The 57464-nt window shown below is 70.0% G+C and carries 49 protein-coding genes (1 of these 49 running past the window's edge); 26 read left to right on the top strand and 23 right to left on the bottom strand.

The features are described from left to right. The 4 genes from ENSA5_RS11160 to ENSA5_RS11145 form a co-directional block, all read right to left on the bottom strand. Positions 1-137, bottom strand: the 5' portion of a protein-coding gene (locus tag ENSA5_RS11160; protein WP_219906766.1) for a molybdopterin-dependent oxidoreductase. 2776 nt of this gene lie to the left of the window's left edge; the window shows 137 of its 2913 coding nt (coding positions 1-137); it begins with the start codon at positions 135-137; the stop codon falls past the left edge of the window. Beyond that, on the bottom strand, positions 134-1795 hold the full coding sequence (locus ENSA5_RS11155; RefSeq protein ID WP_181197636.1) for a 4Fe-4S dicluster domain-containing protein: 1662 nt from the start codon (positions 1793-1795) through the stop codon (positions 134-136). Before ENSA5_RS11155 ends, ENSA5_RS11160 begins: the two co-directional genes overlap by 4 nt. 205 nt (positions 1796-2000) lie before the next feature. Continuing rightward, a complete protein-coding gene (locus ENSA5_RS11150) occupies positions 2001-4286 on the bottom strand; it encodes a glycosyltransferase family protein (protein WP_146155570.1) in 2286 nt (761 codons plus the stop codon). A gap of 236 nt (positions 4287-4522) precedes the next feature. Then, entirely contained in the window at positions 4523-5314 is a 792-nt protein-coding gene (locus tag ENSA5_RS11145; protein WP_146155569.1) for a hypothetical protein, read from the bottom strand. A 520-nt stretch (positions 5315-5834) separates the two neighbouring features. Here ENSA5_RS11145 and ENSA5_RS11140 point away from each other — a divergent pair. Next, the gene (locus ENSA5_RS11140; RefSeq protein ID WP_106391620.1) at positions 5835-6398 is read left to right on the top strand and encodes a hypothetical protein; all 564 of its coding nucleotides are present in this window, start codon (positions 5835-5837) and stop codon (positions 6396-6398) included. 377 nt (positions 6399-6775) lie between these two features. On the opposite strand, the gene ENSA5_RS11135 is transcribed toward ENSA5_RS11140, so the two are convergent. Then, entirely contained in the window at positions 6776-9313 is a 2538-nt protein-coding gene (locus tag ENSA5_RS11135; protein WP_106391619.1) for a serine/threonine-protein kinase, read from the bottom strand. A gap of 101 nt (positions 9314-9414) precedes the next feature. Here ENSA5_RS11135 and ENSA5_RS11130 point away from each other — a divergent pair, with 101 nt between their 5' ends. After that, on the top strand, positions 9415-11337 hold the full coding sequence (locus ENSA5_RS11130; protein ID WP_106391618.1) for a M61 family metallopeptidase: 1923 nt from the start codon (positions 9415-9417) through the stop codon (positions 11335-11337). Between the two features lie 56 nt (positions 11338-11393). After that, positions 11394-12611 (top strand): cytochrome-c peroxidase, encoded by a 1218-nt coding sequence (locus ENSA5_RS11125; RefSeq protein ID WP_106391617.1) that lies wholly within the window; start codon positions 11394-11396, stop codon positions 12609-12611. A 54-nt stretch (positions 12612-12665) separates the two neighbouring features. Here the strand turns inward: ENSA5_RS11125 and rpsI are convergent, their stop codons facing one another. Both rpsI and rplM read right to left on the bottom strand, forming a co-directional pair. Beyond that, entirely contained in the window at positions 12666-13049 is a 384-nt protein-coding gene (gene rpsI, locus ENSA5_RS11120) for a 30S ribosomal protein S9 (protein WP_106391616.1), read from the bottom strand. A gap of 5 nt (positions 13050-13054) precedes the next feature. Further along, entirely contained in the window at positions 13055-13483 is a 429-nt protein-coding gene (gene rplM, locus ENSA5_RS11115; RefSeq protein WP_106391615.1) for a 50S ribosomal protein L13, read from the bottom strand. A gap of 191 nt (positions 13484-13674) precedes the next feature. Between rplM and ENSA5_RS11110 the strand changes: the two genes are divergently transcribed. Beyond that, positions 13675-14700, top strand: a complete 1026-nt coding sequence (locus ENSA5_RS11110; protein ID WP_106391614.1) for a GGDEF domain-containing response regulator — start codon at positions 13675-13677, stop codon at positions 14698-14700. 72 nt (positions 14701-14772) lie between these two features. Continuing rightward, positions 14773-15684 carry an NAD(+)/NADH kinase gene (locus tag ENSA5_RS11105; RefSeq protein WP_106391613.1) on the top strand — a complete coding sequence of 304 codons (912 nt, stop codon included), beginning with the start codon at positions 14773-14775 and terminating at the stop codon, positions 15682-15684. A gap of 20 nt (positions 15685-15704) precedes the next feature. Here the strand turns inward: ENSA5_RS11105 and ENSA5_RS11100 are convergent, their stop codons facing one another. Both ENSA5_RS11100 and ENSA5_RS11095 read right to left on the bottom strand, forming a co-directional pair. Further along, positions 15705-17420: a protein kinase domain-containing protein gene (locus tag ENSA5_RS11100; protein WP_106391612.1), complete on the bottom strand. Its 1716-nt coding sequence runs from the start codon at positions 17418-17420 to the stop codon at positions 15705-15707. 30 nt (positions 17421-17450) lie between these two features. Beyond that, positions 17451-18191 (bottom strand): hypothetical protein, encoded by a 741-nt coding sequence (locus tag ENSA5_RS11095; RefSeq protein ID WP_106391611.1) that lies wholly within the window; start codon positions 18189-18191, stop codon positions 17451-17453. 310 nt (positions 18192-18501) lie between these two features. Between ENSA5_RS11095 and recN the strand changes: the two genes are divergently transcribed. From recN to ENSA5_RS11070, 5 genes are all read left to right on the top strand, one after another. Then, positions 18502-20364 carry a DNA repair protein RecN gene (recN, locus tag ENSA5_RS11090; protein WP_106391610.1) on the top strand — a complete coding sequence of 621 codons (1863 nt, stop codon included), beginning with the start codon at positions 18502-18504 and terminating at the stop codon, positions 20362-20364. 176 nt (positions 20365-20540) lie between these two features. After that, on the top strand, positions 20541-21023 hold the full coding sequence (greA, locus tag ENSA5_RS11085) for a transcription elongation factor GreA (protein WP_258182819.1): 483 nt from the start codon (positions 20541-20543) through the stop codon (positions 21021-21023). 5 nt (positions 21024-21028) lie between these two features. Further along, positions 21029-21619, top strand: coding sequence for a hypothetical protein (locus tag ENSA5_RS37465; protein WP_181197635.1), 591 nt, complete (start codon positions 21029-21031; stop codon positions 21617-21619). Between the two features lie 9 nt (positions 21620-21628). Next, positions 21629-22084 (top strand): hypothetical protein, encoded by a 456-nt coding sequence (locus ENSA5_RS11075; RefSeq protein ID WP_106391609.1) that lies wholly within the window; start codon positions 21629-21631, stop codon positions 22082-22084. A gap of 132 nt (positions 22085-22216) precedes the next feature. Then, positions 22217-23041: a hypothetical protein gene (locus ENSA5_RS11070; protein ID WP_106391608.1), complete on the top strand. Its 825-nt coding sequence runs from the start codon at positions 22217-22219 to the stop codon at positions 23039-23041. A 373-nt stretch (positions 23042-23414) separates the two neighbouring features. On the opposite strand, the gene ENSA5_RS11065 is transcribed toward ENSA5_RS11070, so the two are convergent. Further along, positions 23415-24572 carry a beta propeller repeat protein gene (locus ENSA5_RS11065; protein ID WP_146155568.1) on the bottom strand — a complete coding sequence of 386 codons (1158 nt, stop codon included), beginning with the start codon at positions 24570-24572 and terminating at the stop codon, positions 23415-23417. A gap of 101 nt (positions 24573-24673) precedes the next feature. Between ENSA5_RS11065 and ENSA5_RS11060 the strand changes: the two genes are divergently transcribed. From ENSA5_RS11060 to ENSA5_RS37460, 4 genes are all read left to right on the top strand, one after another. Next, complete coding sequence (locus ENSA5_RS11060; RefSeq protein ID WP_106391606.1) at positions 24674-26389, top strand: CotH kinase family protein; 1716 nt, start codon at positions 24674-24676, stop codon at positions 26387-26389. Positions 26390-26770: 381 nt separating this feature from the next. Continuing rightward, positions 26771-27772 carry a Yae1 family protein gene (locus tag ENSA5_RS11055; RefSeq protein WP_106391605.1) on the top strand — a complete coding sequence of 334 codons (1002 nt, stop codon included), beginning with the start codon at positions 26771-26773 and terminating at the stop codon, positions 27770-27772. A gap of 183 nt (positions 27773-27955) precedes the next feature. Further along, positions 27956-28573, top strand: coding sequence for a class I SAM-dependent methyltransferase (locus tag ENSA5_RS11050; protein ID WP_106391604.1), 618 nt, complete (start codon positions 27956-27958; stop codon positions 28571-28573). Between the two features lie 88 nt (positions 28574-28661). Then, positions 28662-30014: a hypothetical protein gene (locus ENSA5_RS37460; protein WP_181197634.1), complete on the top strand. Its 1353-nt coding sequence runs from the start codon at positions 28662-28664 to the stop codon at positions 30012-30014. Here ENSA5_RS37460 and ENSA5_RS11040 read toward each other — a convergent pair. The 6 genes from ENSA5_RS11040 to ENSA5_RS11015 all read right to left on the bottom strand — a co-directional run bounded on the left by ENSA5_RS11040 (position 29992) and on the right by ENSA5_RS11015 (position 37226). Continuing rightward, complete coding sequence (locus ENSA5_RS11040) at positions 29992-30633, bottom strand: RNA polymerase sigma factor (RefSeq protein WP_106391603.1); 642 nt, start codon at positions 30631-30633, stop codon at positions 29992-29994. The two genes, ENSA5_RS37460 and ENSA5_RS11040, sit on opposite strands and share 23 nt — an antisense overlap. Positions 30634-30959: 326 nt before the next feature. Next, positions 30960-32591: an alpha/beta hydrolase family protein gene (locus tag ENSA5_RS11035; protein ID WP_181197633.1), complete on the bottom strand. Its 1632-nt coding sequence runs from the start codon at positions 32589-32591 to the stop codon at positions 30960-30962. Beyond that, positions 32563-33150: a 2OG-Fe(II) oxygenase gene (locus ENSA5_RS11030; protein WP_106391601.1), complete on the bottom strand. Its 588-nt coding sequence runs from the start codon at positions 33148-33150 to the stop codon at positions 32563-32565. Before ENSA5_RS11030 ends, ENSA5_RS11035 begins: the two co-directional genes overlap by 29 nt. Next, positions 33137-34105 (bottom strand): efflux RND transporter periplasmic adaptor subunit, encoded by a 969-nt coding sequence (locus tag ENSA5_RS35830; protein WP_146155566.1) that lies wholly within the window; start codon positions 34103-34105, stop codon positions 33137-33139. Before ENSA5_RS35830 ends, ENSA5_RS11030 begins: the two co-directional genes overlap by 14 nt. Further along, on the bottom strand, positions 34102-36321 hold the full coding sequence (locus tag ENSA5_RS11020; RefSeq protein ID WP_106391600.1) for a peptidase domain-containing ABC transporter: 2220 nt from the start codon (positions 36319-36321) through the stop codon (positions 34102-34104). Before ENSA5_RS11020 ends, ENSA5_RS35830 begins: the two co-directional genes overlap by 4 nt. Then, positions 36318-37226 carry an efflux RND transporter periplasmic adaptor subunit gene (locus tag ENSA5_RS11015; protein WP_106391599.1) on the bottom strand — a complete coding sequence of 303 codons (909 nt, stop codon included), beginning with the start codon at positions 37224-37226 and terminating at the stop codon, positions 36318-36320. Before ENSA5_RS11015 ends, ENSA5_RS11020 begins: the two co-directional genes overlap by 4 nt. Before the next feature lie 133 nt (positions 37227-37359). Here ENSA5_RS11015 and ENSA5_RS37455 point away from each other — a divergent pair, with 133 nt between their 5' ends. The 4 genes from ENSA5_RS37455 to ENSA5_RS37445 all read left to right on the top strand — a co-directional run bounded on the left by ENSA5_RS37455 (position 37360) and on the right by ENSA5_RS37445 (position 41066). Beyond that, positions 37360-37527 (top strand): hypothetical protein, encoded by a 168-nt coding sequence (locus tag ENSA5_RS37455; protein WP_181197632.1) that lies wholly within the window; start codon positions 37360-37362, stop codon positions 37525-37527. Positions 37528-37622: 95 nt separating this feature from the next. Then, positions 37623-38819 (top strand): hypothetical protein, encoded by a 1197-nt coding sequence (locus ENSA5_RS11010; protein ID WP_146155564.1) that lies wholly within the window; start codon positions 37623-37625, stop codon positions 38817-38819. Positions 38820-38826: 7 nt separating this feature from the next. After that, complete coding sequence (locus ENSA5_RS37450; protein WP_106391597.1) at positions 38827-40287, top strand: hypothetical protein; 1461 nt, start codon at positions 38827-38829, stop codon at positions 40285-40287. After that, the gene (locus ENSA5_RS37445) at positions 40284-41066 is read left to right on the top strand and encodes a GNAT family N-acetyltransferase (RefSeq protein ID WP_181197631.1); all 783 of its coding nucleotides are present in this window, start codon (positions 40284-40286) and stop codon (positions 41064-41066) included. Before ENSA5_RS37450 ends, ENSA5_RS37445 begins: the two co-directional genes overlap by 4 nt. Before the next feature lie 241 nt (positions 41067-41307). Here ENSA5_RS37445 and ENSA5_RS10995 read toward each other — a convergent pair whose 3' ends face one another. Next, entirely contained in the window at positions 41308-42063 is a 756-nt protein-coding gene (locus ENSA5_RS10995) for a glycoside hydrolase family 25 protein (protein ID WP_181197630.1), read from the bottom strand. A 282-nt stretch (positions 42064-42345) separates the two neighbouring features. Further along, positions 42346-43542, bottom strand: a complete 1197-nt coding sequence (locus ENSA5_RS10990; RefSeq protein WP_106391594.1) for a hypothetical protein — start codon at positions 43540-43542, stop codon at positions 42346-42348. A gap of 637 nt (positions 43543-44179) precedes the next feature. Between ENSA5_RS10990 and ENSA5_RS10985 the strand changes: the two genes are divergently transcribed. After that, entirely contained in the window at positions 44180-44935 is a 756-nt protein-coding gene (locus ENSA5_RS10985) for a hypothetical protein (protein WP_146155562.1), read from the top strand. A 3-nt stretch (positions 44936-44938) separates the two neighbouring features. On the opposite strand, the gene ENSA5_RS10980 is transcribed toward ENSA5_RS10985, so the two are convergent. The 5 genes from ENSA5_RS10980 to ENSA5_RS37440 all read right to left on the bottom strand — a co-directional run bounded on the left by ENSA5_RS10980 (position 44939) and on the right by ENSA5_RS37440 (position 49343). Continuing rightward, positions 44939-45421 (bottom strand): CBS domain-containing protein, encoded by a 483-nt coding sequence (locus tag ENSA5_RS10980; protein ID WP_106391592.1) that lies wholly within the window; start codon positions 45419-45421, stop codon positions 44939-44941. Between the two features lie 92 nt (positions 45422-45513). Continuing rightward, positions 45514-47274 (bottom strand): molybdopterin-guanine dinucleotide biosynthesis protein B, encoded by a 1761-nt coding sequence (gene mobB / locus ENSA5_RS10975; RefSeq protein ID WP_146155561.1) that lies wholly within the window; start codon positions 47272-47274, stop codon positions 45514-45516. 133 nt (positions 47275-47407) lie between these two features. Beyond that, positions 47408-47779, bottom strand: a complete 372-nt coding sequence (locus ENSA5_RS10970) for a c-type cytochrome (RefSeq protein ID WP_106391590.1) — start codon at positions 47777-47779, stop codon at positions 47408-47410. Positions 47780-47908: 129 nt separating this feature from the next. Beyond that, a complete protein-coding gene (locus ENSA5_RS10965; RefSeq protein ID WP_106391589.1) occupies positions 47909-48679 on the bottom strand; it encodes a hypothetical protein in 771 nt (256 codons plus the stop codon). 34 nt (positions 48680-48713) lie between these two features. Then, positions 48714-49343 carry a hypothetical protein gene (locus tag ENSA5_RS37440; protein ID WP_181197629.1) on the bottom strand — a complete coding sequence of 210 codons (630 nt, stop codon included), beginning with the start codon at positions 49341-49343 and terminating at the stop codon, positions 48714-48716. A gap of 360 nt (positions 49344-49703) precedes the next feature. Between ENSA5_RS37440 and ENSA5_RS37435 the strand changes: the two genes are divergently transcribed. From ENSA5_RS37435 to ENSA5_RS10930, 7 genes are all read left to right on the top strand, one after another. Next, on the top strand, positions 49704-51572 hold the full coding sequence (locus tag ENSA5_RS37435; RefSeq protein ID WP_181197628.1) for a prenyltransferase/squalene oxidase repeat-containing protein: 1869 nt from the start codon (positions 49704-49706) through the stop codon (positions 51570-51572). Continuing rightward, positions 51569-53044, top strand: a complete 1476-nt coding sequence (locus ENSA5_RS10955; RefSeq protein WP_106391587.1) for an FAD-dependent monooxygenase — start codon at positions 51569-51571, stop codon at positions 53042-53044. The genes ENSA5_RS37435 and ENSA5_RS10955 overlap by 4 nt, the downstream gene beginning before the upstream one ends. A gap of 132 nt (positions 53045-53176) precedes the next feature. Further along, a complete protein-coding gene (locus tag ENSA5_RS10950) occupies positions 53177-54526 on the top strand; it encodes a response regulator (RefSeq protein WP_106391586.1) in 1350 nt (449 codons plus the stop codon). 33 nt (positions 54527-54559) lie between these two features. Next, positions 54560-55165 (top strand): hypothetical protein, encoded by a 606-nt coding sequence (locus tag ENSA5_RS10945; protein ID WP_106391585.1) that lies wholly within the window; start codon positions 54560-54562, stop codon positions 55163-55165. Positions 55166-55331: 166 nt separating this feature from the next. Then, complete coding sequence (locus ENSA5_RS10940) at positions 55332-55817, top strand: NUDIX hydrolase (RefSeq protein ID WP_106391584.1); 486 nt, start codon at positions 55332-55334, stop codon at positions 55815-55817. A 46-nt stretch (positions 55818-55863) separates the two neighbouring features. After that, a complete protein-coding gene (locus tag ENSA5_RS10935) occupies positions 55864-56490 on the top strand; it encodes a hypothetical protein (protein WP_106391583.1) in 627 nt (208 codons plus the stop codon). Positions 56491-56562: 72 nt separating this feature from the next. Beyond that, the gene (locus ENSA5_RS10930; protein ID WP_106391582.1) at positions 56563-57342 is read left to right on the top strand and encodes a DUF2914 domain-containing protein; all 780 of its coding nucleotides are present in this window, start codon (positions 56563-56565) and stop codon (positions 57340-57342) included. Positions 57343-57464: the final 122 nt, after the last annotated feature.

Raw genomic sequence — 57464 nt, 5'->3', positions numbered from 1 at the left:
TAGCTCGGCAGCGCCTCGCCAGCGGCGTTGGTCTGCTCGCTCGCGATCACGGGCTCGTCGCCGCCGAAGCCGGGACGCAGGACCTTGGTCAGCAGCCGCCCGACCTTGTCGGCGAGGGTCTCGGGACCTCCGCTCATGAGTTGGGCAGCTCCTGCGGGGCCATGACGAAGGCGTACTCGTAGATGTAGAGGCCGACGGTCGCGCACGCGGCCGCGAGCGCGCCGAGCCATCCGCCCCCCGCGACCGGCGCTGGCCCCCACGCGGGCGCGAGCAGCAGGGCGAGCGGGACGAGGTGCCCGAGCACGATCGCGCCCCACCAAAACCCGGCCGCGTAGCGACCGCGGTGGATCTCGTGGGCCGCCCGGGCGGCGAGCTCGGTCGCGTGGGGGATCCCGAGCTCGCCGACCAAGATCGCAAACAGGTCGACGGCCAGGCTCACGCCCAGGGTCACGCGCGCGGCCGCGACCAGCCCCGGGTCGAGCTCGACGAACGCGGCCACGCACAGCAGCGCCCCGGTGCCCATCATCGTCGCCTGGATCAGCAGGTGGATCGGCAGCAGCGGGCTCTGCCACAGATCCCGGCCCTCGGCCTGGGCGAACAAGAACGCGGTGTAGACCGCCGCGCCGATCGCCAGCGGCGCCGTCGCCCAGCCCAGCGCCGCGCGGGCGAGCGCCGAGACCTCGAACGCGCCGGTCCACGCGGCTGCGGCCTCGACCGCCCACCACGCGCCCGAGACCCCGGCGAAGCCGACCAGCAAAAAAGCCCCGCGCGTCAGCCAGCTGCGCCACTGCGGACGCAAGAGGATCGACAAGAAGCGCTCGGGTCGCTCGAGGTCGGCGACCAGCAGCCCGGTCGTGGCCAAGGTTGCGAGCACGGCCAGCAAGCCGGCCCAGATCATCGCGCCCAGGTCGAACGCGAACAGGCCGAGGTTCCAGCCGATCGCGAGGAACGCGAAGATGCCGGCCGCGATGCCCTTGGTCACCAGGTAGGCCGGGACCTGCCAGTGCCACGGGATCTCGTGCTGGGCGTTGTAGCCGAGCTGGACCATCTGCTCGGCCATCCGCCCGCCCGAGCGAATCGTCGTGCTCGGCAAGCCCTGAGCCTGCGGCGCCCGCAGCCGCGCGCCCGAGGCCGCGGTCTTGGCTGGCGACTTCGGGGCCGCGGGCGCGGGCGTGCTGCCTTGCCTGGTCACGACCTGGGTGAACGCGAGCTGCCTGGGCCGCTCGGCCAGGACCGTCGGGTGGAGCGCGAGGGCGTCGCCCTCGATGTAGAGCACCTTGGGCGAGGTCCCCTGCTCGGGCTTGCGCACGCTCGTGCGGCTGCGCCCGACGAGCTTGGCGATCTTGCTCATCGGATCGTCGAGGTCACCCGCGACGATCGCCTCGGTTGGACACACGACCGCGCAAGCTGGCTCGAGCCCAAGGTCAACGCGGTGCGCACAATAATGGCACTTGGCCGCGGTGTGGGTGTTGGGGTCAATGTGAATCGCGTCGTAGGGGCACGCCTGCATGCACGCTTTGCAGCCAATGCACACGTCCTTGTCGAATTCGACGATGCCGTCGTCGCGCTGGTACATGGCCGTGACCGGGCAAATACGCACACACGGTGGATTCTCGCAGTGGTTGCAGCGCGTGACCTGGAAGCTCCGCGTGACGTCTGGAAAGGCGCCGTGCTCGACGTATTTGACCCACGTCCGGTTGACCCCGAGCGGGACCTCGTTCTCGCTCTTGCACGCCGTGCTGCACGCGTGGCAGCCGATGCAGCGGCTGTTGTCGATGACGAAGCCGTAGTTCACGGGGATTGCCCGGACCTTGATCCGAGCAATCCCCATGCCAGAGGGAGGGGTCGATGATCAGTGTTCAGAGGAGCGTTCGCCTGGGTCCGTGAGACCCCACGCAGGTTTGGTTTCGTTGTGTTTCAATTTTACTGAAACATTGAAACACCGAACATCGATCGTCGCGGGATTCGGGCGGCTCGGACCGCGCCGAAATTGTAGCCATCTACCAAGCCAGCTCGACGGCGCCGATCGTCGCAAACTCGTGCTTCTTGCCCCGGATCGTGACCCCAAACTCCCCGGTCTTGTCCTCGGGCGTGGAGATCTTCAGGTTGGACTTCTCCGAGCGCCGCATGCCGACGATCAGCTCATGCTCCCCGGGCAGGACCTCCAGCCACGGAACCTCGAACTCGAAGCGGTGATGAATGTAGTCCCCGGCGCGCCAGTAGTTCGGCGGGAACACGCCGCCGGTCAGCTCGTGGGGCGCGGCGGCGACCCGGCTGACCTTGCCCTTTTGCAGCCGCGCGTACATTTTGGTCCCGGCCGGCATCGGCCGCTTGACGCGAAACACCATGTGCAGCGTCGCCGAGCTGCCCCGGTGGAGCTCGCCGTCGATCTCCCACGCGATCAGCTCGACGTAGGGGTCCCAGCCAACGAGGGTCTCGTTGGCCAGGGTCACGGGCTCGTCGAAGGCGATCCCATGCAGGGGGTTGTGATCCTCGTAGCCCTCGGGCAGGAAGTTGGCGACGAGCAGATACTCGTGGTGGAGGTTGTCGAGCACGTAGAGCGGCCGCCCGCCGGTCCGCGCCGAGCTGAACGCGGGCGGCAGATCGGCGCGACGGATCAGCGCGGTCCTCGGGCTGTCGACGCCCAGCCACCGGTCGAGGTCGCCGCGGTTGGTCAAGAACACCTCGTGCTCGGTGCCCGGACCGTAGTACTCGAGCCCGGGGTCGCGGATCCGGTGCAGGCCCAGCTGCGGCTCGGGCAGCTCGCCGCGCTCGACCGCCGCGGCGAAGCGCTGCAGCGGCCCGGCGATCGACAGCTGCTCGTTGACCTGCGTGAGCGTGGTCCGACCGTAGGTCCAGATCTGCTGGGTCAAGACCACGAACAAGAGCGCGAGCGGGGCCAGCTCGCGGGCCCGCGCGAGGCCCGAGTCGCGCTCGTGGCCGCGGGTCACGAGGCGGTCGAACACGGTCGTCAGCCGCGAGAAACGGCGCAGCCACCACAGCTGGGCGTGGCGCTTGCGCCAACGCAGCTGATCGACGCTCGGCGCGGCCAGGACGTGGGCCAGGATCAGCAAGGCGGCGAAGCGCTTGGCCATGCGCGGCAGCGACTCCGCCGGATCGAAGCCCGGGACCAGGCCCGCGGCTGGGAACTCGAGATCGCTGAGCTCGAGCAGCGGCGACGCGATGTGCTGGGGCAGGCGGCCCGCGTCCTTGCCGAGCACGAGCGCGCCGAGCACGGCACAAAAGAGCAGCAGGCGCCGGGCGGCGATCGGCTCGTGGCTGTCGAACATGCGCTTGCACATGGCGGTCGCGAGCAGCGCGGCAGGGATCGTGACGGGGATCGGGGTCGGGCCGTAGGTCAGCGACCACACGCTGGTCGCGACGAGCGCGACCCCGAGCCACAGCGCGGGCCAGCGCGCGCGACCGGGGCCGAGCAGGCCGAGCACGACGAGGCCCGTGAACGGGAACACCTGGTAGCCGAACGACTCGAGCGTGTCCGTGAACCCGCGGCGCGTCGGCTCCTCGAGCAGCTCGAGATCCTTGGCCGCGCCGAGCAGCGGGATGTAGCCCTCGCCCTGGTTCCAGGCCAGCCACAGGCCGACGAAGCCCGCCGCTGCGCTTGTTGTCCACGCGCCGATGACCGCCCAGCGCGGCAGCCGAAGGCCGCCGTGCTCGGGCTCGCGGGCGACGTCGGCGAGAGCCACGAGCCCCAGGGGCAAGCACCCCCCGAGCACGATCCCGAGCGAGGCCACGGCCGCGGCCAGGCCGGCGACCCCGACCACGCCGAGGACCCCCCGCGTGATCCGCTCGCGCTCGCGCCCGCGATCGCAGGCCGCGAGCAGGGCCAAGGTTGCGACGCACAGCCACAGCTCGCCCGTCGGGTTGCCGAGCGCCGTCCGGCTCGACGCCAGCAGCAGCGGCATCGCAAGGGTGAAGCAACCCGCGAGCGCGACCCAGGCCGGCGACCAGCCCAGCCGCCGGGCGGTCGCCAGCGCCAGCGCGACCAGGCCGACGCCCGCGAGCGCGCCGGGCAGGCGCAGGCCCCAGTCGCTGCGCCCGGCGGCGGCGTAGGCCCAGGTCCGGAGCTGATCGGGCAACCACGGGCTGCGGACCAGGTTCGAGCGCGGCTCACCGAAGGCGGCGAGCGTACGATCGAGGATCGGCAGCTCACCTTGGGTCCACAAGCCCGTGGCCCCGAGCCCCGGGAGCAAGACGACCACGGCCCCGAGCAGGACCGCGATCGGCACCAAGAGATCGAGCCATCGACCCTCCCGGGCGCGGGCCAACGCCCCGACATGTTCGCTGCGCTCGTGCTCGGCCAGAACTCGCGGATCCTAGCAGGCTGCTGAACAACCCACCACGACCCAGAGCACGCCCCTGACCTCCGATCCCTTTGTCGCCAAAAGCTCGCAGTATGCCCGATACAGCGTCGTTTTGGCTTCGCGGCCTCGTACGCCAGTGACGCACTCTGGGCCGCGCTGGGTTGTTCAGCAGCCTGCGAGCAGGCTGCTCGGCCTTGCTGCTACCCCCCCGCGTTGCGAGCCCACTGGCTGGCGAGATACGGCGCCGGACGCAGGAACTGCGTGAAGCCCTCGGGGCGGATCCCGAGCCCGGTCCGGAACGGCCAGAACATCGTCACGCGATCGTCGATCGTCAACTCGCTCACGAGCCGGATCTGGACGAGCGGATACCAGCGCGAGGGCTCGAGCCTGGACGCGGCCTCGAGCGTGAAGACCACATCACCGTCGGCGACGTCGGTCCGGATCTTGTCATAGCGATCGCGGCTCGAATTGCTCGATTGGATCATCGACCTGAGGCGTAAATACATGTTCGGCTTGCCCACCAATGAGTATTTACCCATGCCGTGATAGTCGTTGGCCAGGAAGTCCCGTGAGTTGGTCAAGAGCGCAGCGATCGGCAGCGTGAGCAGGAACTTCGAGGTCACCATGAGGAGATCTTGCGATCCATCCTGGGCGACGTAGCCGGCGTCTGCGGCGGCATTGAAGCGGACCGAGACCCCGAGGATGTCCGGCAACATCAGCCGGCCCATACTCCAGAAGCCGGTCGACAGACGGACCATCGTGTCGCCCTTGGTCAGCCCGTCTGCGAGGGCCTCAAACTGCGGATCGATCTCGTCGGCGACATCGACCTCGGCCTTGAAGTAGACCCCCCGCGGATGGAAGATCCTCGCCTGGCGCACCAGGCTGCCGAGGGCGTAGGATGGCGCCATCAGGCCACCCGCCCACAAGCCCAGCAATTCACCGAGGCTATTCGGTCGATGTAAGGTAACCACGTTTTCTTTGGATGAGATCATGTTTGCTCCGCTGAAATGTTGTATTGCGGCCGCAACGCCGAGGCTGATACGGCGAATCCTTGGTCACTCGATCATGCGCGATGGCGACCGCGCGGCAACCCGGCAATTTCGTCGCCCGGGCGCGCGCGGCGAGGCCTGATCGAGCGACTCATTCGAACTATCGTGATACTGGAGATCGCGGCTATACCCGACTCGCTCGGCGGCCCGGGCCGACGCTGGATCCACGCGCCGACGCGCACGTGCAGCGAGCCCGGCGAAGGACGGTGATGCTCGACGACCGGGACCAGGCGATCAGCCCGGGCCCAACCCCGCCGAGCTCGCCGCGCAGCGCTCGGTCGCGGGCGAGATCGCCGAGCAACTACGACAGGGCCGCTTGACGCTCGGTCGCAGCTCGAGCGGGTCGGTGCCGGCCTCGGGCCGTGCCCGGGTCGGCCGCGTGGCCGACTGCTGCGAACACATCTCCGTTCGCCGGCGCGCGACGGACATGCGGGCAGGCGACCTTGGGTGTTAGACTCGCGCCATGACCACTCACCGCTTCTCGCTGTTGGTGCTGATGATCGTCGGCGGATGCACGATGGACAACCCCGCGTTCGACGAGACCCGGCAGACAGTGGCCGATGAGAGCGGCAGCGACGATGGACACGCTGAGCTCGAGGCCGGCGAAGGCGACGGCGACGCGGACTCGGGGTCCGGCGACGGCGGCTCGGGCACGAGCACAGGCGACGGCGACTCGGGCGACGGCGACTCGAGCACCGACACGAGCAACGGCGAGACCGAGACCGGCAACGACATGCCCTGCGAGGGCCTCGGCCCGATCGACTGCGACCAGAAGGACGACTGCGTGGCAGTGCACTACAACCCGGTCGAGCAGCTACCCGAGGGGTTCTGCATCGCGCCACCAAATTACGACGGCTGCCTGTCCATGACCGAGTGCGACCTGCCCACGAGCCTCTATTGGTGCAACGACGACCAGACGGTCTACATCAAGGTCGAGCTCGACGGCTGCCTCCCGAGCGTCGTCGCCGCCAAGTCCCTCGACACCTGCATGCTCCCCGACGACAGCCCGTCCGAGTGCGCCCCCTAGCAGCCCGGGGTGCAATGCCTCGCGCCACCTCGCTTGGCCTTTTCGCCGAGGGCTTTGTCGCCAAAACTTGCAGTACGCCCGGTACAGCGGCGTTTTGGCTTCGCGCCCTCGGCAAAAATTCCGGCGCGAGGCGACACGATGCATTGCTTGGCCTTTTCGCCGAGGGCTTTGTCGCCGCCAAAACTTGCAGTACGCCCGGTACAGCGGCGTTTTGGCTTCGCGCCCCCGGCGAAAATTCCGGCGCGAGGCGACACGATGCATTGCACCACGGGCTATTAGGAAGCGAGCTTTGACCCCCGCGGCCGTCAGCAACTTTGCCACGCACGCCGCTCGCGGCCATGCGTGGCAAAGTGCAGGACGGCCGCGGGGGTCTAAAACTACCCCGCGGCCCAGATCTGTTCGCAGCGGGCTCGGACCTTGGCCCGCAGCGTGACAAAGCGCGGGTCGTGGCGGAGGTCGTCGAACAGCGGGCAGTTGTCGAGCCAGTCGAGGTCGACGAGGACCAGCTGCCCGGCCTCGTGGAGGTGGGCGACCGCCCGCTCGCGGTCGCCGTGGAAGGCGGCCTGCTCCGCGAACAGCTGGTGCATGAAGGTGCGCAGCCGACCGTTCTTGACGACCGAGAGCATCATCGCGTGCTCCTGCTCGAGCGCCTCGGGGTCGTAGGGCCCGAGCAGCGGCGGGCCGTACTGCCGGATCGTCCGGGCGCCCTCGTCACTCGAGTCGGGGTCGAGCTGCGCGAGGGCCTCGCGAACCCTGGCGGCGTCGCGCCGCCACGCACCAACACGCATCTGCATGAGCTGGGCCGTGGCGTGGTGGCGCTCGGTCTGGGTGAGCAGCTGATCCATGAGCTCGGTGTAGCCGTCGTAGTCGCCGCGCAGCGCCTTGTAACGGGCGAGGTCGGCCAGACACCAGTGGAGGCCGGGGTCGAGGGACAGCGCGAGCTCGAGGTGCGAGATGCCGAGCTCGGGGTGCGCGGCCTCGGTCTGGAGCCGACCGAGGTACTCGTGGGCCAGCGCGGAGGTCGGGGCGATCCGCAGGGCCTCGCGCAGGTGGGCCGCGGCCTCGCGGTAGAACCCGCCCTGAACCGCCCACGAGGCCGCGGCGATCTGGGTCTCGGCGAAGTTCGGGGCCTCGGCCATCGCGTGCTCGACCGCGGCCTTGGCCACCCCCGCCCAGTCGATGTCCGCGTCGCGCTCGTCTTCGGGCATGAACCACGCGCGCATGCACGCGAGCGCCAGCCCGGCCATGGCCGGCTTGAACCCGGGCGCGCGCTCGAGCACCGCGCGATAGTGGGTGACCGCGCCATCGGGCCCGCGCAGCCGCCACTTGATCTTGGCCTGGCGCGCGCGCAGGTAGCTCTCGATCGCCTCGACGTCGGCGAGCTCGCGGTGCTCGAAGATCTCGAGCTCGACGCGCAGGGCCTCGGCGATGCGCTTGCCCATCTTGTCTTGGAGCTCGAACACGTCCTCGAGCTGGCCGTCGAAGCGCTCGTTCCACAGCTGAAACCCGCTGTCGACGTCGAGCATGCGGGCCGCGATCCGGAGGCGCTCGCCGGCCAGCTGGATGGTCCCGTCGACGACGAGCTCGACGCCGAGCTCGGTCCCGAGCGAGCGCGGGTCGCGATCCCCCGCGCTCGTGAGCCGCGCCGTGGCCCCGCTGCTCGTGACCTTGAGCCCGCGCGTCATCGAGAGCACGTCGGTCAGCTCGTCGAGCAGCGCGTCGGCGATGAAGTCGGAGTCGGCGGGACCCCGATAGCGAAAGGGCAAGACAGCCAGGGCCCGCGCGCCAGTCCGGGGGCCCGCGCTCGTCGTCGGCATCGGCAGGCGCAGGCCCGTCCGTTCGGAGGTCGCGGTCAGCTGGGTCGCGCTCGAGCTGCGCAGCGGCGAATCCTCGGCGATGCTGTGCTGCGTCGGGGCCTCGGCCGCGTCGCCCCCCCCGAGCTCGCCGACGCCGCTCTCGGCCAACGACGCGAGGGTCTCGGCCGGGTCAGAGGCCGGGGCCCAGTCATCCGCGTCTTGCCAGCCGCCGAGCTCGGCGCCGGCTAGGGTCTGGTCCCCGAGCAGCTCGCGGACGCGCTCGAGCGCGCGCGCGAACGCAGCCGCGCTCCGAAACCGACCCTCGGGATCACGGCACAAGGCGCGCTCGATCGGACCGATCAACGGCTCGGGGATCCGCCCGCTGGCCCTGAGCTCGGGGAGCTCGGGGTTGAGCCGGGCCATGGCCACGGCGAACACGTTCCCCCCCGAGAAGGGCAGCTTGCCCGTCAGCATCTCAACCAGGATCAGCGCGAGCGCGTAGACGTCGGTCCGGGGGTCCACGGGCTTGCCCTCGACCTGCTCCGGGGCCATGTAGGCTGGGGTCCCGAGCACGCCGCCGGTCTGCGACTGGCCCTCGGCCTCGCTCGTGCGCGCGATCCCGAAGTCGGTGATGACCACGCGTCCGCTGGCCTCGATCATGATGTTGCTGGGCTTGAGGTCGCGGTGGATGACCCCGGCCTCGTGCGCGGCCTGGAGACCCGCGGCGACCTGCAGCGTGACCTCGACCGCCGCCAGCGGGCGCGGGCGCCGGGCCAGCCACGCGCGCAGGCTGTGGCCCTCGACATACTCCATGGTCAAGAAGCGCAGCCCGCCGTGCTCGCCGAGGTCGTAGGTCCGCGCGGTGTTGCGATGGGTCACGCGCCGGGCCAGGCGGACCTCGCGACGGAAGCGCTCGACGGCCTTGTCGTCGGCGGCGTAGATGTCGAGGGTCTTGAGCGCCACGACCTCGCCAACCTCGCGGTCGAGCGCGCGGTAGACGGAGCCCATCCCCCCGCGACCGAGCAACGCCTCGATCTCGTAGCGATCGGCGAACAGCTTGCCGACCGCGGGCGTCGCACCATCTGAGAGGGTCACGTCGCCGTGGGTCTCGCCGGCCACACCACAGACTACCCGCAGCGCGTCAGAGCTTCCAGCGATCGAAGAGCGTCGCGGCCTGCGGGCTCCGCTTGGGTCGCCACGCCAACGGGTATGCTCCGCCCATGACGACCACCCGCCCCTTCACCTGGTCGCTCTCTCTCGCCGCCTTCGGCCTGTGCGTGGGTCCCGGCTCTGTCGCGACCGCGGAGCACGGCGGCGCGGCCGGACTCGCAAAGCTTGCGACCCAGACCGCCGAGCTCCTGCGCGGCGCCGCTGGCGAGCGCGACCCCTTCGCGTACACGGTCACGATGGCCAACCCTCAGCGCCACGAGTTTCAGGTCGAGCTGCGCCTCGACGGCCTGCCCGGCGACAGCGTCCAGCTCGAGCTGCCCAAGTGGAACCCCGGCGCCTATCACCTGACCAACGCCCACCGCAACGTCCGAGCCGTGAGCGCGACCCTCGTCGAGGGCGATCAGCCCGGCGCGGCGCTCGCGGTCGCCAAGCTCGACGAGAACACCTGGGAGATCGCCCACGGCGGCGCGCCCGTGCGCGTCGAGTACCGGGTCTACTGCGGCCACTACAGCGGCATCGGCGGGTGCTACCTCGACGACGCCATGGGCTTCATCAACGGCGCCCACGTGTTCATGTACGCGGTCGGCCACAAGCAGCGGCCGATCGAGCTGCGCGTCGACGAGCTGCCCGGCGGGAGGCGAGCCGAGGTCGTGACCGGCCTGCCCGCCCGCGGCAAGGGCGAGCGCAAGACCTTCTGGGCCAACAATTTCGACGCGCTGGTCGACAGCCCGATCCACGCGGGCGTCGTCGACACGATCAGCTACGAGCTCGGCGGCCGACCGATCCGAGCGACGATGTCGCGCGAGGGCGCGTGGAAGGCCGACGAGGTCCGCGACGAGCTGCGCAAGATCACCGAGGCCGCGGCGGCCGTGTTTGGCCCGCTCGAGACGGCGCTGCCCTTTAGCGACTACACCTTCATCTACCACGTGCTGCCCGACAACAGCGGCGGGCTCGAGCACCTCAACTCCACGGTGATCGGCGTCGACCCCTGGTGGTTCGCCGACGAGCGAGGCAAGCGGCGGTTCTGGTCGGTCTCGGCCCACGAGTTCTTTCACCTGTGGAACGTCAAGCGGATCCGCCCGGCGGTGCTCGGACCCTTCGACTACGACCGCGAGGTCCACACCACGATGCTGTGGTTCTCCGAGGGCTTCACGAGCTACTACGCGGCCCTGATCGTGCGCCGGGCCGGGCTGACCGACGAGGCTCAGGCGCTCGAGGATCTCGCCCGCCGGATCTCGGCGGTCGAGACCCGCCCGGGCCGCAAGCTGATGTCGGTCGAGCAGAGCTCGTGGGAGACCTGGTCCAAGCCCGACGACCGCCGCAAGGCCTACTTCTCCTACTACGACAAGGGCGCGGTCATCGGCATGCTCCTCGATCTCCACCTGCGCGCGAGCAGCCAGGGCCTGGCCAGCACCGACACGGTGTTTCAAGAGCTGTGGAAGCGCTGGCGCGCGACCGGGCTCGGGCTGTCGCCGCAGGATCTCGAGCAGGTGTTCGTCGATCAGGCCGGGCCCGGCGCGGACGAGGTCAGGCAGATGTTCGCGGACTACGTGCGCGGCACGGTCGAGCTCGACTACGATCGCTACCTCGCCCACGCGGGCTATCGGCTCGAGCGGACGATCAAGCAGCGCGGGCCGTGGATCGGTGCCGAGGTCTCGGGCGAGGACGCGGGCGTGGCGGTCCGCTGGGTCGAGCATGGGGGTCCGGCCGACCTCGGCGGGCTCGCCGACGGCGACGTGATCCAGGCGATCGACGGCCACCCGGTCGACGGCAAGAGCTGGAAGAAGATCGTCGGCGCGCTCGAGCTCGGCGCCGCCCACAGGTTCACGATCGAGCGGACCGGTCGGGTGCTCGAGCTGTCGATCGATCCGATCGAAGGTGGCGACGAGCGCTTCGAGATCGTCGACCTCGACGACGTCACACCTCAGCAGACGCTGCTGCGTCGCGACTGGCTCGGGCTCGAACCATCCTAGCCCTGCCCTCGCGGACGCTGGTCGCTGTGAGACGGAGGGGTTATGGTCCCGACGCCATGATCCGCGCTCGAGCTGTGTGTTCCTCCTTCGTCTTTGTCGGTACCCTCGCGTTCGTTCCTGGGTGCGGCAAAGACTCGACCAAGGCCGATTCGAACAAAAAAACCGCCGACAAGGGCGCGGTCGACAAGGCCCCGCCGGACAAGGGCAGCGCCGACGACAAGGCACCGCCGACCGAGGCCCGCGAGTGGGCGTGGACGCTGCCCAAGGGCCTCAGCGAGCCGCCCCCGGTCCCGGCCGAGAACCCAATGACGGCCGCCAAGGTCGGGCTCGGGCACCAGCTGTTCATGGACAAGCGCCTCTCGGGTGACGGCTCGCGCAGCTGCTACTCGTGCCACCAAAACGAGCTCGGCGGCGCCGACGGCCGGACCCTGGCGCTCGGAGCCGGCGACAAGCCGCTGACCCGCAACACGCCGACGATCTGGAACGTCGCGTACCACCAAAACGGGCTCTACTGGGACGGCCGCGCGCCGACCCTCGAAAAGCAGATGCTCGGCGCGTGGAAGGGCGGCAACATGGGCGTCGGCGAGGACAACCTCGCGGCCAAGGCCAAGGAGATCGGCGCGCTGCCCGAGTACGCGCCCGAGTTCGCCGTGGCCTTCGGGCTCGAGCCCGGCGCCGAGGTCACGCCCGAGCACGTCGCGATGGCGGTCTCGGCCTACGAGCGCACCTTGCTGTGCGGCGACACGGCCTTCGACAAGGGCGAGATGGACGAGGCGGCCCAGCGCGGCTGGGATCTGTTTCGGGGCAAGGCCTCGTGCTCGACCTGCCACGCTGGCGACAACCTGTCCGACGGCGCCTTCCACAACGTCGGCACCTCCCACGACGCGAGCGGCGCGCTGCTCGCCGACGCCGACGTCGGTCAGGGCAAGCCCAGCGGCGCCGAGGAGAACAACTACAAATTCCGCACGCCGACGCTGCGCAACGTGACCAAGACGGCGCCCTACTTTCACAACGGCTCGGTCGACGATCTGACCGAGGTCGTCCGCTACATGGCCGCGGGCGGCAACGCCAAGGCACCCGGGATCGACCCGAACCTGCGCAACACTCAGCTCAGCGAGGCAGAGATCGCCGACGTGGTCGCGTTCCTCGGCGCGCTCGAGTGCCCCGGATCGCTCGAGGTCATCGGTGACCAGAGCGTCGGCGGTATCCCCGAGGGCCCAATTGAAGCAGGGCCCGAAGCTGAGCCTGAGCCCAGCCCCGAGGCCGCCAACTGATTCGAAACTGGCCGCAGCCTGGCCGCAGCCCAGCTGCGGTCAAGCGCGCGGTGATCAGCGCTTGCTGAACTGGAAGCGGGCGCGAGCGCCGCGACGACCGTACTTCTTGCGCTCTTTCTTGCGCGGGTCACGGCTGAGGTGACCCGCGGCCTTGAGCGGCGCGCGGAACTCACCGTTGATACGGATCAGCGCGCGCGCGATCCCGAGGCGCACCGCGCCTGCCTGGCCCGAGAGCCCGCCGCCGCGGGCGGTCGCCCAGACGTCGTAGGACTCGCGGGTGTCGGTCTCGACCAGCGGCTGCTCGACGAACTTCATGTTCGTCGGGCGAGTCAGATACTGCTCGGCCTCACGGCGGTTGATGCTGATCTTCCCCTCGCCCGGCATCAGCCAGACTCGGGCGATGGCGGTCTTGCGCCGGCCGGTCGCGTAGTACTTCATGAGATCTAGAGCTCGTGGGGCTTGGGGTTCTGGGCTTGGTGGGGGTGCTCGTTGCCGGCGTAGACCTTGAGCTTTTTGAAGGTCTGACGGCCGAGGACGCCCTTGGGCAGCATGCGCTTGACTGCGCTGCTGATCACGACCTCGGGCTTCTTGGCGAGCATCTCCCGGGCCGTGCGGGTCTTCATGTGCCCGAGGTAGCCCGTGAATTTGTTGTAGGTCTGTTGGTCGAGCTTGGCGCCCGTGAACTTGACCTTGTCCGCGTTGATGCAGACCACAAAGTCGCCGGCGTCGAGGTGCGGCGTGAACTCGACCTTGTGCTTGCCGCGGAGCAGGCCCGCGATCTTCGAGGCAGCTCGACCAACGGTCTGCCCCTCGAGGTCGATCAACAGCCAGTCGCGCTTGATCTCGGCCGGGTTCGGGATGTAGGTGGCCATGGGACGCAGAGATCTAGAGGAGGGGCCCGGGGGTGTCAACAGGCGGTCTCGGGGCCTCGCTCGTGTGGATCCGCCCAGCGCAGGTGCGCCCAGGCGGTGCGGACATCACGCATGCCCGAGTTCGCCCCCAACTTGGCACTAACGCCCCTATCCCAGCCACCGCAGAAGGGTGATACTCCCTGCAGTCGCCCATGAGTACGCCCCGCGCGAAGATCCTCGTCGCCGACGACTCCTCGGTTGAACGCGCTGCTGCGCGAACGGCGCTCGAGGACGCCGGCTATGCCGTCATGGAGGCGGTCGATGGCCAGCAGGCCCTCGAAGTGTTCGCCCGCGAGCGGCCCGACCTCGTGATGCTCGACGTCGTGATGCCGCGGCTGACCGGGCTCGAGACCTGTCGGATCCTCAAGGCCAAGTCCGGGGGCAACTACCTGCCCGTGATCATGGTCAGCACCCGCAACTCGGTCAACGCCCGAGTCGAGGGTCTGCGCAGCGGGGCCGACGACTACCTCGGCAAGCCCTACGACGCCGAGGAGCTCCGGGCCCGAGTCGAGGCCCTCCTGCGCACGCGCAAGGTCATCGCCGAGCGGGCCGCGAGCGACGGCTCGGCCCGAGCCACAGATGGGGCCGGAGCCGCGGCCGCGGGTGGCAGCGCGGCCACGACCGGCGCCGCCACGTCAGACGCGAGCGCCGATCCGGCGGCCGGGGCCCCGTCGACTCGCAACTCCAGCGAAGCGTTCAAGCGCCGCGCCGAAGAAGAGTTCGATCGAGCCGAGCGCTACAGCGATCCCCTCGCGTGCCTCCGCGTCGAGCTCGACGAGTACGACCCCTTGGTCTCGCGCCACTCGGTCGAGGCCGTCGCCGGCCTGGTCCGCTCGCTGCGCGACGTCGTCGAGGTCAGCGTCCGCAAGATCGATCTGGTCTTCCGCCTCGACGAGCGCGGCTACATCTTGCTGCTGCCCAACACCCACTTCCCCGGCGCGCTCGCGGTCGCCGAGCGCATCTCCCTCGACACCGCCAAGATCCGCCTCGACGCCGAGCCGGATCATCGCTGCACGGTCAGCGTGGGCGTCTCGTTCTTCCCGAACAAAGACACCCACTCGGTCCAAGATCTCCTCGACCTCGTCGGCGCCGCGCTCGACCGGGCGCGCAGCGAAGGCGGCGGCCAGATCTGCCTGTTTCAGCATCAGGGCTACCTCTACGCCCCCGAGGCGACCTAGGTCTCCCCCTCCTCGGGTCTCCCCCTCTCTTCGGGCCCCTCTCCCTCCGCTGCGCGCGATCCACTGGTCGGCATGCTCCCACTCAAGCCGATTCCCCCGCCGCGGCGGGTGATGCTGTACCCGCGAGAGGACGGGCCGGCCGCCTATGGCGCGGCGACCCAGGCCGCGGCGTCGCTGACTGAGCGTGGGATCGCGGTGGTCGTCCCGGCTCACGTCCACGCCAAGGCCGGGACCGATGGCCTCGAGCTGCCAGCGTCGGCGGTCGGCGTCGAGATCGACTCGCTGCCCGACAACATCGATCTGATGATCGCGCTCGGCGGCGACGGGACCTTGCTCCGCGGCAGCCGCTGGGTCGCCGACATGGGCGTGCCCGTCGTCGGCGTCAACCTCGGCGACCTCGGCTTTCTCTCGGCCTACGGGCGCGAGCAGCTGCTCGAGGTCATCGATGACGCGCTCGCCGGTCGTTTGGCCTGGGAGCCCCGCCTGCGCATGGCCGTCGAGGTCCACCGCGCGGGCGAGCTGTTCGCGCGCGGGACCGCCGTCAACGACGTCTACATCAAGCACGGGCAGATCCCCCGGCTGCTGCGCCTCGCGACCCGGGTCGGCGGGCATGACCTCGCGCTCTACAAGGCCGACGGCTTGATCGTCACGACCCCGCTGGGCTCGACAGCCTACAACCTCGCCGCGGGCGGCCCGATCGTCGCGCCAGGGACCGAGGTGTTCACGATCACGCCGATCTGCCCGCACAGCCTCACGCTGCGCCCGGTGGTCGTCGCCGCCGACGACGGCGTGACCGTGACCTGGGCCGGGCCGACCGCGGGCGTGAGCGATGGTTATCTGACCGCCGACGGGGCCTGGAAGATCGGCCTGCTGCTCGGCGACGAGATCCGGATGCGGGCCGCCGAGATGCCGCTGCGGCTGGTGCCCGCGAAGGCCAGCGTGTTTGAGGTTCTCGCCGCGAAAATGGGCTGGTCCGGGTACTAGTTTGATCTTTCAAGCTCGCGCTAAATCTTCAAGACCCTGGCGAGCTCCTGAACGAGCGAGCGGTCGTCTCGGAGCGAGATCGAGTCGTGCTTTGGCTCGATCACGAACTGCTTGAACGAACGCAGAGTCGTCAGAACCTCAGCCTGCGTCAGGCCACAGATCGTAGCCAAGGCCCCGCTCGCGCGCTCGAGGCTCATCGCGTTGCCGAGGTCGCGGTCCCACTTGCCCCAGCTCTTGAGCAGCATCATCGCCTGGTTGGCGACCTGGGCCGGATCACGGAGCGAGCCCTGACCGGGCCGCAGGGCCTGCAGCTGCCGCTGGGTTCGACCGGTGCCCCGAGCCTCGGCGGGCACGGCGAGGCGGGCGGAGCTCGGGCCGGACCGCGGCCGGTCAGCGACCTCGGAGAAGCGCTGGGCGAGGGCGCGGATGAAGGCGCCCATCCATGGTTTCATCGCGTCGACTTCGCGCTCGAGCACGTCGGCGGTGACGGTCACGGCGACGACCTCCGTGAGCGCGACGACGCTGGCGGTGCGCGGGGTCGAGGCCAGGATCGCGGTCTCACCGAACACGTCGCCGGGGCCGAGGGTCCGCAGCGACTCGGCCTTGCCGTCGATCTGCTTGAAGACCTCGCAGCGGCCCGAGATCAAGATGTAGGCGGCGTCGCCGACCTCGTTCTCGCGAATGATCCACTCGTTGGGCGCGAAGACCTGACGCGGGAAGTTGCCGCCTCCGCGCATGAACCCGCGCAGATCGGCCTGCATGTCCTCGACACGCTGGTAGCGATCCCGGGCCGAGGGGGCCATGGCCACAGCGACGATCCGACGCAGCTCGCGGGCGATCGGCAGCTGCTCGGGCAGCTTGGCGCTGGCCTCCTCGGCCTGGAGCAGCACGTCGACGGCGCTCCGCCCCTGGTAGGGCGGGTGACCGGTCAAGATCTCGAACAGCATGGCTCCGAGCGCGAAGATGTCGGAGCGCTCGTCGACCCGGCGCTGATCTCCGCGGGCCTGCTCGGGGCTCATGTAGGCGGGCGTGCCCATGATGAGGTTGGCGTTGACCGGCATCAGCGGCAGCGTGTTGCGGACGCGGTTGCTGCGGGCGAGCGGGTTGACGCCGACCGGCTCGGGCATGACCTTGGCGATGCCCCAGTCCATCAGATAGACCTGCCCGTAGTCGCCGACCATGACGTTCTCGGGCTTGATGTCGCAGTGGGTCACGCCGCGGCTGTGGGCGAAGGCGACGGCGTCGAGGACCTTGAAGAACACGTCGAGCAGGCGCAGGAGGTCTTCATGGCTGACCGCGGTCGCGACCTTGAACCCGCGCTCGTCGATCCGATCGTGGGTCGAGCGCAGCGCCTCGATCAGATCGTAGAGCGTGCGGCCGTCGACCAGCTTCATGGTGAAGAACAGGCGCCCGCGCTCGTCGACGCCGAGCTCGTGGACCGGCACGATGTTGGGGTGGTCGAGCTGCCCGGTGATCTGCGCCTCACGCACGAAGCTGCGAACCGCGAGCATCGAGTGCTGGTGCTCCGGGAGGATCAGCTTCATCGCGACCCGCCGACCGAGGGCCCGATCGAGCCCGAGATGGACCGCCGCCATGCCCCCGCGAGCGATCTCGCCCTCGACATTGAGGCGCTCGCGGTCGTCAGGGATGAGGGCTTCGATCAGCGCCCCAACGCTCGCAGCGTCGAGTTGGTCGCTCGCGGCGTCGAGTTGGTCGTCGATCTTGCCCGCCACCATCCACGAGCTGTTGTAGCACTTCTGTCGGGCTCAACCGTGCTCTCGATCTCGCCAGGTCGACAAGTTGGTCGCAGCCACGCAGCACTCGACGAGGAAGTCCGCGTAGATCTGGAGGGTGCGCTCACCAACCTCGCTCATGCGCTCGACGCGAGCCGGGCTGGCCTCGAGGAACGCGACCATGGTCTTGTCGAGTGAGCCCCGCTCCGTGAAGTTGGCGAGCGCCTCGACGCTGCGCAGGCACGGGCGAACGTCGGCGCCGAGCAGGCGCTCGGCTTGGGCCGTGACCTGAGCTGCGATCGAGCCGAGCATCGCCTCGGCCTCGTAGCGCGCGGCCAGCAAGGCCCACGGCTCGGGGCCGTTGACCAGCGCCTCGTAGCCGGCGTGGAGGCGCTTCATCGACGGCGTCTGGGGCTGGGTCAACAAGTAGGTGAGGTCCAGCGGCGGCAGCCGACGCCCGTTCCACAGCTGCGCGAGCGTGCGGGTGTCGTCGGCCAACAGTCGGTAGCGCTCGATCGCTTCGCTGGCGATCTGTAGCAATCTCAGCGACAACCCGTGCTCGCCGAGCCCAGCGCAGCGCCGGCTGGCCTCGACCAGGAAGTGCTCGGCTGGCTCTTGCAGCTGGACCGAGAGGGCCGCCCACTGGATCAGAAATGCGTGCAGTAGCTCCGGATCCGCCTCGGGCCCCATCAGCACCCGCAACTGGGCTCGCTCCTTGAGCCGCTGGCGGGCACCAGCGAGGCGGTCTTGATATGCGATCAGCGCCTTGGACACGCAAAACCCCGTTCGCAAGCGGTTATGGCGCTTGCTGCGTCAGCCATTGTCGGTGTCGGCCTGCGACTAGCGTCGTGATTCGCCGACGACTGCGTTTAGTTTTTTACATATCCCCGCACACAAATGCAACATAAATATCGGAAAAATCCAGTACTACTGTAGTTCTGTGTGGGTATCCGGTCGCCAGGGTGGACCACGAATGCTCGCACCACGTGGCTACCGCGCGATCAATATGCACGCACGTGATCCTGACTAGAGCAGGTGCCGTCCGCGCCCCCGCGGCGGCCGGCCGCTGTGATAGGGAGGTCTCGTGCTCGACTACCTGCGCGTCCGCGGCCTCGCCCTGCTCGATGACGTGGCTCTCGACTTCGAGCCCGGCATGAACGTGCTCACGGGCGAGACCGGCGCGGGCAAGTCGATCATCGTCGACGCGCTCACGCTCCTGCGCGGCGTTCGGGGGCGCGCCGAGCTGATCCGCGAGGGTGACGAGGCCGCGCGAGTCGAGGCCCAGTTCGCGGTCCGCGGCCCAAACAACCAGCCCCTGCACCCGGCCCTCGGCGAGCGCCTCGACGAGCTCGGCCTCGACAGCGAGGACGGCACCTTGGTGCTCGAGCGGCGGATCCGTCGGTCCGGCCGGGGCCGCGCGGCGATCCAGTCGAACCTCTCGACCCTCGCGGTCCTGGCCGAGATCGGCGGCGAGCTGCTCGAGATCTGCAGCCAACACGAGCACCACTCGCTCACCCATGTCTCGCACCACCTCGATCTGCTCGACGCCTACGCCGAGCTCGACGGTCCCGAGGGGCCGCTCGCGGACTACGCCGAGCACTACCGCCGCTGGCGCGAGCTGAGCGAGCGCATCAGCGCGATCCGGGAGCTCGAGACCGAGCGGCTCCAGCGGGCCGACTACGTTCGCTTTCAGATCGAGGAGCTCGAGCGCGTCAGCCCCGAGCCCGGCGAGCACGAGCAGCTGCGCAGCCGCCTCGCCGTCGTGTGCCGCGCCCACGAGCTCGCGGGCTTCGCGACCGAGGCCCAGGCCCAGCTCTACGACGACGACCACGCCATGGCCTCGCGCCTCGCGATCTTGCTCGAGCGCGCCCGTCGGCTGCCCGAGGGTCTCGCGATCCTCGACCAGCTCGCGGAGCAGCTCGAGGCCGCGCAGATCGCCTGTGAAGAGGCCGCGGCCGCGGCCGCTCGGCTCAGCGACGAGATCGAGGTCGAGCCCGGCGAGCTCGAGCGCGCGCAAGAGCGACTCCACGAGCTCGATCGGCTCCGGCGAAAGCACGGCTGCGAGGTCGACGAGCTGATCGAGCGGGCCCAGGCGATGCGCGAGGAGCTCGACGCCCTCGACTCGACCGAGGGCGAGCTCGAGCAGCTCGAGCAGCTCGAGGCCGAGCTGTGGGCCGAGGCCTGCCAGCGCGCCGACGCCCTCCACGAGGCCCGAGTCGCGGCCGCCAGCGGCCTCGCGCGCGCGGTCGAGGCCGAGCTCGCGGCGCTGCACATCCCCACCGCCCAGCTGACCGTCAGCCTGTGTCCGCTCGACGACCAAGACGAGTCCGACCCGCGCAGCGGCCTCGGACCGCGGGGCCGCGACCGCGCAGAGCTGCGCTTCTCGGCCAACGCTGGCGAGCCGCTCGCGCCCCTGAACAAGGTCGCCTCCGGCGGCGAGCTGTCGCGGGTGCTGCTCGCTGTCAAGAGCGTGCTCTCGACTCAACAGCGCGTCGCAACCTACGTGTTCGACGAGGTCGACGCCGGCGTCGGTGGGGCCGTGGCCGAGGCGATCGGCCTGCGCCTGCGCAAGGCCGCGAGCAAGCATCAGGTGCTGTGCATCACCCACCTGCCGCAGATCGCAGCCTACGCAGAGGCCCACTTCCGCGTCCGCAAGCAGGTCGTCGACGGGCGCACGGTGACCCGGGTCGAGCGACTCGACGACGACGAGCGGGTCGAGGAGCTCGCGCGCATGCTCGGCGGCAAGCAGGTGACCCACAGCGCCCGCGAACACGCCCGCGCGCTGATCGAGCAAGCCCGGAAGCCAGCCCGCGCCAGCAAAGCCAAGTCGGCCAAGGCCAAGCCCAAGCCAGCCAAGTCCAAGGCCAAGCCCAAGGCCAAGACCAAGTCCAAGGCCAAGCCCAAGCCCAAGCCAGCCCGGCGGCAGACCGGCTCACGCCGCGCTTGAGGCGATCTCGGTCCTTGAGTACCATCGCTGGCCTGCACAGCCGCGAGGCGGGCAGACTCGCCGGGCGGGCCGCCCGGCGGGCGCCAGGCTCAACCTTCGCCCCGCCGCCAACCGCACTACCTGTCCGTCGCTCGACCACCCACGAGCCGGACGAATTTCAAGTCAAAGGTACACCCATGGCCCGACGCTTTCCCATGACCCCGGCCGGCCTCGACAAGCTCCGCACCGAGCTCAAGCACATCAAAGAAGTCGAGCGACCGAACAACGTGCTCGACATCGAGACTGCCCTCGGCCACGGCGATCTGCGCGAGAACGCCGAGTATCACGCCGCCAAAGATCGCCAGGCCGAGCTCGCCGCGCGCATGGCCTACCTCGAGGGCCGGATCGGCCACGCCCAGGTCATCGACCCCACGACCATCAACTCGAGCACCGTCGGCTTTGGCGCGACGGTCACGCTGACCGACATGGACACCGACGAAGAGGTCGTCTACGTGCTCGTCGGCGAGGACGAGACCGACGTCAAGAGCGGCAAGATCTCGATCGCGGCGCCGATCGCCCGGGCGATGCTCGGCAAGTCCGAGGGCGACGACGTCAGCGTGAACCTGCCCAAGGGCGAGCGCGAGTTCGAGGTCGTCAAGGTCGAGTACAAGGCAATTTGAGGCCCATGGCTTTGCTCATCGACGCGTCAGTCTCCTCGCCTCACCTGCGTCACGCCCGTGAGCGGCTGCCCGGGCTCGCGCGGGCCTTCGCCATGGTCGCCCTCGCGTTCGCGCCGGGGGTCGCGTGCAAGGCCCAGGAGGGAGATCTGTGTCGCTGCGCCGCGGACTGCCGTGACGGGTTGATCTGCGTGATCGACGACACCGATGTGCTCGGGCCGGACGAGTGCTCGAGCGACGGCAAGGTCGGCTACTGCATCCCCGACGACTCGATGGTCGACGGCGAGACCGGGCTCGATCCCTACGAGCAAGACTTCCCGAAGCCGCCGGCTGATATGAGCGGCGATGGCGACGGCGACGGCGACGGCGATGGCGATGGCGACGGCGATGGCGATGGCGATGGCGATGGCGACGGCGACGGCGACGGCGACGGCGACGGCGACGGCGATGGAGACGGGGACGGCGACGGCGACGGCGACGGCGATGGGGATGGAGACGGCGACGGGGACGGCGACGGGGACGGCGACGGCGACGGCGATGGGGATGGAGACGGCGATGGGGACGGCGATGGCGACGGCGATGGCGACACGGGACCCTGACGCGACGCCATGACCCAGCCGGACGCGAATCACTGGCTCTGGCGCCTCTCCGCTCTCGAGTGGCTCGCGGCCGCCAACTCCGAGCTCGAGCAAGGCCGCGCGTCCTTGGGCGCACGCCGAACCGCGGTCACCCACGCCCGCCGCGCGGCGGGCATGGCCCTCAACGCTGCGCTCGTGGCCATGGCCGCTCGTGGCTGGTCACGCGAGCGCTGCGAGAGCGTCTGGGGTCGCAGCTACATCGACCACCTGCGGACGCTCGCCGCCGCGGCCGACGGCGAGGACTCCGGGCTCCGGGGACCTCTCGAGGTCGAGCACTGCCTCCGCTGCCGTGAGCTGCTCGCGATCCCGGTCATGCCGCCGACAGGTCTCGTGCGCCTCGCCAAGACCAGGGACGAGGCCTCGACCCACGCGATCGAGCTCGCTGCGGCGATCGTCCGGGGCTGCGCGGCGCACGTGGGCAGCTGACGCGCTCACTCGCCTTTGCGAGAGCTGTCCACGCCCGCCAGGCTACCAGAGGGCCGCCGCGGGACCGTGCTATGAGTAAATGGTTCTCGCCACGCGAAAGCCTCGCCCCGAGACCCGTTGTCAGGGCAGCCCATGCTCACGCACCGCTCGACCTTTGTCCTCATCTTCTTGTCGTCACTCACCACGCTCGCCTGTCAGCCCACCACGCTCGACGACGGCAGCGAGTCCGAGACCGGTGACCCATCCGGCGACGGCGACGGCGACGGCGACGGCGACTCGGGCGACGGCGCTCCCAGCACCGACAGCGGCGACTCCGGCGATCCAACCTTCAACTGCGACCCGAGCGAGGACATGCCCTGCCCCGAGGGCCAAAAGTGCACGGTCCTGACCTCGGGCGGCGGCGCGCCTCTTTACGACTGCGTGCCCGACGACACCGCCAAGCTGCCCTTCGAGTCGTGCACCCCCGCGCCCGGCACCGGACAAGATCAGTGCCCCGCCGGCTACGCCTGCATCCCGAGCGAACCCGACAGCCCCACGGGCCTGTGTCTCGAGCTGTGCGGCGACGACGACGACTGCGACGCCGCCTTGTGCAGCGCCCCGCTCGACCTGCAGATCCCCGTGTGCGCGGCGGTCTGCGACCCCCTCGCGCCCCTGTGCCCCGAGCTTCAGGTCTGCCAGCGCGTGCGCGCTTCGAACTTCGTCTGCCGATACCCGCGCGCCAACGACCAGGGCTCGACGGCCGACCCCTGCAGCGTCGTCAACGACTCGGGCTGCGCCGAGGGCTTCGTGTGCGAGACCGGCGGGATCATCCCCGGGTGCACCGATCCGAGCTGTTGCACCGCCCTGTGCGACCTCGCCGACGCCGACCCCTGCCAGGCGCCGATGGTCTGCGGCCCGATCCCCCTCGACCCCCAGCCCGGGCTCGAGAACGTTGGTGCTTGCTACGTACCGCAGTGAGGCCCACCGATCTGCTGGCTCCGCTGCAAGCCTAAGACGATCTGATATCGCCCAGCGCTGCGGAGCGGGGTCACCCCCCGCCAAAAGCAGAGCGCAAAAAAGGCTACAGGAGGTCCGAGTTCGGGGTATCGCCGTACGAAAAGCACCTTCGACGCCCAATCGACCGACCTAGCACCCCGGGCTGCTAGAGCGCGTGTACCAAGAGCCCTCTGCACCCCAGATCGAGAGGCGACGCCCCGAACTCGGACCTCCTGTGGCCCTGCGCGGACTCCCGACGCCCACGCCACAACCTCATCAACGAACAAGATATCCCCACCGCTAGCGACCATGCGTAGCGCCCTCGCTGACGACTCAGGGTCTAAGGTCTCTAGATTCAATCCATGCCCGCAGGGGCGCTCTCGAGCTCACGCACAGCCCACAGCGAGCCCTCGCGGGTCCCGAGGTAGAGGTCGTTCGAGACCAGCGCCATCGACACGAACTCGTCGCCGTCGAGGGCGTCGAGCCTCACGAGCTCGCTCCAGCCCTCGGGCCCGGCCGCCAGATCTGCGCTGCGGTGCACGCTCGCGCCGCCGTCGGGCCTGGCCATCAACACCAGGAGGCGCTCGGGCTGGTCTTGTTCGCCAACCTGCGGCGCCCAGGTGATCAGCTTGGCCACGCTCCCCGGCACCGGCCAGGGCTCGTGGGCCACGAAGGCCTGCCCCTCGACGCGGTAGCTGGCGAGATGATCGCTGATGCCAGGGCTGCCCGAGAACCGGGCGATCACCAGCTCGTCGCCGAGCACGACCGGGACCAGCGAGCCGTCCGGCGGATCGTCGAGCGCCTCGAACGCACCGGACCTGCCCCCGCGACGGATCCAGGCGAAGCTCTCGCCCGGGTTGGGGTAGTCGCGGCCGCTGACGAACAAGAGCTCGGGCGTCGCAGCCATGAAGTAAAAGCGCGAGTAGCGATCGGGATCGGACTCACGCCGCAGCAGCTCGGTCCAGCTCGCGCCGCGATCGTCCGAAGCCATCAGCAGCGCCGGCGCCCCGTTCACGGAGCCCGTGCTGGCATAGAGGGTCTCGCCCTGGGAGGCGACGGCGTAGACATGGACCGCGCCCGGGATCGGGGTCTGGACGGACCACGCCGCGGCGCCGCAGTCGAGGCGGTAGACGCCGCCGGACTCCTGATGACCGTCGGGGTCGATCGCCGGGCTGTAGAGCGCGCCGTGGGCCGCGTGAAAAAAAGACACCTCCTCGGTCGGCAGCACGCCCATGTCGACGAAGGCACCTAGCCGCGGATCCCAGGCGGGCATCGCGATGGGCCCGGTGTTGTCGCTGTAATCGCCGTAACCGAGCTGCAGGCGCCCGTCGAAGGCATGCAGGACGCCGAGGCTGCGACCCCGCGCGGTCGGCTGATCGGCGATACCCGGGATCTGCTCGCGCGTCGCAACGAGCTCGAGGCGCTGCTCGCCCGCGCCTTCGCCAACGGGCGTGGAGATCGACGCGCACGACTGCGGCTCGCCCTCGTCAGCGCCGTGATCGTCATCACCCACGAGCCCGCCGCATCCCACCAGCGCGGTCGCGAACATGGTAACGGCGAGGCGTCGCGGCGAGCACGAGAGCACCCCTGTTCATATCACGCTAGCATGTGCCCATGCCCCGCGTTCGCGCACGCGCAGGTCGTCGGTGCGGCCGCCTGGCCGCCGCCGCGGCGCTGTGCGTGAGCGTGCTGAGCGGCTGCAACCAGACCAAGTGGGGCGACTACGACTTCGACACGGGGCCGGCGACGAACTCCGACGAGCTCTTCTCTCTCGACCGCCTGCCCCGCTTCGACCTCCGCCTCGACGCGAGCTCGTGGGCCGCGCTCGAGGCCGAGCCCAAGCAGTGGGTCCCCGGGAGCTTCGAGTACGACGGGGTCGTCTACGACAACATCGGGATCCGGCTCAAGGGCAACCACTCGTTTCGCTCGCTCGACGAAAAAGCGGCGTTCAAGATCAAATTCAACGAGTACATCCCCGGCAACCGCTTCTTGGGCCTCGAGGGCCTCACCCTCAACAACATGGTCGTCGACCCGTCGATGCTGCGCGAGTGGATCTCCTATCGAGTGTTTCGCGAGCTCGGGGTCCCCGCGCCCCGCGTCGGCTACGCGCAGGTGTTCGTCAACGACCAGGAGTACGGCCTCTATCTCAACATCGAGCCCTACGACGACGAGTTCCTCGCCCGGGTCTACGACGATCCGAGCGGCAACCTCTACGAGTCCGAGAATTCCACCGACCTCGACCAGGACGTCGAGAACTGGGACCAGGACGAGGGCGCCGACAAGAGCCGCGACGATCTGCGCGCGTTCTCGGAGCTGGCCGTCGAAGACGGCGCCGCGGTGTTCTACGGCGATCAGGCCCTCGTCGACATGCCGCGCTTTCTCGCGTTCCTGGCCGGAGAGGCGATCGTCGGCCACTTCGACGGCCACATGGGCGGCCACAATTTTTTCATCTATCACGAGCCAAGCCAGGATCTGTGGACCTACCTGCCCTGGGGCCTCGACCAGGCCCTCGTCCGCCACGTCAGCCCCTTCGCCCACGGCGGCTACCTCGGCTACAAGTGCGTCCACGAGCCCGCGTGCCTCGTCGACTATGTCGAGGCCTCGCAGCAGGCGCTGACCGAGCTCGCGGCGATCGACATGAGCGAGGAGGTCCGCCGCGCGATCGCCTTGACCGACGCGGCGATGCGCTCCGATCCGCGCAGGCCCCACTCGCTCGCCTCGGTCGAGTCGGGCCGCGAAGATTCCCTCGCCTACATCAACAACCGCGCCGCCGAGCTCGGCCCCCAGCTCGACTGCCTCGTCGACGGCGAGCAACCCGACGCCGACGACGACGGCTACGGCCCTTGCTTTCAGGACTGCGACGAGTCCGATCCCGCGATCAACCCCGACGCCGAAGAGCTCTGCGACGGGGTCGACAACGACTGCACGGGCTACCCCGACGACGTCCCCGCCTGCGAGTGCCCCTCGCTCGAGAGCGGCGGGCGGACCTTCTATCTGTGCTGGAACTCGATCACCTGGCTGCAGGCCCGGGACTTTTGCGAGGATCAGGGCCACGTGCTCGCGCGCTTCGACAGCGCCGCGCAGATGGCCGAGGTCTGGGCCGCCGCCGCCGAGATCAGCGGGGGCCGGTGGTCGATCGGCCTCAACGACCGCGACGTCGAGGCCGAGTATCGCTGGCTCGACGGCAGCACCCCGAGCTTCTCGGCCTGGGCCAGCGGCGAGCCCTCGCACCAGCTCGACTGGTTTGACTGCGTGTTTCTCTCGGGCGGCGCGTGGTTTGAGCGCAACTGCATCGAGAAGGGCTCCTTCGTGTGTAGCGACCCGGGCTGAGCTGGTTTTGGGCGGCGCTAGCAGCCCGGGGTGCAATGCCTCGCGCCGCCTCGCTTGGCCTTTTCGCCGATGGCTTTGTCTCCAAAACTTGCAGTACGCCCGGTACAGCGGCGTTTTGGCTTCGCGCCCTCGGCGAAAATTCCGGCGCGAGGCGACACGATGCATTGCACCCCGGGCTGCTAGCCTCAGACGGCGCCCCAGCCCCTGACGCGCAGGGCCTCCTTCACGCGGGGCATCGACTGAACATGATCAGGGGGATGAGGCTGGCCCGGCGACGGGCCAGCGACCCGCTGGCGGGCCACTCCCTGCGGCGCGGTCGGTGCCAAATCATCGTAATGACTGCATTCACCCCTGGCCCGCTGATTGCGAGTGGAAGCCCCCATGGTCCAGCTCGAGCAACTCGCCAGCGCCCACGAGAGCCTCGTCGAGCTCCTCCGAAACATGCCCCGGCGCGTGCTGGCCGAGATCGTCTGTGCCGCAGGCGGGGTCTCTTCAGACAACATCGCCGAGATCCAAGAGCGCACCCCGAGCGTCGAGGTCTCCGGCCTGGCCCGGGCCGCCCGCAAGGCCGCCGCCGACCTCGTGCTGGTCGTTCACACCTTCGATGGCAAGCTCCTCGTGATCTGGATCTTCGAGGTTCAACTCAGCTGGAACGCCGACAAGCGCTGGATCTGGGCGTTGTTGCAAGCCGCGTTCGCGGCCGAGTCTCGTACGGATGCGCTGGTGGTCGTCGTCGCACCCAGCCCCCGACTTCGAGATCGGATCCGGAAGAAGCTGATGCCGCAGGTCGCGCCTCCGCTGCTCCTGCTCGAGCCGGATCAGATCAAGCTAATCGACGACGCAGACGAGGCACGCCGCCGCCCGCTCGAGACGATCCTCGGCGCCGTCTACCACGCCCGCGAAGACTCTCCATTCTCCCTCCGGGTGGCCGGGATCCGGGCCGCACTGCTTGCGCTGCAGACACTCGATTCCGCGAGTTGCCGGCGCTACACTGTACTCGTCATGTCGATCGCACCCACCGCCGTCGTTCAACAGGCCATGAAGGAGCTGCGCGAGCGTGGCGAGCTCGACGAAGGCCGCTTCGAGACCTTCACCGAGATGGAGCGCGAGGGCTACAGCTTCAATCACGGTCGTGAAGAAGGTCGTCAAGAAGGTCGTCAAGAAGGTCGTGACGAGGGTCGTGAAGAAGGTCTGCACATCGGTCAGCTCCTGACCCTGCGTCGGGCGCTCGTCGACATCCTCGAGCTCCGAGGCTTCGCCGTGAGCGTGGGGCTGCGCGAGCGAATCGAGACCTGCGGCGACCTCGAGACGCTCGAGCGCTGGTACGACGGGGCCCGATCCCTCGCTGTCGACGCGCCCCTCGATCAGCTCTTCGACGGCTGACGCTCGGCTGCGGCGTCGACGATATCGAGGCGGTCGCGCTCGCGCATGAGACCGAAACGCTGGCGGTAATGCCCGGCCCGCTCCACACGTACTACGCCCCGTACGAGCACTGCTCGAGCGCGTCGAGCCCAGGGCCCACCACCAGCCCACGCCCGACGGTCAAACCGAGCACGAGGACAGACCATGCAGCCCTTCGGATCACAGTTTTGGAACGACCGCTTCAACACCGAGGACTATGTGTTCGGCCGCGAGCCCGCGGTGTTCTTGCGCGAGCACGCGCATCGGATCCCCGCCGGCTCGCGCGTCCTCGTGCCCGCGGACGGTGAGGGTCGCAACTCGGTGTTCCTGGCCAAACACGGCCACGAGGTTCACGCCACCGACATCGCCGAGCACGGCATCGCCAAGGCCCGCCGCCTCGCCAAGGACCACGACGTGCGCGTCGACTTTCGTCACGCCGACATCCACGAGTGGGACTGGCCCGAGGCGGCCTACGACGCGGTCGCGGCCGTGTTCATCCAATTTTCGCCCCCCGAGCTTCGTCCGCGGGTGTTCGCGGGCATCGAGCGAACCCTGCGGCCCGGCGGCCTCCTGCTGCTGCACGGCTACACGACCAAGCAGATCGAGTACGGCACCGGTGGCCCGCCGCGCGTCGAGCACCTGTACTCCGAAGCGCTGCTCCGCGACGCGTTCGACGGCTGGGAGATCCTCCGACTCGAGGCCTATGAGCGCGAGCTGCACGAGGGCAGCCGGCACGTCGGGCAGTCGGCGTTGATCGACCTCATCGCGCGCCGTCCGGGTTGAGCGCGCGCACTCACGCCTGAACAGCCGAGCTCCGACCGTCGGGCGCGGCGTTTATCCGCTCGACCCGCCTCGCGTACACTCGGTGCCGATGCAGATCTCCCCGCCTCGTTCTTTGCTGCACAGCCTACTTCCTCTCGCCTGCGCGACGACGGCGCTCGCCGCCTGCCAGACCGACGCCCCCCCGGCCGAGGACTCGAGCTGTGCATCGAGCGAGCTGGACTGCGCTACCAGCGACTCGAGCTCGGGAGCTGAGTCCGCGGGCAGCGAATCCACGGGCACAGACACGGGCACAGACACCGACACGGGCACGGACACCGACGAGGCCACGGACACCGACGAGGCCACGGACACCGGGCCCTCGGGTGACGACGCGCGGATCTGGGGGCGCTTCGAGTCGGGCGGGCCCGTGAACGCGTGTGGCCAGGTCAACGACAACTGGAACGCCGCCGATGGGTCGCTGCTGCGGATGGCGCTCGACGTGTGCGGCGACGACATGGACGCGCTGGCGCAGACCATCGTCGCCAACCTCGACGCGATCGCGGAACGCGACGGTCGAGCGCTGCTCGTCCTCTACCAGGGCATCAACTTGCCCGCGAGCTGGCTGGCACAGTGCGAGACCTTCGCCCTCGACAGCGGTAATTTTCAAGGCGATCTCTGCCTGCCCTGGGACGCCAATTACCAGCAGCTGCTCAGCCAGGCGCTCAGCGATCATCTTGGGCCTGCGCTCGCCGACCACCCTGCGCTCGCGGGGGTCTACTTCACGATCACGACGATGACCAACGGGGCCGAGATGCACTTTCGCGTCACGCGGGACAACTTCCCACCCGAGCCCGAGGACGGAGCGTTGACCGCGTCCTATCTCGCGGTCATGGACATGTATCAGGACGCCTTCGACGCGCCGATCCTGTTCGAGGCTGGCCACTGCATCTTCGACCTGCCCGGGGCCGACGCTGCCGACGTCGACTGCGAGACACCGCTGACGCTCTATCGCCACGCCCGAGACAGCTACGGGCCAGCGTCGGTCGGGGTCGCGCTGTGGAATTGTGCGGAGCGCTTTTGGCACGGACCCACCGCGACCGAGGACCACGTCCGGCCACTGCTGGAAGAGGCGACGGCCGACGGCGTGAGCATGGGGTGTCAGACGGTCGGGAACTTCACCAACCAGGCCTGTCGCTTCAGCGACCCCGCCGTCGGCGACTACGGCACGCTGATCGGGGTCGGTTCGGACGCGACCTGTATGCCCACGGGAGCCAACGACGCCGAGGCGGCGTGCGTCGACACCCTCGGCTGGTTCGCCGGGGAGTCTTCGCAGTCAGCGACGAGCGTGGTGCTGAAGGGGACCTGGGTGGAGTCGTGGTCCGCGGATACGAAGCCCGACACGGGGATCAACGTCACGAGCGCGGCTTGTGAGGCCGCGCTCAACCACTTCGAGGCGCCGTAGCGGTCGCCGGCTGGCTCTCGGCCGCGCGCGCGAGCGAGGCCGCGAGCTTGCGAAAGCGCAGCCGCCAGGCGTAGACGGCATCGCGGCTCATGTCGACCGCGGCCATGACCTCCTCGACGCTGCGCCCCTCGACGTAGAGCATCGCAAACAGGCGCATGCCACGTTCGTCGAGGCGCTGATCGAGGCGCTCCAACAGCCGGGCGAGGGTCTCGCACGACTCGAACTGCTGGGCGGGCGTGAGCCCGTCGACGACCCGCAGCGCGAGCTCGTCGCCGGCGACCGGGAGCTCGGTCCATGGGCTGCGGCGGACCGATCGCAGCGTCGCTCGGACCTGCCGGCGGGCGACCAGCCGGGCGAAGCTGTCGAGCGAGCGGCCCCGGGCGGGGTCCCAGCTACGCAAGGTCTTGCCGCGGTCGGCGAGCAGCGACACGAAGACTTCCTGGACGAGGTCGCGGACCTCCTCTTGCGGGTCGCGACCCTCACTTCGAGCCTCGCGGAGCATGGTGTAGCCAACCTCCGCTTGGAGGACGGGCAGCAGTCGCTGCACGAGGGTCTGCAGGGCCCGACGATCACCGTCGAGCGCCCGCGCCACCTGTTGGGGCTCGAAGGCTGCTTGCATGCGTCCTTGTTCGCGCGAGCCACCCGGGCCACCCGGGCGACACTGGGGGGTGCGCGAATTCACGATACGCGGAGTTCAGCCCGGGCGCGCCGGCTCCGAGGTCGGTCTCACTCCCCACTGCGTTCAGCGCAAACTGCGTCTGAACGCTGTCTCGGGCCAGCTGTGATTACCCACCAGCTGCGCCTGCGCCCCACCGCGGCCGCGAAGGAGACCTCGACCCAAGCCGATGCTCGCGCCCGCCATGCGCTCGAGCGCGGAAGCTTTTTGGGGTCGGGGATCACCTCGTCGGGCGGCGAGGGACGCGACCGAGCCAAGGCCCAACTCGCTCAGCCTGATGGGGCCTCGAGCTCGTTGAGCAGGCGCTCGATTCGGGCGCGGTGCACCGCGTTGTCGGACCTCGGTCGGCTCCGCTCGAGCTCGACCACCAGCTCGAGGGCCTTGCCGTAGCGCTCGGTCGCCGCTGCCCGCTCGCCCCGCTCGGCCGCGACCTCGGCCCAGGAGTCCCAGGCGTTCCAGGACTCGGGGACTCGCTCGACGACGGTCGCAAACACCTGCTCGGCGAGCGCGGGCCTACCGGCGCGCAACAGCACGTAGCCGGCCGCGTTGAGCTGGGACTCGGCGGCGCAGCCCTCGTGGCTGGCGCAGCGCTCCCAGGCCGCGCCCGGTCCGAGCTCGCGGATCCAGCCGAGGACCTCGGCGAGCTCGGGCGGCCCGGGCTCGGCGGGCAGTCGGGTCCAGTTGTCGGGGGTCGGCTCGACCGGCTCGGGTGCTTGGCTCGCCGAGGTCGTCCGCGCGATGAAGCGCCGGACCGTGTCGGCGACCTCCACGTAGCCGGCGCGGACCTTTGGATCGGCGTGCTCGGTGTAGACCGCCCGGAGCACGCCGCCGTGGGCGATGAAGTCGTTGTGCTGAAGCTCGGGCAGGACCACCACGCTTCGATCGGAGCGGGTCAGACCCTCGACGTAGGTGCTTTGTCCGCCCGAGTGGAAGACGAGGGTCGGGACCCGGAGTCGCTCGCGTGCCCCGAGGTAGCGGGCCGGCTCGGGCTCCTCGTACCAGGGCTCGTCGGGGTTGGCGTACTCGATCGTCGAGTCGAGGCTGACGACGCCGAGCACGTCGCGGCCAGCGAGGGCGTAGGCGAGCGCCGCCTGCCCGCCGTAGCTGTGACCGATCACCACGCTGCGATCGGCGTCGACCCCGGGCCAGGCCGCCGCGGCCTCGAACATGCGATCGAGATCGGCGATCGAGGTCGCCGGGTCCCAGTTGATCGCGCTGCTCATTCCGCTCGCGTCCAAGAACGCGCCCGAGACCACGACGAAGCCGTGCGAGGCCAGGTACTCCCAGAGCACGAAATTGTCGGAGAAGCTCCCGCCGAGGCCGGGGTGGGCCAAGACCAGCGCGAAGCGACCCGCGGCCCAGCTCGCGTCGCGGCGGGCCATGGTCGCGAGCTCGGCGAGCGCGTCGGTCGGCTCGCCGTCGAACACCTCGTGGTCGCGGACCTTGCGGACGTGTCGCGCGAGCCGTTCGCGCCAGGCGCCCGCGCCCGGGGCCTCGACCCGGAGGTAGTCGTCGACCCCCATGCCCTGCCCACCTTGGCCGTCGGGCGCGGCGGCGTCGCTGGGGTACCAGACCGACAGCAACAGCGGTCGCTTGGTCGAGGCGCCGGTGCTGGGGTCGAAGAGCGAGCGGGTCGGATCTTCGAACCACTGCTGCCGATAGCCGACCGCGTGCGGGCCTGGCTCGAGCTCCGGGAGCCAGACCGGCGCGGGCGTGGCGGGCTTGGTGGGTGGCATCGCGGTCGGCTCGGGGCTTGGCTGCTCGCGGGGCGCGGGCGTGGGCTCGCTCGCTGGCACCTCCGCCGCGCACCCGAGCCCGGCGAGCGCGAGCGCGAAGCTCAGGACCCATGCAGCCGTTGGGGAGCTCGCAGACTCAGGCGGCCGCCATCCGCTTGCGTTCACACTCGGCATAGTAAAACACAGACACCGTGTAGCGATGCGTCGGAGTGTCAGCGTGAGGGATCCCGGCCCGGTGGAGGATGTTGGAGTGGAAGGCCACCAGGCGACCGGGCCGGGGTGCGACCACGACCTGGGCGTCGCCGCTGTGATCGTAAAAGACCGTCTCCGCCCCCCAGCCGGTCCGCCAGACCGGGTTGGCGTAGTACAAGAAGGTGATCGCCTGGGGGTGCGGGGTGTCGGTGTGGACCGTGCCGCAGGCGTCAGACGCGATCGCGGCCGCGTAGACGTGGCTGAGCGCGACGCTCCGATCACTGAGCGCGAAGGCCTCGCGCATCGAGCTGAACACGGCCTCGGTCGTCGGAAACAAGAAGGGCGCGGCTCGGAACAGCTCCGGGTCCAGGCTCGCGCTGAGCTCGCGATCGAAGGAGGGCCGACGCGTGTAGTCGAGCTGCATCACGACGTTGGCGAAGTTGGTGACCTCTCGATCCGTGAACAGCTCGTCGTAGACCTGGATCAGGCGGTCGCCGATCTGGTGGGTTCGGTTGGGCTCAGGGTTGGTCATGGTCAGCGGGCTCGGTGGTCTTGGCTGGCTCGGGTGGCTCAGACAGCGGGGATACAGATCGGCCGTGGCAGCTTGGGAGCTCGACGATCACGCCCTCGCCGAAGGCATGCTCGGCGCGGACTCGTGGGTCGACGGACGCCTCGTACAGGCGCAGCCCCGAGAGCTCGTCGACGTCGGTCCGCGCGGGCGCGAGCACGGCCTCGAAGGCCTGGCCTCGCTGCCCCGGCCAGCGCCAGCGGACCTCGATCGGCCCGGCCGGGGCGAGCTCGGCGGGGAGGCCGACCCGGAGCACCAGATCTTCGGTCGAGGCGAAGCGACCGAGCAGCTGTCCGGCCTCGACCCAGGCTCCGGGGATCACCTGCTCGCGCACCAGTCGGCCCGAGAAGGGCGCCTCGAGCTGGCCCGCGTGGATCCGGGCCCGCTGGGCCTCGAGCCGAGCGGCCGCGGCCCGACGGGTCGCCTCGGCCCGGTCGAACTCGCGCGTCGAGATGCTGTGGGCCTCGCGGGCCGCGTCGCGGTCTTGCCCGGCGAGGTGCTCGCCGAGCTGCTCGGCGCCGCGAAGCTCGCGAGCGCGCGCGCGCTGCTCGGCCGCGTAGCGCTCGCGGGTGGCCTTGGCCTCGGCGAGCTCGGCCCGCTGGACCGCGAGGGATGCGACATCGTCACCGGCCTCGACCTCGTAGACCGGCTCGCCCTCGAGGTGGAGCTCGGGCCCGCCACCGCGCAGGAGCCCGGTCCGCGGGGCGTGGAGCTCGAGGCTCAGGCGCGGGACGATCACGCCGACCTCCGTGCAGGGATCGACCTCGGTCGCGGAGCCTTCGAGCGACGAGCGCGGGGCCAGGTGTCCGGGCACGCGCGCGTCGTCGACGAGCGCGGGCGCGGCCGAGTCGAGCTCGGCCTCGCAGGCGAGGCCGGCGGCGCAGACCAGCGCGACCAAAGCGGCGCTCGTGCCCTTCATGCCGCGCAGTCCTCTGCGAGCTGAGCCGCGACCAGCCGCGCGTAGTGACCCCCCTTGGCGATCAGCTCCGCGTGGGTGCCTCGCTCGACGCAGCGACCCCGGTCCATCACGACGATCAAGTCCGCGCGGCGAATGGTCGACAGCCGGTGGGCGACGACGACCTGCGAGCAGTCGAGCTGGCGCAGCGACTCGTAGACCTTGGCCTCGGTCGCGGTGTCGAGGGCGCTGGTCGCCTCGTCCATGACCAGCACCCGCGGCCGCGTGACCACCGCCCGGGCGATCGCCAGGCGCTGGGCTTCACCGCCAGACAGCGAGCTCCCGCCCTCGGCGACCTCGGCCTCGAACCCGGCGGGCTCGCTCGCGATCCGGTCGGCGAGGCAGGCGATCTCGGCCGCCCACTCGACCCGATCGCCGGCCTCATCGTCGGCCCCGAACAAGATGTTGCTGCGGAAGCTGCCCTGGATCAGCTGGACGCGCTGGGGCACCACGCCAAACTGACGCCGGAGCTGCTGGGGATGAAAGCTGGTCAGATCCACCCCATCAAACAGGACCCGGCCCTGGCTCGGGTGCAAGAGCCCGAGCAGCAGGTTGATGATCGTGCTCTTGCCCGACCCGGTGCTGCCGACCAGCGCGACGGTCTGGCCCGGGAGGATCTCGAGGTCGAAGCCGTCGACGATCGGCTGCTCCGGGCGGAACCCGAAGCTGACCTGCTCGAAGCGGATCCCCCCGCGGACTCGCCGAGCGGGCGTGGCCCCGGCCTCGGACAGCTCGGCGGGCAGCTCCGACGGCTCCTCGAGCACGTCGTTGATCCGGGCGGCCACGCTGCGGGCGTCGGCCAGCGACTGGACCGCGCCGACCAGCTGTCCGACCGGGGCCATGAACCCGGGCATCAGCGCGCTGGCGGCGAACAGGGCCCCGAGGCTCATGTCGCCCTGGGCCACGCTGGTCCCGGCGAAGCCGAGGATGCAAGCCGGGGTCAGCATCCCGATGCTCGGACGGATCGCGTCGAGCAGGGCCTCGAAGTTGCCCCGGGCGCGGTCGGCTTGGAGCTGCTCGACGAAGGCGCTCGACCAGCGCTGGAGCATCGCCTGCTCCCGGCCCATGGCCTTGGTGCTGTAGACGGTCGCGAGGGCCTCGACCTGGCGGGTCTGACAGACCGCGTCGGCCTCGAGGTAGGTCTCGGTCAGGCGCTCGCGCCGTTTCCAGCTCCAGGCGGTGACCAGGGCCTGGAGCGTGGCCAGGCCGAGCGCGGCGAGGGCCAGCTTCGGGTGCAAGAGCAGCAGCGCGAGCAAGAACGCGGCCGCGGTCGAGGCGTCGAGCACCGTCGCCAGCGCGACCGAGGACAGCGCGTCGCGGACCTCGCGGTGGGCGTTGATCCGCTGGAGCAGGTCACCTTGCGAGCGGGTCAGAAACACCCGGTAGGGCAGGTGCAGGAGGTGGTGCAAGAAGGTCGCCCGCATCGACGATTCAAGCGCGACGTCGACGAGCTTGAGCGTTCGACCCCGGACCAGCATCGCCCAGAAGCGTCCGAACGAGGCCAGGACCAGGGCCGCGGCCAGGACCGAGAGCCCGCCTGTGTCGCGCCAGGGGATCAGATCCTCGACCGCGATCGCCATCGAGATCGGCACACAAAAGGCGATCGCCTGGATGAACAGCGAGCTGACCACCGCGGTCCCGAGCCTTCGCTTTTGCGAGAGCACGCGACCAAAGTGGCGCCGAAGAGGCCGCTCGCGCTCGAGCCGGGGCTCGAAGGTCTCGCCGGCCTCGAGCGTCAGGGCGATGCCCGTGAACGCGCGGCTGACCTCGTCGGCCTCGCACCATCGCACGCCGCGAGCGGGGTCGTAGATCTCGTAGCGGCCCCGCGCGACCCGTCCGAGGACCACGAAGTGGTTGAGCTGCCAGTGGAGGATCGTGCCGGGCGCGAACTCGGCCAGATCCTCGACCTCGGCCTGGTAGCCGCAGGCGATCAGGCCGAGGTCGGAGGCCGTGCGCGCGAGGTGGGCCAGGGTCACGCCGTCGTAGACGTCGCCGACCAGCCGGCGAACCTGGGCGAGGGGCAAGAACAAGCCGTGGTAACCGATCGCCATCGACAACGAGGCGACCCCGCACTCGGAGGCCGAGAGCTGGCGGACCAGCCGGAGTCGACCCGCGCGGCGGGTCGGCAGGATCCGGCCCGAGACGCGCTCGGCGAACACTTCGGAGGCCGCGGTGCTCATGCCCGGGTCCTCCAGCCCATCGCCTCGGTGATCCGCTCGAGCAGCGAGCGCTCGCGGACCAGCGCTCGGACCTCCCCGACCATGCCCTCGAACAGCACGCTCGACTCGGCCTCATCGACGAGCTCGGCCTCGACGACCAGGACCGAGTCGGAGCCCTCGGGCGAGGCCAGCTCGTGGCGCTGGAGGGGATCGGCGATCGAGATGGCCTCGCGGGAGACCGAGCGGACCACGAAGATGTGACGGTGCTCGCCGGCACGCTCGACGACCAGCTCGAGCTTCGTGCCCTCGCCGATGACCCCGAGCGTCGCGTCGGGGAAGCTGGCCACCAGGTAGGGCCGCGAGGCGCCCGGCGACTCCGTCGCGGCGATCGTCGCGACGATGTCCGAGGCCGCCACGATCCCGCCCTCACGGGCACGAACCGAGACCACCTTCCCGGCGGCGGGGCTGCGGAGAGTCAGCGCAGCCTGACGATCCCGAAGATCTGCCAGCGCGACCCGGGCGTCACCGACCTCGCTGCGCAGGGCCTCGTTGAGCGGGCTGCGTAGCATCGCCGTCAGGGCCTCGTCGTAGCGACGTCGCGCGCGGCGGAGCTCCCCCTCGGTCTCGGGGTCGTCGAGGCGGACGAGCGCCTGGCCGGCCGCGACCGTGTCGCCGGGCGCGATCGCCATCGCGGCGATGCCCCCGGCAGCTTCACTGCGCAGGTAGACCGTGCCCGGCACCCGCACGACCCCGCGACCGGAGACCCGCTCGGGGCTCGGGATCACCAGCGCGAGGGCCCCCGACAACACCAGCAGACCCAAGCTCATGATCGGGCCCTTGAACCACGCCCGTTCGCGCCGGCTGGGTGTGCCCCGAGCCCAACCTGCGTGGTTGAGCTCGGCCAGGGCTTCTGGTCGCAAGTCCACGTCGACACATTGTCTGGTGCCGCGAAAATCTGACGGATACAGCGACAAAAAAAAGTTCGTCAGATTCTCTCGGATGCGCACAAAGGGAGTGAGTGCTCGACCCCCTGTCGAGCAGGACAAAAGGAAAACAATCATGAAGACCATCAAGGAACTCCGCATCTCCGATCTCCAGCAAGTCCGTGGCGCCGCCGATCTCATCGGCGGTCGCGAGGAGTACAGCAAGAACTGCGAGGACGGCGACTGCAAGAGCAGCGAGATCGGCAAGCAGGCCACTCCGAAGGCCGCGAGCGCCACGCTCTGAACCTGCTCAGGGGGTCGGTGTCCGACGCCGACCCCCTCTTTCGTTCGGCCCAGTAACACGCGCACGAGCGGTTCGCATCCTTGAGGAGATTTCGAGTGAACGCAGCTTTGCAGACCGACGCCGCCGCCTCGACGGGTCGCCCGCTGGCGGAGCTCAGCGCCGTGCGCCACTTGCTCGACGACCCCCGGACCCGAGTCGTGCGGCGGCCGATCGACGCCAACTGGCTGTACGAGATCCGCCGCGCCAAGACCTCAGCCGGCTGGAACCCCTTTCGTGCCGAGATCTACGTCGCCGACAACTCTTTGGTTGGTCAGTGGCTCGACGATCCAAGCGTCGATCTGCGCGCGCTCAACGAGAACGATCTGTTCTTGCCCGAGCTCGCGTTCGTGCTCCACGATCATCTTCATATTTGGGCGACCCAGACAATTGCTGAGCTCCGGCCCGAGCTCGGGTTCGGCCGCGGAGCCCTCGACCCGGACCGGCTCGAGGATCATGCCTTCGCAATGGTCGTGACCGAGGCGGTCGCAACCGTGGGCCTCGACTACTGGGATCTGTGCTGCCGCAGCCTCGGCGCCGAGCTCGACATCGGCAGCGCCTTCGCCCGCTTGACCGTCTCGTACCAGGCCGCCCTCGAGCGCGAGTACCAACGCTTCTGCCCGGACTTCACGGCTCAGACCCCAGACTTCTTTGGCATCATCGCACGGTTCTATTGCACCGGAATCTTCCCCGGCTTCGGGGTCGAGGCCTTGCGCCGGAGCCCGGTGACCCACCAGTGGCTGCGTCACGAGCTGCTCTACGGCGGCGCCCAGCGGCGCTACTCGAGGCAGTGGCTGCAGCACCTCGCCGGGGTCCAGCGCTACGACGACGCCGCCCTCGACGCTGCGATCGAGCTCCCGGACTGGGGCGACGCGCTCCTCGACGAGCTCGGCGCGCGCTTGTGGGCCAAGGTCAAGCGCGGTGATGCCTGCCAGCCCGCGCTCGACTGGAGCGCCGAGCAGGCCTGGCGAGCCCCGCAGGCGGGGCCGATCGACTTTCGCTTCACGAGCCTCGCTGGCTTCGAAGATCTCGACGACGCGATCGAGCGCCGCGGAGTCGTCGAGGCCTCGCGCCCGCAGTGGCGCGAGCAGCTCCTGCGCAGCCGTCGATTCCCGCTCGGCGAGCCCGACGCGATCGCGGCCATGAACCGACTGATCGTCAGCGATGAGCCTGCGCTCGTCGCCTGGGCTACCAAGCAGCTGCCCGCTTACGGCGGCCCGAAGCTCGATCCCCTCGACATGTTCTTCCTCAAGTAGAGCCGCCATGACCACCGATGACCCCCGCACGCTGCAGTGGCGTCCGGCCTGCCCCTGGGCCACGCCCGTGCCGCTGACCGCCGCCGACTTCGAACCGCTCGACGAGGACCACCGCGACTGGTGCCTGCGCACGGATCTCGCCGCGCTCGCGGCCTTCGGCGTGGCCGGCTTCGACGACGGCGATCTGAGCGTCGGCTTCGCCGACTTCCAGCTGCCCGCCCGCTACCCCGTGGCCCTGCGACTGGGCTCGGGTCGGGCCGTGTTTCACCGGGGCAAGTACATCAAGGGCGTCGGTCGAACCCAGCTCGCCGCCAACTGGGCCGACGCCAGCGACGTGCTCCACAGCTCGGGCCACATGTACCCGAGCGGGGCGATCCGCGAGTACCTGGTCTCGCGCTACCTCGAGGCCCGGGGCCAGGGCGAGGTGATCGTGCCCTGCGAAGGCGTCGCCTTTCGGCCCCTGCCCGCGACCTTCGGGGCCGCCTTGCGCGCCCACGCCAAGCGTGCGGGCGTGCGCCTGGCCCCGGCCGACGCCCGGATGCAGGCGCTGACCTTCAAGCCCGGAGGCTTCGCGCGCTGGTCCAACTTCGTGTGGTTCGCGACTCACGGCTTTGGCGACCTCGACGAGGTCATTCGCATGGGCCTCGCCCTCCGCCACTTCGCCGATCCCAGCGCCACCGTCGATCCGGACGCGTGCACGCCCTCGGCGATCGTCGCCAGCCTCGACGCCGCGGTCGCGCAGACCCGCCGCAACTTCGGCCGCTTCTTTGACGCGGGGATCTACTGGGGCTCGTTCACCAACAACGCCACGCTGGACGGCCGCTTCCTCGACCTCGAGCTGCCGACCTTGCTGGCCGAGCCGATGGTCGTGGCCCTCGCGCCTCACCAAAAGCGCACGGGTCTGTCGGTCTGCACCGCGCCGATCTACCAGTGGTTCGGCGCCGAGCTCGTCGACGCAGCCGCCGCCCTCGCGGCCTGCGTCGCCCGGCTGCGGCAGCGCCTGGGCGAGCTGAGCGAGCGCTGCGTCCACCCGAGCGCGGCCAGCTTCTGTCGAGCGATCGCCGAGGGTCTGGCCGAGACCTTCGGGCCCGAGCACTGGATCCACGATCGTCAGCAGTGGCGCCGCGACCTCCTCGACCGCTACGAGGGCCTGCCTGGCTGCCCCTACGACCCCGAGCCTCTCGTCGACGCGCTGGTCGGCGACGCCCCCGTGCAGATCGCCCTGCGCCGCGTCGAGCTCGGGCTCGTCGATCCCGAGCCGGCGATCGCTGTCGCGACCTTCGTGACCGACGAGGCCCCCACGCCCGAGGACTCCGACGGCGTTCGGACCCTGCTCAACAACTTGGTCGCCGAGCTCGATCAGTGCACCGAGGTCGACGAGCTGCTCCGCGGGCTCGAGCGCGCGAGCGAGCGGATCCGGGCCAAGGTTCAGCCCCGGCCCGGGCCCGAGCGGCGAGCGGCGTCGTGATCGGCTTCGGGGATCCTCGCCGCGTTCACGAGCTCCTGGCCCTGCGCTCGCGCAGCTTCGCCGCGCGGATCGACAACGAGGCGGCGGGCGGTCGCTCGCTCGAGCTCGGGCGCGCCTTCGCCTTCGACTGGCGACGCTACCGGCAGGTCCATGACTTTGGTGACGAGGCCCTGCGACGGCTGCCCGAGCTGCTCGAGTGGTTCACGAGCGGGCCGGCTCCGGTGATCGAGACCTACTGCGGGCCCGGGCTCGCGACCGCCGCCGAGGGCTTGATCGTCCTGGGCTACCAACCCTTCCACGCCCAGGCCGTGTTCGCGGCTTCACTCGAGACCCCCGCGCCCGCGCCCACGCTCGCGAGCGACTCGCCGACCCTCGAGCTCAGCACCGATCCCGAGGACTTCGGCCGGCTCGGGGCGCAGATGTGGCACCAGGGCGACCCCGAGCGGGCCGCGGCCCTCGCCCGTCAGCACGCCGGGCCGAGCTGGCGGTGCGTGACCGCCCGCGAGGGAGGGCGGCCGGTCGCCGGGGCCAGCTTGTTCCTCGATGGCCTCTTCGCCTTTCACGCCAACGCCCTGACCCTGCCCGCGTTTCAAGGTCGAGGTCTGCACGGCCAGCTGCTCCGGGCGCACCTCGACATCGCCCGGGCGCAGGGCAAGCGGTGGTTCGTCGCGGACACCCAGGTCGGGTCCGGGAGCGGTAGGAACCTCGAGCGGGCCGGGCTGCGCTGCGTGGCCACCTGCCTGAGTTGGCAGCCGCGCTCGCCAGCCACGGACGGCTGAGCGGCGCTGGACCCTGTTCGACGAGCGGAGGCCAGGGTGCCGTGGTCATCAGCAGGCTTGGGCCGTGCGACGCGATGCCGGCCCCTGACGCCCAACACCGGCGGCTTTGTTTTTTACTCGTTCCGAGACCGTAGTCTCGGGCACCGAGCACCTCGCTGGGGCCCAGCACGACGCCGACCCACAACCTTGGGCGGCCTGAGTCACGCACAACTTCCGGGCCTGGCTCAGGGCAGGTCCTTGGTCACCTACCAGCTCCGGTGGTCGCCCCCTGGGTCCGGTCTCCGAGTAGCGCCAGGGCCGCGAGGGCGGCCTCGTCCCCAGAGAAGCGATCGATGTCGCAGTCCTTGTTCATGACCCCCGGAACCTGGCCGTAGTAATTGTTGCTGCCGCCGGCGCTCCACTGCCAAAAGGTCCACGGCCAGTCGGCCCCGACCGGCATCGGCGCGGGCTCAGGCTTGGACTTGGACCAGGTCACCACCCACAAGAGTTCATCGATAAAATCCGCGCAGCCCCCCAGCTGTGACCGCCAGACTTTGGGGCCGGTGTAGAGCATGCCTGGGCGCCCGAGCTCATGTTGGATCGTATCGAGGAAGCCTCGGATCCACTTTGCGTTGTCCGCCGGGCTGCAATTGTTGGATTTCTCGTAGTCGAGGACCGGAGGCAAGCAGCCCTCGCGGCAGTCGCCTACTTTTTTTAGCACCTCGCAAAACCACTGCGCCTCGGCGACCCCCGCCGCGCGCCCGCAGCCGCGCTTGCTGTGGTCGGGGCGCGCGAAGTGGTACGCGCCGCGGTAGAGGCCGCCGCGCTTGCGCGGGTCGAGGGCCACGAGCTTCGCCCAATTGTCCCGGAAGGTCGGATCGACGTAGCCACCGCCTCTGCTCTTGGCCCCTTCGGTCGCCTTGGCAAAGACGAAGCGAAACCCTCCGTCGGAGACCGCGGAGAAGTCGGTGTTGGGTTGATATTGGGCGATATCCAGGCCCTGAATCCAATCGCCCATGGGTACAGATATGCTAGCAGCCCGTGGTGCAATGCATCGTGTCGCCTCGCGCCGGAATTTTCGCCGAGGGCGCGAAGCCAAAACGCCGCTGTACCGGGCGTACTGCAAGTTTTGGCGACAAAGCCCTCGGCGAAAAGGCCAAGCGAGGCGGCGCGAGGCATTGCACCCCGGGATGCTAGCATGAGACCTCATATCGACGCAGACGCAGAGACCCTGAAAGTTCCGCGCCCTCGCTCTCCCCGCCGGTCGGGACTAGGACTAGGACTAGGACTAGGACTAGGGCTAAGAGCCCGTGGGCCCGAGCCCCGGCAAAGCCGAGACCCGGCCCCGAAGCCGCGGCCGCCCGCCATCCCCTGCGGGATCGCTAAACACCCACAGCACGCGGTCCCCAACCACCGCCGCCCGAGGGAACCCCCAATCACGCGCGGCCCCAACCTCGGCAACTTCGAACGCATCGCCGAGGCGACCGTCCGCGCCGAGGCGCCGCGTCAGCAGCCGCGCGCGACCGGGGACCCCGTCCTCGAGTTCGAACCACGAGATCAACGCGCCGCCATCGGGCGTCGCGGTCAGGTCGATACGCCCAGCCGGAAAGCCAAGATCGAAGCGCGCCGGTCGACCAAAGCCCGCCTCCGGGCTCCCGCTCGCGACCCGCGCGACGCTGCGATCGTCAGCCCCCGTGAACCACGCGACGTGAGCCCGATCGCGCGCGGAGGCGACCGCCGGGCCGTTGACCGGACACCCGGCGATCTTCCAGCCATCCTCGGCCACCCGCCGCGGCGCGAGGCCGGGACCCGCGACGAAGATGTCGCGAATCTCAGACTCACTCCGATCCCGATACGCCGCAAACGCCTGGTCTCCGACCACGCCGACCCCGATCTTGCAGCACTCGCAGGTCCGCCCATCGAGAAGCTCCGAGGGTCCGACCTGGTGGCCCTCGTCGTCGATCAGCACGCTGCGAAGCGCCATCGTCCCTTGCCCCTCGGCTCCGTGGCCATGACCGAGGTCGCGACCGTCGAGCCAGAACATCCGCAGACCCGCCGGGGTTGCGACGAACCCGGTGAAGCCCGACTCGCGCCCGGTCCGGACCTCGTCGGGGCTCCACGCGGGCGCGAAGCTGCCGTCGTCGAGCTGCGCGGCCACGCGCAAGCCGTAGCCGACCGCGGGATCGTCGGTGTGGTGCTCGGGCCAGGCCACGACCACGCGCCCTGCCGCGGTCTCGCCGACCGCCGGGACATCGGCCCAGTTGATGAGCAAGCGCGGGTTCGACTCGACCGCCTGGGGCTCGCTCCACTCGTTGTCGGCCAGCGCGCTCGCCTGAGGGAGGCCCGCCAGCATCAGCGTGGGCGCGCCCGCCTGACTCATCCACACGAGATGAAGCTCGTCCGCGCCGATCGCCAGACCGGGGGATGAGCTGCCCCCCGCGTCCGGAAGCTCGAACGCGCGCACACCAGGCAGCGGCCGCGCGGGCGCCAATTCCATGACAGGATCTGTCGCCGCGCCCCCAGCTCGAGCTTGCTCCTGGCGATCTTGCGTCGACCGAGATTCGCAACCAATCAACGACGCGAACGCAAGCGAAACGAAGGCGGAGGTAGGGAGGTGAGGAGACACCGTCGGAGTTTACCCACCGCAGCTCTCGCAACCGTCGCCGTGTTCGAGGCGGCGCGAGGGATTGCAGCCCGGGCTGCTAGCCCTGAATCAAGCGCTGCGCGCTCGACTCAGGCCTTCTAGTCCTCGAGGGGCCTTTCGAAAAGGCCCCTCGCTGCGGCGGCAAAGCCCCCTCCGCTCACCCCAAACGCTCGCCTTGCGGCTCGTACTAGCCCTAAATCATTCAGCTTTTTAAATTCAGCGCTTGATTTAGGGCTAGCAGCCCGGGCTGCAATGCATCGTGTCGCCTCGCGCCGGAATTTTCGCCGAGGGCGCGAAGCCAAAACGCCGCTGTACCGGGCGTACTGCAAGTTTTGGCGACAAAGCCATCGGCGAAAAGGCCAAGCGAGGCGGCGCGAGGCATTGCACCCCGGGCTGCTAGTTGTGACGCACGACGCGCCCGCCCATACTAAAGCAGATGGCGGAGTGTGGACTTCGTAGCGGTGTTGCTGCGGTGGCGCTGAGCGCGTGTGTGAGCGCGTGCATCATCGGCGCAAACCCCGACTACGACGAGATCGCGAGCGAGGCCGGGAGCGGGAGCGAGGCAGACAGCACGGCCGGCACCACCAACGCGGACGCGAGCGGCACCGACGAGACCGGCCCGCGCGAGACGGACACGAGCGACACGGACACGACCGACACGGACACGAGCGACGACACGGACACGAGCGACACCACCGACACGACGGACGACACGGGCATCGAGACCGAGACGATCGAGTTCGCGCCGCAGCTCGTCGTCTGCCGCGGCGACGCGGACCTCTCGCCCAACGCGTGCTTGAACTACGCCGGCACCAACCACGTGGCGATCGAGCTCGACGGCGGACCGGAGGCCGACCAGCAGCTCGTGACCTGCCTGAAGTTCCCGATCGAGCCCGAATTCGAGGATCTGCCCGCGACTCGGGTGTTCCTCGATCTCCACACCACGCCCGACCCCTTCGCCGAGTCGGACGCGTCGGGGGAGATCTGGAAGGTCGAACCATTCGGCGTCATCTCCCTCGAGCAAGGGCTGCCGGCCAAGCTCGGGCCCGAACCAGCGGCGGCCGAGCTCGGCCCGGTCCTCAGCGACGAGCCCGTGACATGGGAGCTGCCCGTCTCGGTCATGGATCTCGGTCCCGGCAAGACCGTCCGTCTGTGCGTGTTCCCTCGGTCGAGCGACGGCACCTTCTACTGGGCTAAAAACGGCGAGGTCCCGCCGGCCCTGCGCGTCGAGTACGAGCTGCAGTAGTGATCAGCTCGGCTCGAGACCCGGGGCCTGAACGAAGCCTCGCACGATGTCGGTGACCGAGATGATGCCCGCCAGCATCAGCTGCTCGTCGACCACGAGCAGGCGATGGACGCCCTTGGACACCATCATCCGCCCAGCTTCGACGATGCTGTCGCTCGGCCCGATGCTCAGCACGGTCGGCGTCATGACCTCGCGCACCGTGCCCTCGCGCCGGACGCTGGGATCGCCGAACTCGTCGGCGTAGCCGGACTCGAGCGAGTAGTAGTGGGCGTTGCCGAGCTCTCCGCCGCGCTCGCGGTCGGGATCGACGATGTCGGAGGCGCTGACCACCCCGATGACCTCACCGCCGTCGTCGACGACGGGCGCCCCGCTGACGCGCTTTTGGGCCAGCAGCCGGGCCGCGGTCTCGAGGCTGGTGTCCGGGCCGACAGCGAACACCTTGTTCGTCATCACCTCCGAGACCAAGGGAAACACGGGGATGGACATGGACGCAGTTTAGGGCGGTCTGCGTCGTGTCTACGCGAAAAGGGTGCGCCCGCGAAACGCGTGGTTGCGCGGGCGTATCCACGCGCTCTCGCTCAGGCCGAGGTGCTCGGAAACTCGTCGGCGAGCGAACGGACCATGGCTTCGAGCGCGACGAGCTGATCGTGGCGGTAGCAGGGCAGCCCCGGGGGCGCAAGCCGCGGAGAGTCGGTGACGATCGCCACGACGTGCTCGAAGCCGCGACCACGGCACAGCATCGGCCGACCCTCGCGGTGGACCTCGACCGAGCGCAGGCCCTCGTACTTGAAGCCCTCGACGAGGACCAGGTCGAGGTCGAGCTCCGGGGGCAGGCGCAAGAGCAGCTCGGCGAAGCTCGCGGGCCGCTCGGGCTGCTCGAGGGTCGCGGTCAGATCCGGCGAGGCCATGACGACCACGGCGGCTCCGGCGGCCCGAAAGCGATCGCTGTCCTTGCCGGGCTTGTCGAGGTCGAAGTGGCGACCGTGCTTGATGACCCCGACCTTCAGATCGGCGGACAGCGCCGCGATCAAGCGGGCGAGCACCGTGGTCTTTCCGCTGCCCGACGAGCCGATGAAGGCCAGGACTGGCGGCGGCGCCCGGCGAGGCGCAGGCCGCCGCAGCGCGAGCTCGACGACCGATCCCGCGGGCAGCGGCTCGTCGCCGGCCGGGACCACGAGCGACGCGTTGGCCCGCAACCTCGGCGCGATCCGAGCCGAGCTGTTGGCCTCCTGAGCGTCGACCCGGAGCCGCCCGGCCGCCTCGCTGGCGTGGACCTCGAGCACCGTCGCGCGGACGCGATCGCGCGCGAGCGGGACGCTCACGACCGCGCCGCGGACTTCATCCGCGAGCCGGCGCCCCTGCATCTGCGCCAGGGCCGGGCCGACGAGCTGACCGAACACGACCTTCGCGGCGCCCGGGTTGCCGGGCAGCACGAACACCGGGAGCGCGTCGAGCCAGCCGAAGCCCGTCGGCTTGCCCGGCTTGACCCGGACGCGTGAGAACTCCCAGCGCAGCCCGAGCGAGTCGAGCACGGGCGCGACCCGATCACGATCGCCGACCGACGCGCCGCCGATCGTGATCAGCAGGTCGGGCGCGCTCGCGCGAGCTTCCTCGACGGTCCGCCGCAGCGCGTCGAGCTCGTCGGCCGCAGGTCCGAAGCAGCGGGGCTCGGCGCCGAAGCGGCGGCAGCAAGCCGCGATCGTCGGTCCGGCGATGTCGACCACCCGACCGGGCGCCGCGTCGACGACGGGGACCAGCTCATCGCCACAGGTCACGATTGCGACCCGCGGCCGACGGCTGACCGAGACCGGGTCGCAGCCAAAGCTCGCCAGGGCCATGACCACGTCCGGATCGATGACGACGCCCGCGTCGACGAGCAGCGCGTCGGCCTCGACGTCCTCGCCGCGCCGCCGAATGTTGTTGCCCCGCTCGACCGGCGCCGAGACCAGGACCAGGTCGCCCTCGCGCCCGACCTCTTCTTGCCGAACCACGCAGTCCACCCCGGCTGGGATCGGCGCGCCAGTGAAGATCCTGACCGCCTGACCGGCCGCGAGCGCCGTCGTCCAAGGGTGGCCGGGCGCGGCGACGCCGACCACCGCGAGCGAGATCGGCTCGGCCTGCGTCGCCCCCCTCACGTCGGCCTCGCGGACAGCGTAGCCGTCCATCGCCGAGTGGTCGTGAACCGGCAGCGGCCAGCGGCTGCGCAGCGGAGCCCGGAGCACGCGGCCGAGCGCGTCGGCCAGCGCGACCTGCTCGACGTCGATCGTGGTCATCGTCGCTTGCCAACGACGCTTGGCCTCGTCGAGCTCGACCATGGTCTTGTCCGGAGGTGGAGACACGGTCGCCCAGGTAATCGGATTTTTGCCGCTTCGTCGAGTTGCAGGGTCGCTGCAGGATTTAAAAATCAAAGGAGGCCCAATTGGACCTCCTTCGCTGGCTCGAACGACGAGTGAACCGTTGAATCCAGCTGGGCTACTGGGCCAACTTGCGGACCTTCTTGGCCAGCTCTTCCTGAACGGCCGGCTTGTCCTTGAGGTCGGGGTTGGGGGCCATCGCCGCGTTGAGCCCGACGGACGCGCCACCTTCGACGATGACCTTCTTGATCCGCTCGTTGTCGACGCTGGATTGCCAGGTCGGATCTTTGAAGGAGCGAGGCTTGACCTCGAGCGCTGCCGCCCCAGGCCCGTTGCCGCTGCCATCAGCGCCGTGGCAGGTGACGCAACGCTCCTGCCAAACCTTTTCGGCTTCGGCGACGGCCGCGGCGTTGGCGTCGCTACCCTTGTCACCACCACAAGCAGTGGTCAGGCCGACGAACACGAAACAAAGTGCGAGGGTGCGGGACATGGGCGGAGTCTAGGGGCAGCAGAAAAAGCGAAAAGAGCCAGGTGGGCGCAAGCTTTGCGGCAAGTTTCACGTAAAATGCGCAGCAACTGAGAGTATGGGCCGGTCGCTTGGGCTGAGGTGAACTCCAGATCAGGGCAACGCTCGGACCAGCGCGCGGCAGCTCGCGGGGTCGACCTTTGCCGTCCCCGTCGAGGAGGCTTCGGGCCCCTGCGCGACCCCAGCCTCGTCCACGGTCCAGCGGCCCGCGAGCGCGAGCAAGGTCGGCGACGGCGACTCGGCCCCGGCTTCGGGCAACCTCGCCACAGGCAGCAGCGCCAGCTCCCCCTCACAGTCGAAGGGCCCGAGCGCCCACGGCGGACCGACCCGGGTGTGATCCACGGTCGAGGGTCGTCCGTGCCAGGTCTCGGCAAAGGTGAGCCGCTCGCCGTCGATCCAGCCGACGTAGACCTGAACCGGGATCTCGCTCTCGTGCCCGCGGACTTGCGCGAACACCACGGGCCCGAGCACGTCGCGCAGCCCCCACAGCTCACACAGCTCGAGCTCGGCCCCGCAGGCCTCCGGGGCCGGACCGAGGCCGAGGCGCGCGGGCTCACGGTCCTCGCCCTCCCCCTCGCCCTCGCGCAGAAGCTCGCGGACGACGAGCTGACCGTCGTCAGCACGCTCGAGCGCGAGCCCGCAGACCAGCTCGCCCGCGGCTTGGTCGCGCAGGGCATCGCTGGGCTCGAGCAGCGCGACGGCCCGGGCTGAGCCCTGCCCGCACGCGAGCATCCGCGCCGACTCCGTCGAGCTCGAGTCCGGCGCGACCTCGCGCTGCTCGCCGCTCGGCCCCGCCACGCACGCGCCGCCCCCAAGCACCGCGAGCACGAGGGCAGCTCGCAGCCCGTGCCGCTCGTCGCTCATGAAGGCTGACCCCGAGTCGACCTGGGTCGGGTCTTCAAGGAAGGGTGGACTGGATCTCGACCCGCAGCGGCGCGCCCTGGCCGGCGCGGGCCTCGGTCTGCGGTGGGACCGTGGAGATCCGCCAGATCTGATCGCCGTCCGCGTTCTTGCCGACCACACCGTTGGGGGCAAGACCGACGATCGCCCCCTCGCCTCCGCTGCAAGCAGCGAACTCCTCGACGGGGATCGGGCCCACGTGGAGCTCGCGGTAGGGCAGCGTCGACGAGTCGTTGATCTTGTAGGTCACCGCGAGCCGGTAGACGTCGTTGACGTCGAGCAGCGTCTGCTCGATCGAGCTGACCTCGCAGTCGGGAATGTCGGTGAAGTCGCTGCACAGGCGGGACTCCCAATCGCTGAACACGGGCGCCCCGTCGGGCCCATCCTTTTTGTAGGTCGACTGGCGCGAGAGATAGAAGTCCACGAGGCAGGCCTCGTAGTTCACGGTCGCCACGACCTCGACGGTCCCGTCGAAGATCTCCACGGCGCCGTTGACCGGCTCGAGCTCGATACGGACGGTGCCGAAATTCTCCGGCTCCTCCTCCGCGCAACTCGCCAGCGTGGCCAGGCTGATCAAACCCGCCGTCAGGAAACCAAGGGATCGACAGGCGCCGAGGACAGTCTTCATGCCGGGCATTTGTCGGCGAGTGTGGCAGAGGGCACACGGATCGAGCAAGCGAGGGCGCGGCCTTTCGGCGCCGCCAACCATGCCCGAGGACGGCGTGCACGAGCCGACACCGTGAATGAAAAAACGCATCCAGATGGCCACAGGCAGGGTTCTGTGGCACTTTTGCGACACCGGAGATGTGACAGGCATCACCGGGACACGAGGTCCGCACGTGTATGCTTTCCCCCGATCGGCGCACATCACGCCATTGCAGACATGCTCGAAGAGACCTCCACATCTGTCACTGGGGCCAGCTCGGGTGCCCGTGTACGCCGCAGTGCTCCCCGGGCGCGCCCTCACCAGCGCTGGCGGTGTGAGCCGGTGACCGTCGGCGGCCCCCTCGACGCGGCGATCGAGCGCTCGCAGTCGTGGTGTCGGACCTGGTGGTCGCGGTTCCACCAGCCGCAGCCCTGGCTCGCGGCGATCCCCGACGTCGGGCCGAGCTGCGAAGTCCTGCTCGCCGACGCGCTGTTTCACGACCTCGAGCCCGGCGAGCGCGAGGGCCTGCTCGCGTGGGTCCGCAGCCAGCAGCACGAAGACGGCAGCTGGCGCGACATGCAGGGCGAGCCCGAGCTCTCGCTGACCTGCCTCGGCTACTGGGCGCGCGTCCAAGCCGGCGACGACCCCGAGAGCGAGGATCTCGTCAAGGCCCTGCGCGTCATCCACGAGCTCGGCGGCGCCAGGCGGGCCAACCTCTGCGTGCGCCTGTGGCTGGCGATGGCCGGGACGGTCGAGTGGGACTGGGTCCCGGCGGTGCCCTCGGAGCTCTACCTCCTGCCCGAGTTCGCCCCGCTCTCGCCCGCGAGGCTCTCGCCCTGGGCCCGGCAGATGGTCACCGCGCTGCACCTGCTCGCCGCCGGTCCCGCCCACATCCACGTTCACGACGCCGCCGAGCTGCTGCTCTACAACCGCCACGACGAGCCGATCCCGCCGCGTCTGACGACGCCGGGGCTGGCCGGCGACCTCCTCCAGGCCTTCGACACCTCGATCAGGCTGGCCCACAAGCTCCCCCGCGGCGCCGTGCGTCGGCGCGCGCTGACCCGGGCGCGACGCTGGATCGAGGACAGCCAGCAGGCTCACGGCGGGTGGTTCTCGGCCCGGCCGACGATCTACAGCCTCCTGGCCCTGCGTGTGTCCGGGGTCCGCAGCGATGATCCGCGCATGCGCCGGGGCCTCGACTACCTCCGCCGCGCGCGGGGCATCGTCGCGGTCGAGGGCAGCGAGCCGGTCCTGACCCTGGCTCAGGGCTTGACCGGGCATCCCCTGGCCGAGCTCGCGAGCCTCGGCGGCGCCGCCGGACGCGAGCCCGGCGAGGCCGTCGCGGGTGTCCACGAGCGCCTCCTGGCCGCCGAGATCGCCCGCCCCGGCCCGTGGCAGCGCCGCGCCGACGCCCCGAGCGGCGGCTGGTCCGTCGAGGCCGACGCCGAAGCCCACCTCGATCTGCGCACGACCTGCTCGGTCCTCCACGCCTTTCGTGGGACCCGCACCAGCGCGACGCGGGCGAGCCTCCGCCGCGCGGCCGAGGTCATGCTCGCGATGCAGGAGCCCGATGGATCCTTCGCCCGCTTCGAGCGAGGCGAGGCCGACGTGCCCCTCTCGCACCTGCCCTGGCGCGACGCCGACCAGCTCAACCTTGGCGCGCCCGAGGACGAGGGCCGCGTCGTCCTCACCGCCATCGTCCTGCGCGAGCTCGCGGTGCTCGGCTGGCGTCGTGAGGATGATCGCATCGCGCGTGCCTGCGCGTGGCTCGAGCAGGCCCACGCCGAGCGCGGCCACCTGTGGTCGGTCGCAACCGTGGCCGAGGTCGTGCGCGCGAGCGCGGCCCAGTGCGTCCCGGACCACCCGCTGCGCACGGCCTGCGAGCAGCTCCTGCGGAGCCGGCAGCGAGAAGACGGCAGCTTCGGCGACGAGCTGTCGACCGCCCGAGCGCTCATCGCAATGATCGCCTGCGGCGAGCCCTGCGTGCAGGCCCAGCGAGCCGCCCGCCATCTGGTTGCCCGGGTTGGGCTCCTGGCCCGCGAGACCCTCGCCGACGCCCCCAGCCTGCCCGACACCGAACTCCCCGGCTACGGGCTGTCCCCTCGCCTGCGCGATCCGAGCGCGGGCGTCCGTGACATCCACACGGCGCTGCTGAGCTTTCGTCGCGAGGTCGGCGAGCTCGCGCCGAGTCCAAGCGAGTCGCCAGCATGAGCTCCACATCCGTCGAAGATCGCTATGACGTCATCATCGTCGGGGCCGGCCTCGCCGGCTGCGCGGCGGCCCAGGCCCTCGCGCGCGCCGACCCCCAGCACCGTCGCTCGATCCTCGTGGTCGATCTCCACCGCGGCGTGTCGCCGCGCTTCTCGGGCGAGTTCATCCACCCCCGCGGCGCCGAGGTCCTCGACGAGCTCGGCTTCTACGGCCGCCTGATCAGCGCCGGGGCCGTCGACGTCGACGGCTTCGTCGTGATGGAGAACGCCGAGCACGACGCCCCCGTGGTCCTCGACTACGCGGCGATCCCCGGCGAGCGCTCGCGCGGGATCTCGGTCCACCACAAGACCCTGGTCAGGGTCCTGCGCCGGACGATCTGCGAGCGCGAGCAGGTGACCCTGCGCGAAGGCTGGCGAGTCACCGATCTCCTCCGCCAGGGCGCAGGCCAGAGCACCGGCCAGAGCACCGGCCAGAGCAGCGGAGCGATCACCGGGGTGGTCCTGCGCGACCGCGAGGGCGTCGAGCACCGCGTGAGCTGCGATCTCGTCATCGGGGCCGACGGCAAGGCCAGCAGCGTGCGCAAGCTGGCCGGGATCCCCGACCGCCGCGAGACCCTCGGGTTCACGGCCGGGATCGAGGTCACCGACGCCAGGCTGTCACAGCCGCTCCACGCCAACGTGATCCTCGGCGGGCCGGGGCCGATGCTCTGCTACCCGATCACCCGCGGGGCCGAGGGGCTCAGCTTTCGCCTGACCTTCGACCTGCCCCACGCGCTCCCGGCCAAGGGTCGCGAGCTGTCGGACTACCTGATCGACGCCTTCGTGCCCTACCTGCCCGGCCCGCTCGCCGACCAAGTCGCCGCCGCCCTCGCCGAGCGCCGCGGCCAGCTCGAGCTGGCGCCAACCTTCAACCTTCCGGCCCCGCCCGCGACCGCCCCGGGCCTGGCCCTGGTCGGCGACGCCGCCGGATGCTCACACCCGATCACCGCCAGCGGCATGACGATGGGTCTGCTCGACGCCAAATACCTCGCGCGCGAGGCCCGGCGCCGCGCGGGCGCCCGCGTCGGCACCCCGTGGCTCGACGACCGCAGCCTCCGTCGCTACCGGCTCGAGCACGACCGCTACGTCCCGACTCGCCAGGCCCTGGCCGACTCGATCTTCGAGGCCTTTCGCGGCGAAGGTGAGGGAGCGCGCGGAATTCGGCGGGCTCTGTTCAGCTATTGGCGCAGTGGTGAACGCCAGCGAGTCCGCTCGCTCGCGCTGCTCGCTTGCGCCGAGCGCCGGCCCCGGATCTTCCTCGCGGAGTACCTCAAGACGGCACACCACGTGCTTCACTCCAGCCTGGCGCCACGTCACGCGAGCCACTACCCGGTCAGTGACCGCCTCCGTCAGGTCCACGGCGCCGTCGGCCTCGCCGGGACCAAGGTCGGCGTCGTCGCCCAGGTCGCCTGGTCCCAGCTGCGGGTGTTCTAGGCTGCGCGAAACGCGAAGCGCGGCTGAAGTACGCTCGGATCCTCTCGGAAGAGAGACTGTTGGGGAGGTCATGGCAGCTACTCTCAGATCCACTTCGTTGACACGCCGGACAGGCGCCCCTAGGCTGCGCAAGTGAGCCAGATCCGGGTGCTCGTGGTCGATGACGACCCCTGGATTCTCCGCATGGTCTCCTCGAGCCTGGAGAAGAAAGGTACGTACGCGGTCGAGACGGCCCGCGATGGCCAGCAGGCGTTCTACAAGGCGCAGGCTCAGCGGCCTGACATGATCATCAGCGACGTGATGATGCCGGTCATGGATGGGTGGGCGCTGGTCCAGCAGCTGCGCGCCGATCCTGAGCTCGCCGACATCCCCGTGCTGTTCCTGACCGCGCTGGGCAAGGATGAAGACCGGCTCCGCGCGCTCGGGCTCAAGCCCGACGACTACGTGTCCAAGCCCTTTCGCTTCGACGACCTCGAGCGCCGCGTGCTCAAGGCCCTCGCCACGCGCAACAACAAGAGCGAAGAACCCTCTCGCGCCGGCGGCCCTCCCGGGGGCGGTGGCTACGCGCCGCCCCAGCGGCAGGGCTTCGATCAGCGCGGCTTCGGAGCCGCGCCCGGATCCCAGCCCCACCGCCAGGGCCAAGGCTTTCACCCCGGGGGCTTTGGCCCGCAGCCAAGCGGCTTCCCTCAGCAGGGTGGCTACAACCCGGGCGGCTTCTCACAACAGCCGGGCGGCTTTCCTCAGCAGCCGCCGCAACAGCCTCCGGGCGGCTTCCCGCAGCAGCCCCAGCACGGCGGCGGCTACGGTCCCCCAAGTCAGTATCCCGCCCAGCAGCCAGGGCCAGGGCCAGGGCCGAGCGGCTTCCCTCAGCAAGGCGGCTACGGCCCCCCCGGTCAGTATCCCGCCCAGCACCAGCAGCAGCCCCACCAGCCCCTACCGCAGCAACCGCCTCCGGGGCCCGGCGGGTACCCCCAGCAGGGGCAGCAGGGCTACGACCCGGGCGCGGGCTACGGTCCGCCCGGGGGTCAGCAAGCTCCGACCCCGCAGCAGCCGCCGCCGCCCCCCGCACCCGAGCCCGAGCCCGAGCAAGCGGCGCCGGCCGCGGTCGATCCTAGCGCCTCCGGTTCGTTCTCCGGGGGCATCCGACGCACGGGCTTGTCTGGACGGCTCGAGCAGCTGGGCCTGTCGAGCCTGCTCGTCATGATGGAGATGGAGCGCAAGGACGGCGTGCTCCAGCTTCAAAACGCCACCGACAAGAACGTCGGCCGCATCTTCATCCGCAAGGGCCAGGTCATCCAGGCCCGCATCGACAAGGGCGAGGGCCCGCGCAAGGGCGCCGAGTCGGTCTACTACATGCTGACCTGGGCCAAGGGCCGCTTCCACTTCACCGCGATGGACGTCGACATGGAGGACGAGGTCCAGACCTCCACGACCAGCCTGCTCATGGAGGGCGCGCGGCTGATCGACGAGGCCAATCGCTGAGCTCGCCCCGGAGCCAGCGCCAGGAGCCGGACCATGGGCGAGGGCCCCGAGAACCTCGGCGAGATCGTGGTCAAGGACGACCGCGAGCTGACCATGGCCGAGCTCAAGGCCGCGGCCGAGCGCGAGCTCGACGACGGCGACGAGACCCCCCCAGCCCACGAGTTGGTCCGCACGGCCCGACCCCGCGAGCGTGACGACGAGCTCCTCGACGATCCGCCCGCGACCAAGGTCCACCTCGGACGCTTCGCTGGCTGGCACGCGGTCCGCAAGCTCCGCTGGATCATCACCGCGTCGCTCGGCCTCGCGCTCACGATCGGGATCATCGTGTTTGTCCACAACACCCGCGAGCTTCGCCATCAGCGGCTCCACCCCCTGCCCGAGGTCGAGGCCACGATCGCGCCAGGGACCCCCCGCGACATGACCATCTCCGAGGGCAACATGCGCGTGGGCCTGTCACGCGAGGCGCCCGCGATCAACCTCCTCCACCTGCCCGACCGCGACATCACCCTCGCGCGCGGAGCCGAGAAGGCCCAGTTCAAGGTCGAGGTCCGCGACGGCGAGACGGTGGAGATCAAGGTCCTGACCGGCGAGATCGTCGAGACCCTGACCAAGCCCGACGCCCGGCCGCTGCTGGACTAGCAGCCCGGGGTGCAATGCCTCGCGCCGCCTCGCTTGGCCTTTTCGCCGATGGCTTTGTCGCCAAAACTTGCAGTACGCCCGGTACAGCGGCGTTTTGGCTTCGCGCCCTCGGCGAAAATTCCGGCGCGAGGCGACACGATGCATTGCACCCCGGGCTGCTAGAGCGGTGGCGGCGGTCAGCGCGGGCTTGTTGCTGTGTCGGGTGCCCGCCCGGCTGCCGGTCGTGATCGAGTTCCTCCTCGTCCACCCTGGCGGGCCCTTCTTCGCCAACAAGGACGCTGGCGCGTGGTCGATCCCCAAGGGCTTGGTCGAGCCCGGCGAGCAGCCGCTGGCCACCGCGCAGCGTGAGTTCGTCGAGGAGACCGGCTTCCCCCTCCCGCCGGGTCCCTACCTCGCGCTCGGGGAGATCGTGCAAAAGGGCGGCAAGCGTGTGCTCGGCTTCGCCGCGCTCGGGGACGCCAACCCCAGCGCGCTGGTCAGCAACACCTTCGAGCTCGAGTGGCCCCCACGCTCGGGTCGGCGCGCGCAGTTCCCCGAGGTCGACCGCGCGCAGTGGCTCGAGCCCGCCGCGGCCCAGGCCAAGATCAACGCCGCTCAGATCCCCCTGCTCGAGCGCGCCTCGACCCTGCTCACCGCCGCCGCGCGCAGCTGAAGAGCGTCGACATCGGCGACGACCGGGGTTACCGTGGCCGCTGGGTATGAGCGAACGCAGCCACGATGATGACGCTGAGGTCGAGGCCAGCGAGGGCCCCGCGACCCCTGCCGAGGGGGCGACCCTCGCGGAGCTGCTCGAGGCCCCGGTCTCGCGCGGCGAGCAGCACGGGTCGAGCTCCGAGCCCGCGAACCTCGTCGGCGAGTGCATCGAGGCCAAGCACCCGACCCTCCAGGGCCGGGTCCGGGTCCGCTTCGCGATCCGCGGCCAGGACCACGAGCGCTGGGTCCCGACGCTCCAGGGCCTGCCCGTGCGCGTGGCCGATCGCGTCTTGATGGTCCGGCCCGACAACCTCGCCGAGTGGATCGTCACCGGCGTCGTCGACGGCTTCGCGACCCGTCCGCGGCACGACAAGCAAGAGGCCGCCCGCGTCGAGCTCCAACGCGACGAGGCCGTCAACGTGATCTCGAGCCAGGGCCAGCCGCTCGTCGAGATCTCCCAGGGTCAGGGCGGCCCGGTCGTCAGGGTGCTCGAGCCCGACGTGCGGGTCGAGTTCGCGGGCAAGCTCGCGTTCGCGGCCGAGGACATCGAGTTCGAGGCGACCAAGGGCGAGGTCGCGCTCAAGGCCAGCGCCGACGTCGTCGTCAAGGGCGAGACGATCCGGTTGAACTAGTGAGCCGATTGGCGAGCCGATTGGCGAGCGCGGTGGAATGCAGGAGCCAGGTCGGGGCGTAGTCAGGCCGCCATGCGCCGACTGAGCCTTCCGACCGTCTCTTGCCTGTCCCTCCTGACCACGGTCATCTGCGCCAGCCCGCTCGCCTGCGACGTCTCGAGCGACGAGGCCCAAGCGACCGAGGCCACCTCACCCGTCGAGGTCACGGCCGACGAGACGGCGCGCGCCGAGCCGGCTCCCGTCGCCGCTCCCGTCGCCGCTCCCGTCACGGCTCCCGTCGCCGTGGCGCCGATCGTCAGCGACCAGCCTGTCTTGGCCAGCTCGACACCGCTCGCCGCGAGCTCAGCACCGAGCGCGCCGCGAGCCGTCGAGCCCGCGCTCGAGCGCAGGACTCGGGCGCCCGACAGCCTCCGCAGCCCGAGCCTGCTGCCCGACGGCACCCCCGAGGCCCACATCGCCGCCTTCACCAACTTGCCGCTCGCCAAGCGCGACAAGGCCCCGGTCGGCGGCGTCGGAGCCACGGGGATCCACCTCGACGAGCTCGAGGTCGGCAAGGGCTGGGCGTCGAGCCGCTGCGAGGAGCTCGGCACGCAGTTCGTCGCCAGCGTCGACCAGCGGGTCAACGTCTGCTTCCGCGTGGTCCATCCGCGCGAACACGAGACCGTGATCCTCGAGTGGTCGCGGGCCGGGAAGCTTCGCCAGCAGATCGAGCTGAACGTCAAGGCGACCCACGCCTACCTGACCCGAGCCTGGATGCCGGTCTCCTCGGGCCGCGCGGGGGACTGGACGGCGACGGTCAAGAGCGCGGATGGGTCGGTGCTCGGGCAGGTCGCGTTTGAGATCTCGGGCTAGCCCTGAATCAAGCGCTGCGCGCTCGACTCAGGCCTTCTAATCTTCAAGGGGCCTTTCGAAAAGGCCCCTCGCTGCGGCGGCAAAGCCCCCTCCGCTCACCCCAAACGCTCGCCTTGCGGCTC

It is taken from the genome of Enhygromyxa salina, from assembly GCF_002994615.1.
GTDB lineage: Bacteria > Myxococcota_A > Polyangia > Nannocystales > Nannocystaceae > Plesiocystis > Plesiocystis salina_A.
The sequence above is the reverse complement of the archived record's forward strand: the minus strand, read 5'-3'. Positions and strand labels throughout refer to the sequence as shown.

Excerpts from the sequence above, each read along its gene's own strand:
- ENSA5_RS11145 (WP_146155569.1), bottom strand. The coding sequence starts at position 5,314 with ATGATCTCATCCAAAGAAAACGTGGTTACCTTACATCGACCGAATAGC.
- ENSA5_RS11140 (WP_106391620.1), top strand. The coding sequence starts at position 5,835 with ATGACCACTCACCGCTTCTCGCTGTTGGTGCTGATGATCGTCGGCGGA.
- ENSA5_RS11130 (WP_106391618.1), top strand. The coding sequence starts at position 9,415 with ATGACGACCACCCGCCCCTTCACCTGGTCGCTCTCTCTCGCCGCCTTC.
- ENSA5_RS11125 (WP_106391617.1), top strand. The coding sequence starts at position 11,394 with ATGATCCGCGCTCGAGCTGTGTGTTCCTCCTTCGTCTTTGTCGGTACC.
- rpsI (WP_106391616.1), bottom strand. The coding sequence starts at position 13,049 with ATGAAGTACTACGCGACCGGCCGGCGCAAGACCGCCATCGCCCGAGTC.
- rplM (WP_106391615.1), bottom strand. The coding sequence starts at position 13,483 with ATGGCCACCTACATCCCGAACCCGGCCGAGATCAAGCGCGACTGGCTG.
- ENSA5_RS11110 (WP_106391614.1), top strand. The coding sequence starts at position 13,675 with ATGAGTACGCCCCGCGCGAAGATCCTCGTCGCCGACGACTCCTCGGTT.
- ENSA5_RS11105 (WP_106391613.1), top strand. The coding sequence starts at position 14,773 with ATGCTCCCACTCAAGCCGATTCCCCCGCCGCGGCGGGTGATGCTGTAC.
- ENSA5_RS11100 (WP_106391612.1), bottom strand. The coding sequence starts at position 17,420 with ATGGTGGCGGGCAAGATCGACGACCAACTCGACGCCGCGAGCGACCAA.
- greA (WP_258182819.1), top strand. The coding sequence starts at position 20,541 with ATGGCCCGACGCTTTCCCATGACCCCGGCCGGCCTCGACAAGCTCCGC.
- ENSA5_RS37465 (WP_181197635.1), top strand. The coding sequence starts at position 21,029 with ATGGCTTTGCTCATCGACGCGTCAGTCTCCTCGCCTCACCTGCGTCAC.
- ENSA5_RS11075 (WP_106391609.1), top strand. The coding sequence starts at position 21,629 with ATGACCCAGCCGGACGCGAATCACTGGCTCTGGCGCCTCTCCGCTCTC.
- ENSA5_RS11070 (WP_106391608.1), top strand. The coding sequence starts at position 22,217 with ATGCTCACGCACCGCTCGACCTTTGTCCTCATCTTCTTGTCGTCACTC.
- ENSA5_RS11060 (WP_106391606.1), top strand. The coding sequence starts at position 24,674 with ATGCCCCGCGTTCGCGCACGCGCAGGTCGTCGGTGCGGCCGCCTGGCC.
- ENSA5_RS11055 (WP_106391605.1), top strand. The coding sequence starts at position 26,771 with ATGGTCCAGCTCGAGCAACTCGCCAGCGCCCACGAGAGCCTCGTCGAG.
- ENSA5_RS11050 (WP_106391604.1), top strand. The coding sequence starts at position 27,956 with ATGCAGCCCTTCGGATCACAGTTTTGGAACGACCGCTTCAACACCGAG.
- ENSA5_RS37460 (WP_181197634.1), top strand. The coding sequence starts at position 28,662 with ATGCAGATCTCCCCGCCTCGTTCTTTGCTGCACAGCCTACTTCCTCTC.
- ENSA5_RS11040 (WP_106391603.1), bottom strand. The coding sequence starts at position 30,633 with ATGCAAGCAGCCTTCGAGCCCCAACAGGTGGCGCGGGCGCTCGACGGT.
- ENSA5_RS11030 (WP_106391601.1), bottom strand. The coding sequence starts at position 33,150 with ATGACCAACCCTGAGCCCAACCGAACCCACCAGATCGGCGACCGCCTG.
- ENSA5_RS35830 (WP_146155566.1), bottom strand. The coding sequence starts at position 34,105 with ATGAAGGGCACGAGCGCCGCTTTGGTCGCGCTGGTCTGCGCCGCCGGC.
- ENSA5_RS11020 (WP_106391600.1), bottom strand. The coding sequence starts at position 36,321 with ATGAGCACCGCGGCCTCCGAAGTGTTCGCCGAGCGCGTCTCGGGCCGG.
- ENSA5_RS37455 (WP_181197632.1), top strand. The coding sequence starts at position 37,360 with ATGAAGACCATCAAGGAACTCCGCATCTCCGATCTCCAGCAAGTCCGT.
- ENSA5_RS37450 (WP_106391597.1), top strand. The coding sequence starts at position 38,827 with ATGACCACCGATGACCCCCGCACGCTGCAGTGGCGTCCGGCCTGCCCC.
- ENSA5_RS10995 (WP_181197630.1), bottom strand. The coding sequence starts at position 42,063 with ATGGGCGATTGGATTCAGGGCCTGGATATCGCCCAATATCAACCCAAC.
- ENSA5_RS10990 (WP_106391594.1), bottom strand. The coding sequence starts at position 43,542 with ATGGAATTGGCGCCCGCGCGGCCGCTGCCTGGTGTGCGCGCGTTCGAG.
- ENSA5_RS10980 (WP_106391592.1), bottom strand. The coding sequence starts at position 45,421 with ATGTCCATCCCCGTGTTTCCCTTGGTCTCGGAGGTGATGACGAACAAG.
- ENSA5_RS10970 (WP_106391590.1), bottom strand. The coding sequence starts at position 47,779 with ATGTCCCGCACCCTCGCACTTTGTTTCGTGTTCGTCGGCCTGACCACT.
- ENSA5_RS10965 (WP_106391589.1), bottom strand. The coding sequence starts at position 48,679 with ATGAGCGACGAGCGGCACGGGCTGCGAGCTGCCCTCGTGCTCGCGGTG.
- ENSA5_RS37440 (WP_181197629.1), bottom strand. The coding sequence starts at position 49,343 with ATGAAGACTGTCCTCGGCGCCTGTCGATCCCTTGGTTTCCTGACGGCG.
- ENSA5_RS10955 (WP_106391587.1), top strand. The coding sequence starts at position 51,569 with ATGAGCTCCACATCCGTCGAAGATCGCTATGACGTCATCATCGTCGGG.
- ENSA5_RS10945 (WP_106391585.1), top strand. The coding sequence starts at position 54,560 with ATGGGCGAGGGCCCCGAGAACCTCGGCGAGATCGTGGTCAAGGACGAC.
- ENSA5_RS10935 (WP_106391583.1), top strand. The coding sequence starts at position 55,864 with ATGAGCGAACGCAGCCACGATGATGACGCTGAGGTCGAGGCCAGCGAG.
- ENSA5_RS10930 (WP_106391582.1), top strand. The coding sequence starts at position 56,563 with ATGCGCCGACTGAGCCTTCCGACCGTCTCTTGCCTGTCCCTCCTGACC.